Consider the following 57,671-nt stretch of genomic DNA (forward strand, 5'->3'; position numbering starts at 1 on the left):
TGCTGGATAACCATATTGGTGCAATTTGGTATTTTGTCCATCACTACAATGCCAATCTACGAAGCTAAATCATTACTATGCACTACTACCAAAAATTATTCATAGAAGCAGAACTAGGTTGAGGTATATTCATGAGAGTTCCACAACTGAGGCACTTACTTTTACCCTTAAGTAGATAAGCACCACATTCTTGATTTAGGCACTTTACTTGCTGCTCACAACTAACACAGAAGTTATACGCCTCATTAATTGGAACATTACAATATGAGCAGTTCTGCACGACTTTCTCTTCTTAATTTTTCTTTATGTATTTAATAGTGAACACGTAGCTTCTATGTAATTAGTCATGGTTGAGCGTAATTATTACACTGACAATCCCAATCAACACGAATATCCCAAGATAACCTTAAAAGTACTACTAGAACAAGTGCGTAACCACTTTTTGATAAAAAAGGCATCTATCAGCCTCAGAACCCAGAAAAATACGGCGTAATTAAACTTTATAGCTATCAAGAAAGACACTAAATACTAAAAGCTGTCAACTCAACTCCACAAATTGGCTATGAATTCAGAACAAGCGAACAAAACAATCCGCATTGGAGTATGGTTTCGACGGATTAGCACAAGCTGCTGCCAAGGTACTTACTGGCAAAGGGAAAATGATTTTAGCCGTAGCAGTAGATCAAAAAGGCTACGCTTACCCTGCTGATGGCTTAAATACTGAGTTTCCTTTTACTCTGATTCAAATTTCTGCCAGAAGTCTATTGACTTCTGGTAAATCTATTGAGAAGCTAATAGTTAGATTTACTAATTAATAGAAGTGCATCAAACTTGTGACAATACTGACGGGCAAAATAAATCGATCGCAACCTGCTAGCGAACCAAAACCTTTGATTTTGGAAACTCAGGGACTCACACGCCGTTTTGGGAAGTTCACGGCTGTTAATAACCTGAGCATATCTGTGGAACAAGGCGAAGTATTTGGACTGCTTGGCCCTAATGGCGCAGGAAAAAGTACAGTTCTTAAGATGTTGACAACCTTACTGCCTATCAGTGCAGGGAAAGCAACCTTAGCTGGCTATGATGTGACTCGTCAATCTAATCCTGTGAGGCGGGCTATCGGCTATGTACCCCAGGCGCTGTCTGCTGATGGTAGTCTTACGGGTTACGAAAATCTCTTAATCTTCGCCAAGCTGTATGGAATACCTGCCAAAGGACGCGATCGCCGCATCTATGAAATTCTAGAATACATGGGTTTGCAAGATGCGGCGAAACGCTTGGTACGAAACTACTCTGGTGGGATGATCCGCAAGCTGGAAATTGGCATATCAGTTCTACATCAACCCCAAATTCTGTTTCTTGATGAGCCGACTGTCGGACTAGATCCCATCGCTCGAACTCAAGTATGGCAGCTTGTACTACAACTCTGTGCTGATTACGGCACAACTATATTTTTAACAACCCACTTTTTAGAAGAAGCAGACAGCTTATGTAACCGAGTGGCGATTATGCAGCAAGGTGAAGTCGTTACCACAGGTTCACCAAGGGACTTAAAAGCTTCTTTAAATAACCCAAATGCAACTTTGGATGATGTCTTTATTCACTATACAGGCGACCAGTTAACATCAGGAGTCAACTACCGTGACACAGCAAGAACCAGACGTACTGCTCAACGGTTGGGTTAAATCACCACCCACTGTCCGAGTCGATTTGATCTCTGCAATTAAAGAGCTAGTTATAAAAACCCTGGCGATCGCAGAATTAGAAATACGTAAACTCCGCCACGATCCCACTGATTTAGTAGTTCGGGCTGTGCAACCAGCATTATGGCTCCTAATATTTGGGCAAGTTTTCTCCCGGACTCGCGCGATTCCAACAGGCGACTTACCCTATTTGGACTTCATTTCAGCTGGCATTTTGGCTCAGAGTATTCTGTTTGTGGCAATTTTCAGTGGTGGAATGACGCTAATCTGGGAGCGAGATTTAGGGATTGTCCATAAATTTTTAGCTAGTCCTACACCTCGTGTAGCGATGGTGTTGGGCAAAGGTTTAGCATGTGGGGTAAGGTGCTTATCTCAGGTAATATTCATTTACGGATTGTCATTTTTATTAGGTGTCAAACTAAATCTCAATCCCCTAGCTATTCTCCAAGTACTGCTGCTAGTCATAATGGGGGCAGGAACATTTTGTATTTTTTCATTAATTATTGGCTGTTTGGTGAAAAGCCGAGAAAGGATGACGGGTATTGGACAATTGTTAACTATGCCGTTATTTTTTGCTAGCAATGCCATCTATCCGATCTCGTTGATGCCCAGTTGGTTAAAGTTCATTTCCCATTTAAATCCGTTGACTTATCTGGTTGACGGGTTACGTAGCACCATGCTGCTGAATGGCACTAGCATCTATGGCTTTGGTCTGGATTGTACAATTCTCTTATTCACATTAATAATTTTGGCCATTCTTGGTGGAAAACTTTATCCACGGGTGGCCATGTAACTAGGAGAACAACAAGCCCATGACCTTGGATAAACCTAATCAAGGTGCAACTTCCGAAGAATGTGCCGCTAGAGTAATGGAAACAGTTCCATTAGTGATGCGGTTTATCCGAGCGGATATGCGTGCCCATAGTGCCGCTTTTTTATCTATACCTCAGTTGCGATCGCTAGCATTTATCAACCGTAATCCAGGTGCTTCATTATCTGATCTAGCAGAGCATTTAGGTGTTACCTCTGCCACGGCATCAGCAACCATAGAACGCTTGGTACAACGCGACTTCGTGAAACGGATTGCTCATCCTCAAGAGCGGCGGCGGGTGCTGCTCAATTTAACTGAAGATGGAAAACACCATCTCAAGCAATCCCAAGATCAAACTCGCGCTCATATTACCGACTTGCTGAAAGGTCTTTCAGAAGACCAAATTTCCAACATTGAAGAAGGCTTAACTCTACTAAAAAATGTCTTCGAGAAAACAGAACTCAAAGCCCCATAACTTTGAGGTTGCACAACACGATCCCTTTGCAGCCTTTAAGTTTCGAGACTATCGGCTATTTACCATCGGACGGCTGGTGCTGTTCGTGGGGTCGCAAATGCAAACTGTAGCGATTGGCTGGGAACTCTATGAGCGGACTAACTCAGCGATCGCTTTAGGTGGTGTAGGACTGGCGCAAGTCCTACCGATGATTATTCTTACCTTAATTGCCGGAGATGTTGCCGATCGCCGCGATCGCAAAGTAACCATGTTACTCTCGGTAATGCTGCTAGCTCTCTGCTCCCTAGCTTTAGCAGTACTTTCCTATACTCAAGGCGCAATTTTCTTAATTTACGCCTGCTTAGTATTAACAGGTGTAGCGAGGGCATTCCTCAAACCTGCCAGTGATGCTCTGATGTGGCAGTTGATACCTGTCAGCGCCTTTACCAATGCAGCCACATGGAATAGTAGTAGCTTTCAGTTAGCTGCTGTTATTGGCCCAGCCTTCGGAGGATTTGGGATTGCGCTGTTAGGAAGTGCTACAGGAGTGTATGTGTTCGCAGCGATCGCTGCGTTACTGTGTTTTATTTTAACGCTGGCAATCAAACAGCAAAAAGTTATTCGCTCAACTGAGCCAATCTCACTCAAAGCACTTGCAGCCGGTGCTAAATTTGTTTGGCAGAATCAATTGATTTTAGCTGCGATTACATTAGATATGTTTGCTGTATTGTTGGGTGGTGCGATCGCGCTTCTGCCGATTTTTGCCAAAGATATTTTACATGTGGGGCCAGTAGAATTGGGATATCTACAAGCAGCCCACTCCATCGGTGCTTTGAGTATGGCTATCACGCTGGCGTATTTACCACCGTTACGCAAAGCAGGCCCAGCCTTATTATGGTCAGTGGTTGGCTTTGGGGTTGTAACAATTATCTTTGGACTTTCTCGTTCCTTTTGGCTGTCGATGTTGATGCTGATCCTTGGTGGCGCATTAGATAGTATTAGCGTTGTAATTCGCCATACATTAGTTCAAATCAGAACACCAGATCATTTGCGTGGTCGGGTTGCTGCTATTAATAGCGTGTTTATCAGTGCCTCGAATGAATTAGGCGGCTTTGAGTCCGGCTTGACTGCTGCTTTATTTGGCCCGGTGATTTCTGTTGTAGGTGGTGGAATTGGCACAATTGTAGTAGTGATTGCTACAGCAATGATTTGGCCAGGAATTCGTAAGTTAGGAGCTTTGCAAGAGTATAAATAAATTTAAAATGGCAGTATTAGATGATGGAGTTATATCCACTACTAAGTCTTCCATAGGTAATAAAAACCCCACCCTATGTAAGAGCTACAAAATTATAATTGTTATCTCTTGCTAGGATGGGATTTTGTTTAGTAGAAGTTGCACATCACGTAATTAAAAGATAGATAAACTCAGACTTTTGGAATTATATATAACTTGAATTTGCCCTTCAAGTTATACAATTGTCACACTAAGCAGTTGGGCTACCACCAATATTTGGTATATTGCCTCCGGTTGGAATACCATACTGAGAAGGATTGAAGCTATCAGCAGTTGGAATACCATACTTAGAAGGGTCGAAGCTATCAGCCGTTGGGATGCCAGAGCTACCTAAACTAAAGCTGCCTTCTTTAGGAATTCCATACTTAGCAGGATCAAAGCTTTCAGCCGTTGGGATGCCATACTTAGCAGGATCGAAACTGCCTTCTTTGGGAATTCCATACTTATCAAAATCGAAGCTGTCAGCCGTTGGGATGCCATACTTAGTAGGATCGAAACTGCCTTCTTTGGGAATTCCATACTTATCAAAATCGAAGCTGTCAGCTGTTGGGATGCCAAAAGCGCCTCCAGGTGCGAAAGGATCGCTGGGGTTGCTAGCCTGACTACCACTATTAACGCTATTACCAAAAACAGAATTTGAATCAGATGCCATTAGAGTTAATTCTCCTATTAGGATATAAATTTTGCTTCATTAATAAATATCAAAAAGCACAACTAAGCTTCATTTGTAGCTTTTTTATTGTTTTTTTGAATTGCTAATCTTGAGTTTTTCGGACTAAATTACAGAGTGTTTTTATGAATTTTTTTAACTCTAAAAAATACTTGGTATTAATGCTATTTACCTAAAAAATATATAAAAACTCACCGATCTATACAATGAAAAATCTTTAGATGCCTATGTCAAATTTTTAGATACTTTTTCTATTGAAATTTGCAGGGTAAACTCATTTAAATTTGTATAGATCGGACTTGACAATTTGAAAATTTCAAAGAACAGATTGCTCGTATACTTGAAAAATTACCTAGAGTGGGAGGGCAACAAAGCTGTTCCTTGCCTACTAAGTACAGCGTCTCGCTCAGAAGAATACAAAGAGACAAGCTACGTAGTACCTTTCATCGGGAATAAAAGGAAGAGATAAGTTAAGAATTATTCGACGCAAGTTTAGAGACAGTTAGTATTCTTAGTTACTATAATTGCCTTGCGGGTGTTTGAGATTAGCTCAAAGCATTTGAGTATAATAGTACATATAAACCCTGTTTCTAAGCCTCAATTTTGAATAAATACTATAGATTGTTTTTATAGGTAAGCATTATGAACAATAACCTTCCATTAGATCCAAGAAAATGTTTTAACTTAGCCGAAACTTCAATGAATAAGGAGTCGCCTTTTGTCGAAAATGATGGATTGCTATTGTATAAAGATGGGTGCAAAACTCCAGAATTTCTAAACTCATCTTTTTGCATACATCTATTTGGTGAACGAGTTATCGTAGATCACTATGTACTGTTGTTTCCTGATTCAGAAGCTCTTACAGACTATGCTAAAGCTCTGATTAACTATGATGCCAAAATTACTGAAGGCCCAGGAAAATGGCCTGATGATTTTTGTCCTGAGCAAAACCTATTGCCTGAAGATGCTAGCATGTACTTTCTCTCAGCCTTAATGCCGTCAGGCATGATTTTGGTACTACTTGCGCCTAACGCCCCAGATGAACAGATTGCTAGCTTATTCCAGGAGCAAGGTTTTAATAGTGTCCATCACGTTGCCATTCTTGTTGATGATATCTATACAGCAGCAGAAGTATGGCAGAAGAAAGGTTTTATTCCTCTGTCTCTAACTCCTCAAGAAGATGATTCCTTGTGCCAATGGTTTTTCCGCAACTGGGCAGGGCAAATCATAGAGCTAATCTGTAGACGATGTATGGGTAAAGAGACTTTTTCCTGTGAGAATATTGCTGGTTTACGCCTTTCAGAATTGGCTACCTAAATTTATAATTTGTAATTCGTAATGGGCTTCTCTGCGAGACGCTAAAAGCGAACGCCCCGCTACGCTAATAACGTAATTCGTAATTATTTGGTCAAGTATGCTTCGCGCGACGGTGGTTAGCAGCTTGTAATAATAGAGACTCTGCAAAAGCGATCGCATCAGTTGCAGATTTACCACCAGCCAACTGCGCTAGTTCTTCCCGACGGGTGTTTAAATTATCCAAGGTAGTAACTCTAACAACGGTACGCTGTTCGTCATTATCATTGTTGGCTTTTTTACCTTTACCTTGATTGATAGTTTGCTTATCTACCCGAAAATGCCGATCGGCCATTGCCGCAACTAAAGGTTGATGGGTAACACATAACACCTGGTTGCGTTGACTTAGCTGGTATAATTTTTCCGCGATTGCTTGGGCAACTCTTCCCGAAACTCCAACATCAATTTCATCAAATACCATTGTCCCAACTACATCAACCTGAGAAAAACAAGCTTTCAGCGCCAGTAAAAAACGGCTCATTTCACCACCAGAGGCAACTTCTGTTAAAGGTTGCAGTGGTTCTCCAGGGTTGGAACTAAACATAAATGTAATTTTATCTGCTCCCATTGCAGTTGGGAAAGCTGGTAATATTTCAACCAGAAATTTCACCTTTTCCATCGCTAGGGGCTTGAGTTCAGCTATCAAACGTGATTCTAAATTAGCCGCCGCCTTACTCCGCAATTGAGTTAACTGATTACTTGCTTGGGTAAGTTTCTCAAAACACACCTTTTCTTGCTGTTCTAACTTTTCGATAGATTGTTCGCTGTCGTTAAGTTGGGCTAATTCTGCTTGGATACGTTGGTAATAAGCGATCGCTTCTGTAAGTGTCGGGCCATACTTGCGGCAAATTTGCTTCAACTCCCGAATTCGTTCTTCCACCTCTTCCAAGCGCTGCGGATCGGCTTCCAAGCCATCTCCATAAGCATTAATCTGCCTTCCCACTTCCATTACCGCAGCTTGCGCGTCCCGCACCAATTCTAATAGGGGTTGTAGTTGGGTATCATATTCCACCATGTCATTTAATATCGCCTCACTGTCTCCCAATAAATCACCTGCGGCGGGAGTTTCATGATCGTTTTGATACAAAGCCTGATAAACTTTATAACTCATTTGTTGCAAATCGACGACATGATTCAGGCGTTCCCGTTCTTGTCCCAACTGTTCCAATTCATTATGTTCGCTGAGATTGGCTACTCCCAATTCTTGCACTTGATAAGTGAGCAAGTCGAGTTGTTGCAACCGTTCCCGTTCTGATGTTCGGCGTTTTTCTAGTGCTAAATGCGCTTGTTGGTAATTACTAAAGCTCGTGGCGACTTTATGACGCTGCTGCATCAAGGAGTCGCCGCCATACAAATCTAACCAGTCCCGGACTTGGGCAGATTGTCCCACTTGCACCGTTTGACCTTGGGCGGTAATTTCCACCAAGCGATCGCGCATTCCGCCCATGATTTGCCGATTTACCAACACACCATTCACCCGCGATCGACTACGGACATTACTCGCAGTGGCTGTGATTTCTCGGCTAATGACTACAGAATTTTCATCAAGTAAATCTATTTCTTGTTCAGTCAACCAAGCCGCTAGGGGAGCATTTGAGGTGAAAGTAGCTTCTACCATCGCCCGACTTGTCCCCGTGCGAATGACTCTACTAGAGACTTTACCGCCCAAAGCGGCATCAATGGCATCCAAGATAATCGATTTTCCAGCGCCGGTTTCACCTGTTAACACATTTAGTCCCGCGCCAAATTCTAATTCCAGTTGGTCAATGAGGGCAAAGTTTTCAATTCGCAGGCAAAGCAACATCAAGCCAAATTCTCCATGAGGGCAGATGCCAGATACTTCTAACTTACAAGACAATAAGTATGATCTTTCAGCAACTAGCAATACCTACTACTATTGAACTAGTATGCCCGTTTAAGTGTAGCAGACCTATTAGTACTGGGGAGCAGGAGAAGATGAGGAAGAAATAACCAATGCCCGATGCCTCATTCCCAATACCCAATCTCTAAACATATTGTTACAATACTTAATGTGATCGTTCTGACTGGTGGCCTTCTTCATGATTGTTAAGACACTTCCCCCTAGTTCCCAACCGATTCAGGAGGACAGTCGCAACGGCACAAATCGCCGAGGCGACGAACTGGATGTTATTGATGTAGTGCCAGAAGATGGTACATCAACGTTAGTTGTACGCTCGCCAAAACTCTTAGCAGCCCAAAAGGTGAGAACAGCAGCCCAGCCTGAGACCCTTTACGATCCCGTGGGCATAGCGGCGCATTACCAAAATCGAAAAGTACAAGTTTTACGGCGGATTTTTGCCGTGTTGGGGCCAACTCTATCCTTTGTATTTGGATTGTGGTCGGATAGTAAACGGGGAATTGTCGTCAAAAATGACCGCCGCCGAGCCACTCAGCTACGAGTATTGCTGACCCAATTAGGCCCAGCTTACATCAAAATTGGACAAGCTTTGTCCACCAGACCGGATCTAGTTCCTCCCGTATACCTAGAAGAATTAACTAAACTACAAGACCAATTACCGCCTTTTCCCAACGAAATTGCATACCAGTTTATCAAAGAAGAATTAGGCGCACCTCCAGAAGAGGTTTATGCCGAACTCTCGGCCCAGCCAATTGCTGCGGCTTCATTGGGGCAAGTGTATAAAGGTAAGCTAAAAACTGGTGAAGAAGTCGCTGTTAAAGTTCAACGCCCCGACTTAAGAGAGGGAATCACCATTGACTTGTATATCTTGCGTAACCTTGCCGCTTGGGTGCAGAAAAAGGTTAAACGGGTAAGAAGTGACTTAGTTGGGATTCTCGATGAATTAGGCGATCGCATCTTTGAAGAGATGGACTACATCCACGAAGGTGAAAATGCCGAACGATTTTTCGAGTTATATGGTCATATAAAAGACGTATACGTACCGAAAATTTACTGGGAATACACCAATCGTCGCGTCTTAACGATGGAGTGGATTAACGGCACTAAATTAACCCAGACAGAAGAAATTAGCGCTCAAGGGATAGATGCTCGTTATCTCATTGAAGTGGGTGTGCAGTGTTCCCTGCGCCAACTGCTAGAACATGGATTTTTCCATGCAGATCCGCACCCTGGAAATTTGTTAGCGACAACCGATGGCAAATTAGCTTATCTCGACTTTGGAATGATGAGCGAGATTAAACCACCACAGCGTTATGGTTTGATCGAAGCGATCGTCCACGTTGTCAACCGCGACTTTGAAGGATTAGCAAAAGACTACGTGAAGTTAGATTTCTTATCACCAGAAACTGATTTAACACCAATTATCCCAGCTTTTGCGAGAGTTTTTGCTGATGCCCAAGGAGCCAGCGTTGCCGAACTCAACATTAAAAGCATCACCGATGAACTATCAGCTTTGATGTATGAGTATCCTTTCCGCGTACCGCCTTACTACGCCTTAATTATTCGCTCCCTTGTGACGCTTGAAGGTATTGCAATATATATAGATCCAAACTTTAAAGTTCTCAGCGAAGCTTATCCCTACGTTTCTAAACGCCTGTTAACAGATCCAGCACCGCAATTAAGAGCATCATTGCAAGATTTGCTATTTAAAGATGGCAGATTTCGTTGGAACCGCTTAGAAAACTTGTTAAAAAATGCGCGTAATAGTCAAGACTACGACTTTAATTTAGTGCTAAATCAGGGGATAGAATTTCTGTCATCTGAACGCGGTGCTTTTATTCGTGACAAACTAGTAGATGAATCTGTTAACGGACTTGATGCTTTAGGTAAAAATGTTTTGCATAACTTTACCTCCTTGTTGCGAGAACGCGTAGGATTGACAGCAGTGAATAAAACTCCAGCGGCCACGGTTGAACAACAACAAACCTTAGAGCATATCAAACGTATATTAGGTATTCTCCAAGAAACAAGAGGCTTTGACCCAGTGCAAATTACATCCCAAATTGCTCAGTTATTGGTAAATTCAGATGTGCAACGTTTAGGTCAACAAATTGCCAACCGCTTCACGCAGAAAGCTGTGGCCAGATTAATTCGGCAATTATTGGCATCTTAGTAAAAGTTATGAGTTAAAAACTTTATTTAACTCATAAATCATTCATTCTAGCAACTATATAACCCAACTCTTCTAGCTTTTCTAAGACCTTAGTTGCACTTTGAGCAACGCTTTCCTGGTTAGTTTTGCATTCGACTTCAGGGCAGAGTGGTATTTCATAAGGATCATCAATACCAGTGAAGTGCTTAATTTTCCCTGCTCTTGCTTTTTTATATAACCCTTTTACGTCTCGTTGTTCACAAACTTCTAATGATGCGTTGACGTAAACTTCAATGAAAAATGGAGTAATTTGGCGCACTTCTTCCCGAATTTCGCGGTACGGTGAAATTGCCGAAACCAATACAATTACACTATTTCTAGCAAGAAGGTGAGCTACAAAGCCAATGCGCCGAATATTCTCCTCTCGATCCTCTTTACTGAAACCCAATCCTTTGCATAGGTTTTGACGTACCACATCACCGTCCAGAACTTCAACTCTGTATCCCTGTATCCGCAGTTCCTTCTCCACAAATTGACAGATAGTAGTTTTACCTGCACCACTCAGACCAGTGAACCATACTGTCACACCATACTCTTGTTGTTTTATCCTACTTTCGTCGTACATTTTAAATGGCACACCAAAAAAGCTTTTTTAGGTAATTGTGGGTCAAATAGTAATTTTATTTTTATAATCGGTTTTTAGCAGGAATTTCAGCCATTGCAATTCACCCCGTGTCAGGCTTGCTACTTTTACCTCTACTGATTTCGAGTGAAGGATCGCATAATTATACGTGTTTAGGCTAAATATTTAATACAACGATGGCGATGTATATAACAAGCTACACCTACGCATTTTCTCAAGCTGAACAACGCAATTTGCCGCTATATTAACAAAACTTGACGATCGAGGTTTCAAATTATTAAAGTTTTAACTAATTTTTACATTCAGTATATATACAGTTTATTTTTAAATAAAATAGTCTTTATTATAACAGTAGATTACCAAACAAGATTTACCGCTAGGACATTATAAAAAACTAAGTTCAAAATATCTGCAAAGTTATATCCAGTATAGCTTTATGGTGGCACGACCTATTATCTGGGGGCGATTCCTTTAAGTGCTGTTTCTGGTCAGGCTTGTTTATTTACACTGATGGCACGCCTAGTAGTCCGTGTCATTAATTCTGAGAGGTTCGTAGCGAGCGATTTATCAGTCAATGTCAAGGGTTTTAGCCCTGACTACAAACTTTCACAACTCATCAAAACTAATGATATGACAGACATCAATCACTAGTAGTTCGCCAAGGAAACTTGGCGGGGTAAAGGGCAAAGGGGAAAGGGAAAAGATGTTTACTCCTTTAACCTTTCCCCTTTTCCCAGCCCTCACCTAACAATTTTGGGTTGGCAGACTACTAGTACACTTTGGCATAAATTTGTTCACCTTTAACCAGTTGCTCTGAGCAACTTGTCTGCTTAATTGAGGTGATAGCTGGATTTACGCCATGCTGTACTAGTGGTTTGTGCCAGTAATTTTCGGGGTTCGTAGTTCGTGATTTACCGCTCAATTTTAAGGGCTAGAGCCGCTGAATATATTTTGTATTTAACTAAGTCTAAAGTTCCTCAACAAAATTTGAAATTTAATTCAACTGATTTATGTTGTCCACTTTTCCCACTAGTGCGCCAGAAGAGAATAACTTAATTCAATGTGATGCCGATCAGGGATTTATTTCCTGGCTAAGTCAAGCTGGAGGTTCAATTGCCATCACCACCTACCAAGCTGGAAAACTGGCACTAGTAGGCTGGAATGGGGAACAGATAACCATGCTGTTACGCCAATTTTCCAAACCAATGGGATTGGCAGTGAATGGTTCACGACTGGCACTGGCTACCCATCACGAAGTCTGTTTATTAGCCAATGCCCCCACACTAGCTTATGAGTTTTTAGAAGACCAGCCCGGACGCTACGATGCCCTCTACTTGCCACGGGCGACATATTATACAGGAGACCTTAATATTCACGACCTGGAATTTGGCAGAGAAGGGCTGTGGATCGTCAACACCCGCTTTTCGTGTCTTTCTGCTTTGAGTCCAGACTTTAGCTTTGTACCGCGCTGGCATCCCAAATTTATTTCTAAAGTAGTGCCAGAAGACCGATGTCACCTGAATGGATTAGCGATGGTGGATGGTAAACCCAAGTATGTGACTGCCCTCGGTGCGACAGATAGTGTTGGAGGATGGAGGCTGGGCAAAGCCAACGGTGGAGTCGTAGTGGAAGTAGAGAGCAATGAAATTATTGTAAATGGATTATCAATGCCCCATTCCCCAATTTGGCATGACGGGTTTTTGTGGTTACTCAACTCTGGTGCAGGGGAAATATGGCGCATTCATCCAGAATCAGGAGACCAACAAGTAGTTTGTGTACTACCTGGATTTCTGCGGGGGTTGTGCTGCGTAGGATATTACGCCCTAGTCGGACTATGCCAGATTCGGGAACTGCATATTTTCGGAGGGTTGCCCATAACCCAACGATTTGAGAAGTTGCTCTGTGGGGTGGCAGTCGTGGATTTGCGAAATGGGCAACAGGTGGGAATGCTGAAGTTCACCACAGGCTGTCAAGAACTTTATGATGTACAGTTTCTTGCTGGTGTACAGCGTCCGATGGTTTTGAATCAGGAACGAAAAGAAATCCGCCAAGCATTTACTGCACCAGAGTTTAACTATTGGCTGCGACCGAGTGCAGTGATTCCTAATGACTAAGGAATCTATCTAATAAGACCGTAATTGTTGAAATCAAATCTTTAGTTTTTTCAGAGGTTTTTTCATGACTGAATTCCAAGTTAATACCACCGCCATTGGCAATCAATCTAACTCCACAGTAGCTATAGATGCAGATGGTGACTTTGTTATTTCCTGGCAAAGTGATGGTCAAGACGGAACTAAGATATATGCTCAACGCTATAACACTGACGGGATACCTCAAGGGTATGAATTTCAAGTTAATACTGGCACTACTGGCAATCAATATAATCCCGTAATAGCAATAGATACAGATGGTGACTTTGTTATTTCCTGGCAAAGTGATGGTCAAGACGGGACTGATATATATGCCCGACGCTACAACAATCTTGGGGTGGCTCAAGGGGGCGAATTTAAGGTTAATACCTACACCACCAGCGACCAAGCTAATCCCATAGCAGTAGCAATGGATTCAAGTGGGGACTTTGTTATCTCTTGGATTAGTTTAGAGGAAGGGTTTAGCTATGAGATATATGCTCAACGCTACAACAATCTTGGGGTAGCTCAAGGGAATGAATTTAAGGTTAATACCTATACCACTAGCGATCAATATAACTCTACAGTCGCAATGGGTGCAGATGGGGACTTTGTCATTTCCTGGCAAAGCTTTGGTCAGGACGGGTCTAGTAATGGGATATATGCCCAACGCTACAACAATCTTGGGGTGGCTCAAGGGGGCGAATTTAAGGTTAATACCTACACCACCAACAACCAAGCTAACCCCACAGTCGCGATGGATGCAGATGGGAACTTTGTCATTTCTTGGCAAAGCGATGGTCAGGATGGTTCTATTAATGGGATATATGCCCAACGCTACAACAATCTTGGGGTGGCTCAAGGGGGCGAATTTAAGGTTAATACCTACACCACCAGCGACCAAGCTAATCCCACAGTCGCGATGGATGCAGATGGGAGCTTTGTCATTTCCTGGCAAAGCTTTGGTCAGGATGGTTCTAGTAATGGGATATATGCCCAACGCTACAACAATCTTGGGGTGGCTCAAGGGGGCGAATTTAAGGTTAATACCTACACCACCAGCGACCAAACTAACCCCATAGTTGCGATGAATGCAGGGGGTGACTTTGTCGTTTCTTGGCAAAGCGATGGTCAGGACGGGTCTGGTAATGGGATATATGCCCAACTAAACACTAACAATGGCATTCCCCCGATAATTTCTGCTTCTGCCTCTGCACTGGCATACACCGAAAAAACCACTATAGCCATCGATTCAAGCATCACCGTCAGCGATGAAGACTCCCCCAACCTAGCTAGTGCCATCGTCAGCATTACTAGTGGTTTCGCCTCTGCTCAAGATACCCTCACCTTCACCAATCAAAATGGGATTACGGGCAGCTACGATAGCAGCACAGGTGTTTTAACCTTAACTGGCAGTTCTACTGTTGCTAACTATCAAACCGCACTACGTTCCATTACTTATACCAACAACAGTGATAACCCCAGTCTTACACCTCGTACTATCAGCTTTATAGTTAATGATGGGGCTGCTAATAGTACTGCCATTACTCGCGATATTAATATTACGGCGGTGAATGATGCACCTGTTGCTACTACCACCAACTCTGCTTTGGCATACACCGAGAACGCCACTACGGTAATTGACTCAGGTATCACCGTTAGCGACTTAGACTCCCCCAACCTCGTTAGTGCCACCGTCAGCATTACTAGTGGTTTCGCCTCTGCTCAAGATACTCTCGCCTTCACCAACCAAAATGGGATTATCGGCAGCTACAACAGTAGCACAGGCGTTCTAACCTTAACTGGCAGTGCCACTGTTGCTAACTATCAAACCGCACTATGTTCCATTACTTATACCAACAACAGTGATAACCCCAATCTTACACCTCGTACTGTCAGCTTTATAGTTAATGATGGGACTGCTAATAGTACTGCCGTTACCCGCAATATTAATATTACGGCAGTAAATGATAAACCTGTTGCTACTACCACCAACTCTACCTTGGCATACACCGAGAACGCCACTACGGTAATTGACTCAGGTATCACCGTTAGCGACTTAGACTCCCCCAACCTCGTTAGTGCCACCGTCAGCATTACCAGTGGTTTTGTCTCTGCTCAAGACACCCTCGCCTTTACTAACCAAAATGGGATTACGGGCAGCTACAACAGCACCACAGGTGTCTTAACCTTAACTGGCAGTTCTACTGTTGCTAACTATCAAACCGCACTACGTTCCATTACTTATACTAACAACAGTGATAACCCCAGTCTTACACCTCGTACTATCAGCTTTATAGTTAATGATGGGGCTGCTAATAGTACTGCCGTTAGCCGCGATATTAATATTACGGCGATGAATGATGCGCCTGTTGCTGTTAACGATAGCATCACCACAAAAAGAAACATACCCGTTATTATTAGTGCTACTACTCTGTTAAGCAATGATAAAGATGTCGATGTTAGTGATGTTTTGAGTATTACTGGCTTCACCCAACCTAGCCAAGGAAGCTTAGTTAACAACAACGACGGTACCTACACTTATACCCCTGCCCAAAACTATTATGGCTTCGATAGCTTCACTTACGGTATAAGTGATGGGCACGGAGGCAATAGTACTGCTACCGTCAACTTGACTATTAATCAATACAATGTGATTAATGGTACTTTAGGTGCAGACAACCTGAATGGTACAGTCAATATTGATGTCATCTCAGGATTACAGGGCAATGACACGCTCCAAGGACTAGGTGATAATGACACCCTTGATGGCGCCGATGGAAATGATTCCTTAGATGGTGGTGCAGGAGTTGACAGTCTCATCGGTGGTAAAGGCAATGATATTTATATCGTAGACAACCTGAACGATATTATTATTGAAGCCTTAAATGCAGGCACAGATTTAGTTAAGTCTTCGGTAAGTTGGGTGTTGGGAAATAACCTGGAGAACTTGACCCTGACTGGAAGTGGTGCAATCAATGGTACTGGTAATAGCTTTAATAACATCTTGATTGGTAATACTGGCGTTAACATTTTGAGTGGAGAAAATGGCAACGATAACCTCTTTGGTGATTCCGACAATGACACCTTGTTGGGTGGTGCAGGCAATGATACCTTAGATGGCGGTTTAGGATCTGATAGTCTCAATGGTGGAGTCGGCAATGATATTTATATCGTAGACAACCTGAACGATATTATTATTGAAGGCTTAAATGCAGGCACAGATTTAGTTAAATCTTCGGTGAGTTGGGTGTTGGGAAATAACCTGGAGAACTTGACCCTGACTGGAAGTGGGGTAGTCAATGGTACTGGTAACAGCCTTAATAACATCTTAATTGGCAATACTGGTGCTAACATCTTGAATGGAGAAGATGGCAACGATAGCCTAATTGGTGGTTCCGGCAATGACACCTTGTTAGGCGGTGCAGGTGATGACACCTTGGATGGAGGTTTAGGATCTGATAGTCTTAATGGTGGAGCTGGCAATGACATTTACACTGTAGACAACGTAAACGACTCGATTATTGAAGGCTTAAATTCAGGCACTGATTTAATTAAGTCTTCGGTGAATTGGGTGTTGGCAGATAACCTGGAGAACTTGACCCTGACTGGAAGTGGGGCAATCAATGGTACTGGTAATAGCTTTAATAACATCCTGACGGGAAATAGTGGTGCTAACATCTTGAGTGGAGAAGATGGCAACGATAGCCTCTTTGGTAGCTCAGGTAATGACACCTTGTTAGGCGGTGTAGGTGATGACTCCTTAAATGGAGGTGCAGGGACTGACAGTCTTGATGGTGGAGTCGGTAATGATATTTACACTGTAGACAACGTAAACGACTTGATTATTGAAGGCTTAGATGCAGGCACAGATTTAGTCAATTCTACGGTGAATTGGGTGTTGGGAAATAACCTGGAGAATTTGACTCTGACTGGAACCGGGGCAATCAATGGTACTGGTAATAGCCTTAATAACATCCTGATGGGAAATAATGCTGCTAACACATTAACAGGAGGAGATGGCAATGATAGCCTCTTTGCTAACTCAGGTAATGACACCTTGTTCGGTAGTGCAGGTAACGATTTAATCGCTGGTGGAGTTGGTCGAGATGTATTGACTGGTGGAACTGGGCAAGATAGCTTCAATCTAAGTGGTACCCGTACTGGAGGGTATGATACGATCGCTGATTTTACTCTTGGAGAGGATACTATCTTGATTTCCAAGGCTGAATTCGGACTGGTTCAACCTCAAAATACTACGCTCGATCCGGGCCTGTTTCGACTTGGTACCATTGCGATCGCAGCAAGCGATCGTTTTATGTACGATCAAACTACGGGTAATCTTTTCTTTGACGCGGATGGAACTGGTAAGACTGCACAAGTTCTTCAAATTGCCCAGTTCTCCAATCAAGTGGCGCTTAGTAGTGCAAATATTACTATCATTGCCTAACGCAAGCTAACTATAGCAAGCATTGAGAAATTACCCAGTAAGAGACAGAGCAACTCTTGCTGGGTAATCTTTTATAAATACACATTTAAGTGCAACATAACTGCAAACTTTTAACTTTCCTCTTGGGAATAACCATTTTTCTCGCGTTTGAGGCTTTCTTCTAAGGCTTGAATTTGTTCGCGTCTGGCTTCTAACTCTAAGGAACGCCTTGCTAAGTCTTGATTTTGCAACGTCAAAGATTGTCGCCAATGTTCTGCTCGTTCGGCCTCGTGCTGCAAAAATTCTGGGGTAATGCCGATGGTAAGGTAGTTTTGTACCAGATTGAGTACCCAGTTGGTGGCATCTTCTAGTCTTTCAATGTCGCCTGTAGGGGAAAGTTCTATTAAAACAAGCAAGTTCTCACTCATGATCTTTCCCTTTCCCAGCAGAATGAAAGCTTCTTCGGGAATTATCGCCCACAAGTTATCAGCTTCTTGACGCGCCAATAAGCGTAACTGGTGCTGGTCTAAAAAATCGTTTTTACGCACCTGGGCTAGATATAGCATGAGGGTCGCTTCGCTCCAATTAAAAATTAAAAATTAAAAATTAAAAAATTTTAATAAAATAATAAGTCCCAGAATTGAGATTTGGATCTTGTTAATTGGTAATGGGTAATTGAGAATTAATAATCTCATTACCCATTACAGTTATCCTAAGCCACGCAGGCGATCGCTACGACAACCCTTTGAGGCGATCGCGCAAAATTTCAGCTTGCTTCTGTGCTTCTGCTAAGGCATCCCGCGCCCCCTGTACCACATCAGCCCTAGCTCTATCTACGAAACTAGGATTGTTTAATCTGGTACTCAGGGATTGAACTTCGGCTTCAGCTTTACTCAAGCTCTTTTCTAGCTTGGCACGTACAGCTTCAATATCTACCACACCGCTTAGAAGAATGAGCACCTGTATTGTACCAATTACACCTGCGATCGCATTTTCTGGTTCTTGTGATTGTTCTAATTCTTTCTGCGGAAAAAACTGTCTCCATAACTTTTGTCTAGCTTGAGCAGTTAATAAATTTTGGCTAACAAACCACGCTGTGTAACCAAAACCAACTAGTTCAAAGAAAGTTCCGACGATGGGAATGTCATCAATGGCATTTCCCGCAGCTAAACCCAATCTACCAAAGATAATGGCCACGATAATTAAGCCAATTGTCTTCAAACCCCTTTGAGGTTTTTTCGCAGCAACAGTTTGGTTTTCTTGCTTGTCGGTAATGGTTAAAGTCTCAACCTTCGCCAAATCTTTAATGTAATCTTGTCCAGCAGTGAGAATTTCCCGTTCCTTCTCGCTTTCAGTTTGCAAATTCGCTGTTACTTTGACCCCTGGTTTAATATCCGCTTCAGCCCGCAAATTCCGAATTGTGCGGATAGTAGCAATCAGTAATTCAAACTGTTCTTCTAAATCTGAATCAATCAAGTTTGCATCTATCTGGGGATAGATTTGCAATGGTAAAGTTTGCGGGGAATCTGCTGATTGTTGGGTGAGAGTTTGCCAAATTTCCTCGGTAATATGAGGCATGAAGGGATGAAGCAGTTTCATAATCCCTTCTAGTATGTAGCCGAGGGTTTGCTGTGCTACCCGCCGCGATACTGGATCGGCATCCGCTTGCAATCTGGATTTTACCAGTTCAATATACTGATCGCAGAAATCACCCCAAAAAAACTCGTAGAGTCCTTTTGCTGCTTCCCCTAAACCGTAATTATCGATGTAATTGGTGGTTTGTTTAACAACTTGATGATACCGCGAGATAATCCAGCGATCGCTCAATTCTGTGGCTACTGGGTTCCCCAATTGTTGCGGCGTTTGTCCATCCAAATTCATCATTACAAACCGGGCAGCGTTCCACAATTTGTTTGCAAAGTTGCGCGATGCCTCTACCGATGCCGATTCATCCTTTTTGCGATCGTATTCTAAGCGGATATCTTGACCAGCACCAGCTACTTCTCTAATTAAGGTATACCGCAGGGCATCAGTACCATATTTGTCAATTAATAACAACGGGTCAATCCCATTACCTTTGGTCTTTGACATCTTCTGACCTTTTTCATCCAGCACTAAGCCGTGGATGTAAACTGTTTGGAAAGGCATTTGCTGCGTAAAATGCCCAGCCATCATAGTCATTCTGGCTACCCAGAAAAAGATGATGTCAAAGCCTGTCACCAAAGTAGTAGTTGGGTAGTAAGTTGCTAAATCCTGAGTTTGTTCCGGCCAGCCCAAAGTCGAAAATGGCCAAAGTCCAGAAGAAAACCAAGTATCCAGCACATCTGGGTCTTGTTTTAGCTTGACATTTTCGCCAAATTGTGATTTAGCTTTTTCCCAAGCTTCAGTTTCCGATTTCGCTACTACAAAGGGCGTGTTATCGGTAATTTGTCCATCGGTTTCACTAACAGCGTACCATGCCGGAATTTGGTGTCCCCACCATAATTGGCGAGAGATACACCAATCTTTGAGTTTTACTAGCCAATCACGATAGACCTTAGTCCAGCGTTGGGGGACAAACTCTGGGGAAGTTTGCTGGTCGAGGAATTCGAGAGTTTTGTCAGCTAAGGGGCGAATTTTGACGAACCACTGAGTCGAGAGTAGGGGTTCAATGGGTACTTTACCGCGATCGCTGTAGGGAACGGTATGCTTATAATCTTCTATCTTCACCAAAAAGCCATCTGCTTCTAGGCGAGAAACCACATTTTTTCTAGCAACAAAGCGGTCTTGTCCTTGAAACTCCCCAGCATTGGCATTAAGAGTGCCGTCTTTATTCATAATGTTGATCAACGGCAGATTATGACGCTTACCCATGTCAAAATCGTTCGGGTCATGGGCGGGAGTTATTTTCACGCAACCCGTGCCAAAGGTAGGATCAACAAATTCATCGCCAATGATGGGAATTTCTCGTTGTAGAATTGGCAGAGTTATAGTTTTGCCAATGAGATGTTTGTAGCGATCATCATTGGGATTAACCGCTACTGCTGTATCACCTAGCATAGTTTCTGGTCGCGTTGTCGCCACCTCTACAAAACCGGAACCATCGGTGAGAGGATAGCGGAAGTGCCAGAGATTTCCATTCACCTCTTGATTTTCCACTTCCACATCAGACACAGCTGACTGAGAAGCTGGACACCAGTTAACTAAATATTCACCACGATAAATTAAGCCTTCCTCGTAAAGGCGAGTAAATGCCTCGACAACAGCCTTAGATAAACCCTCATCCAGGGTAAACCTTTCCCGCGACCAGTCCACCGAGACACCCAAGCGGCGTAGCTGATTAAGAATTGTTCCCTCAGACTCCGCCTTCCATTGCCAAGCGCGTTCTAAGAATTTTTCGCGCCCCAACTCGTAGCGATTCTTACCCTCTTTTTTGAGTTGCTTTTCCAGCATACTATGCACAGCAATGCTGGCGTGGTCAGTTCCCGGTAGCCACAGGGTATTGCGTCCCTGCATCCGGTGGTAGCGCACGAGGGTATCAATCAACGCACTTTCAAAAGCGTGACCCATGTGCAAACTGCCAGTGACATTCGGCGGTGGAATGACGATGCAGTAGGGTTCGCCACCTTTGTTGGGGTCAGCTTTGTAAACTTGGTTGTCTTCCCAGAATTTTTGCCACTTGGCTTCGGTAGAAAAGGGGTCGTAGAGACTGGGGAGATTGGGAATGGTTACGGTCATGCTGGGCAAACTAACTATGGAAGGACTCTAATAAATTTTGCCACAGGGTTGGAGAGGGTTTGTTTAGCAATTCTCGAAATCGTGGATGTACCCTTAAAAAATCTATCTGGAAATGCGAAATCTATTTTTGACCCTTGTAGTTATCTTGCATAAATTCCGTAGCTGACATCTGTATATTCATCCAGAAAGACTCATGAAATTGAAACCAGGTTTATTTCAACTCATAGTGTTAGTTATGACTGTATCGCTACTTGCTTCTTGTGCGACAACCCCAGAAGCAAGACAGTCAGATTGCATCTCCACAACGTCGGCGAACCCTAAACAACAACCCAATAACTGTTCACCCTCATCTAATAGTAGCGGCAGATCGAGTGGTTACTCTGGTGGGAGTAGCATTAGAAGATCCGGTTCTGGTGATTCATCGGAGGTCGGGACTTCCAGAGGTTCTGCCAAGGGCCGTAGTGGTTTTGGTAGTTTCGGTCGCGGTGGTCATGCGGGTGGATAAGAGAGTTATGAATATTTTCAACAGTCCTCAACGAAAGCGTCTATTTCAGTCGATGAAAATGGGTTGGTACAACTTTGCTCCTATTGAAGAAGGAACAGGTATACCTCTAACTGACCAAGAAACACCTTATGCTCTTTATTACTGCCATCAAGTTTTACCGCAGACGATACAAGAAATCCAGCAAGCGTCGGAATTAGTCGGTAGTGTTTTAACCCAAGCGTGGGAAATTATCCGCACTCTTGATGAGGATACACTACTTTACTATGGATTTCCGGAAGCTACCATCAAGTTAGTTAAATATGACTTTCTCGCACCATTTTGTATGCGTCTTGACTGGTGCTGGAATCAAGAAAAAGGGATAAAAAAGGTAGTAGAAACTAATCCCCAAACTCCTAGTTTCTGGTTTGAGTGTACGGATGGCAATAATAAAGTTGCCAGACATTTTGGATTGCAAGAACCAGATTTAGATGCTCAAAAAATATTAAAAATAACACTTAATCAGCATGTAAATAGAGCCGCATTAAATTTGGGTAAACCAGTTACAGACTGTCGCGTAGCATTTACAGCTTTGAATAATGCGGAAGATTTAGGTACTATGCGATGGCTAAGAAATTACTTGGAGTCCAAAAGTACCATTTTACCCTTAGAATATCTTGGCATCAAAGATGGTGAGTATCTATTTGACCAGAGAACAAAGAAACCAATAGATATACTCTTTATGTGGTATCCAGTGGAATGGCTAATCCATGATACTGATGAAAAAGGTGAAAGATTATGGCCGGCTCTAGAGCAACTAATTTTTGAGAATAAAATTGTAATTGTGAACTTTGGTTCTGCCTTTGCACTGCAACCAAAGAGTGTATTTGCCCTAATTACAGATTTGGGATATGACTTTTTTTCTGACGAAGATGCTGCGACAGTCTGGGAATATTTCCCTAAAACATCACTGAGTGCAACAGCAATAGGTAATTCATACTTTGCCAAACCTATTTTAGGAAGAGAAGGTGAAGGAGGGTTTGCAGTTAATTCAGGAAATATTTCTGTGCGTAGTAGTAATAATGACCCTTGGTATACACAACAAAAATATGTGTATCAAGAGTTTTTAGATTTTCCTAAATTAGAAATTGATGGCAAGTCAATGACTCAGGTTTGGGGAGCATGGCTATATAACAATGGTAGCGATAAGTTTATACCTGGAGGTGTAGGAATCCGCCTTTCGGAAGAGGAAATTACAGATAACTTATCCTATTGGTGTCCTATTGGATGCTAATTTTAATAGCATCGATAATTAGAGGCAAATATGAAACCTCAAACCACCACTCCTTCACCCTGGACATACATACCCACCCTCTACTTTGCCTCTGGCATACCTTACATCATCATCAATACAGTTTCCGTAATCTTTTACAAAAAGCTCGGAATAGATAATACTCAAATTGCCTTATGGACAAGTTTTCTCTATCTACCTTGGGTCATCAAAATGTTTTGGGGCCCAATCGTTGATATTTACTCTACCAAACGCAAATGGATACTTTATACCCAATTTGCCATGTTCGCTTGTTTAGGTTTGATAGCTTTATCCTTACAACTACCCAACTTCTTTTTTATCTCCCTTGTAACATTAACAATAGGAGCATTTATTTCTGCAACTTATGACATTGCCACAGATGGTTTCTATCTACTGGCTTTATCTCCAGAACAACAAGCGTTTTTTGTTGGCATTCGCTCCTTGTTTTATAGAATGGCTGTCATTTTTGGCTCTGGAATCTTAGTAGTCTTAGCAGGTAAACTTGAAGTATCTCTCAATAACATTCCTTTAAGCTGGACTATAGCTATTGGCTTCTCAGCTTTAATTTTGGCAATTTTGTTTATTTCGCATCGCCTAATTTTACCTTTACCTGAATCAGACAACCAACGACAAATACAAGCTAGGGAAAATATACCTTTTTGGTCAATAATTAGCTCATATTTTGCTCAAGATAAAATTATAAATATTTTAGCATTTATCTTACTCTACAGACTTGGTGAAGCAATGCTGGTGAAGATAGCCTCTTTATTTTTATTGGACAAACCAGAAGTAGGAGGCTTAGGGCTATCAACATCAGATGTCGGGTTAGTCTACGGGACATTTGGAGTAATATCCCTGATTTGTGGAGGAATTTTAGGAGGCTTACTAATTTCTAGATATGGATTAAAAAAATGTTTATTTCCTATGGCCTTAGCTTTGAACTTACCTGATATATTTTATGTGTACATGGCTTACACGAAACCTTCGCTAACATTAGTGTATCCCTTGGTTTCCTTAGAGCAGTTTGGCTATGGGTTTGGATTTACAGCTTTTAGCGTTTATTTAATGTATATTTGCAAAGGTGAATATAAAACTTCTCATTTTGCTATTTCCACTGGCATCATGGCTTTAGGAATGATGTTACCAGGTTTAATTAGTGGTTATCTGCAAAAAGCTTTTGGCTATCCATTATTTTTTATTTTGGTTTGTTTGCTGACCATTCCTGGGATGATTACTCTATTTTTTATACCTTTAAAAGAAGAACCAAAGCGTCAGAATAATTAACATTATTACCGAATCATGAGTTATGTTTTGGGAATAGATGGCGGCGGTAGCAAGACTGTTTGTGTTTTGATGGATGATTTGCATCAAGTGCTAGGTCGTGGTGAAGCAGGCCCGTCTAATTATCAGAGTATAGGTATAGAAGTCACTCTACAATCTATTCAATCTGCAATTCATAATGCGGTTGAGGCAGCAATAATTACAAATACCGTGAATATTAACGCGATATGTCTGGGTTTAGCAGGTGTAGGTCGTGCAGCAGATATCGAAGTAGTAAAAGGTTTAGTTAAAGAGTTACAGAATAACAAATCTCTGCCTATTACTTGGGCATTACAGCCAGTGAATATTGTAATTTATAACGATGCTTTAATTGCTTTAGTTGGTGGAATTGGTCAGGCTGTAGGAATTGTGGTTGCAGCAGGTACTGGTTCGATAGTTTTCGGGCGAAATCATCAGGGAGATACCAAGCGAGTCGGCGGCTGGGGGTATATTTTAGGAGATGAAGGTAGCGCCTATAAAATTGCGATCGCAGGCATGAATGCAGCATTAAAATCTTATGATGGACGGGAAATGTCAACGAGTTTAGTAGAGGCTTTCAAACAGCATCTTGATTTAGAAAGTATAGAAAATTTAATAGAAGTAATATATCGGCGAGGATGGGAAGTTAAACAGATAGCGGCTTTAGCACCAGTTGTAGATTTTGCAGCAGCATCAGGTGATATAGTAGCGAATATCATAATTGATGATGCTGTCAAAGAGTTCGTAAAAGCTACATCTACAGTAATTGATGCAATTTTTACTACTGACTCAGTTTTAGAAGTAGTTACAACAGGAAGCGTGTGGCGCGGTAGATGCAAGATCCATGAAAGATTTGCAGCGTCTCTTATTAAGAAGTTTCCTAATGTAAACGTAATTTTTCCGAGGCATGAACCTGCTTATGGTGCTGGTTTGTTAGCGTTGCAGACAACTCAAAGTTGACGCGAAGAAAGCAATAATAAGAGTTTTCAGTCTGCAAATATGCGCCCCAAGAAAGTTATTATTTCAGACCAAGCTGCGGTGCTAGCACTAGAATCATAACGATAACCGTCGTCACGCATGAATGTATGTTCTGCTTCGTACAAGAAAACTTGGTGAGGTATGTTAGCATTCTCAATTGCTTTTATTATGGTTTGGCGATCGCTCTCTGGTATATGAGGGTCAAGAGTACCGAACACCATTAGCATCTCGCCTTTAATTTCATTTACCCTCTGGATTGTATCGGCTACCTCTTTACCCAGTTTACCACTGGGAATCCCAGTCGGGTAACAGCAAACACAAGCCCGAATTTCGCTTTGAAATGCTGCACGGAAAGCTAAATGTCCACCAATACAAAAGCCGAGAGTGCCTATTTGATTTGGAGAAACCACACTCTCTGTTTTCAGAAATTCAATCACAGCCAGGCAATCAGCATCATATTCAGCTACGGAGGTTCGACGAGCATTGTCATTACCCCGCATCCGTCCCAGATCGTCTGGCTCAATTACTAAACCAACTGGTTCAATTCGGTGAAAAATTTCTGGGGCTGCTACTACATAGCCGTATCCTGCTAAGTAGTTAGCTAGACGAATCATTGCATCCCCTAACTGATAAATATCACTGTAGAAGACAATACCAGGGTATTTTCCTGCTGCTTTGGGAGCCGCTACATAAACACGCATTAAGCTGCCATCTACTCTTAATTCAACATTGCGCTTAGTGATTTGCACTTTTTATCCCCGTGTTACGCTTGCTGTCATTAGCTTCTACACTGTAGCGCCGCAGTATCCGGTTACTTTCAAGCTACAATTTGGCGTTCTTTTACCATCACTGGACTTCTTGCATAAGTCGGGTAAAGGGTAAGGGTTAAAGGGAAAAGGGATAGAATTTTCCTTTACCCTTTAACCTTTCCCTCTTTCCCGACCTCTTGCAAAAGACACTTTTGCAAGAGGTCTACTGTATCCAAATAACACAATGGGGTATTAAAGGTGGCGTTCGTAAAGAGACTTGCAAATAGTAAATCTTGGTTGGTATTTTCTCTCTAGATTCTCAGGATTACCGTTTGCAAGTGAACTTTATTTTATATGAACAACGGTAACACCACTACCGCCATCTGCTTGTTCTGCTGGTTCGTAGTTGTTCACTCTGGAATGCTGTTGCAAAAAGGCGTGAACTCCTTGTCGTAGCTTACCAGTGCCATAGCCGTGAATAATCCAGATTGGGCCTGTAGCTTCCGAAATGGCTTTGTCTAAAATGTATTCAGCATCAGCCACGCGTTTACCACGCAAATCGATGGTATTTTGGGAAGTCCGAATTTCTGGGACATTTTGTGGTGGCGGGGTTACTGCTGCTGGGGCTGGTTTGGGTTTGACAACTGGTTCGGCTTTTTGACCATCTAGAGATTCTACGTCTTCCAACTTCACAGTCATCTTCATTAGCCCAAAGCGAACGCTTAACTCACCATCTTCATCAGGGGCAACGATCACTTCTGCTATCTGTCCCAGTTTGGGAACGCGGATGCGATCGCCTACTTTGGGCATAAACCCGACTTTTGGTTTGGCTGGCGTTACTGGCTGATATTGCTGGCCAATTTGATTTAAAGCATTGGTAGCTTGCTGCGCTTCTTGGGCTGTGGGCGTACCTTTCTGCAAACGGCGGATTACTTGGGCAATTTCACCTTTTGCTTGAGCGATCGCTTGTTGGACTGCTACTTCCTGTGAAGCCCGCAAACTGCTTTCTCTTTCTTCCAAACTTGCGGCTTTTGCAGATACTTCTTTATATAAACGTTCCGCTTGCTGCAACAAAACTTGGGCTTCCGCAGCTTTGGTTTCCTGGCGGCGGCGTTGCGCTTCTAACCCAGCAATCACCTGGTTAACTTCATCTGTGGCTTCTCCCACTTGGGTTTTTGCCTGTTGTACTACTTCTGCTTTTAATCCCAAGCGCAGGGCAATTGTCAGGGCGTTAGAACGTCCGGGGATGCCCCATAGCAGACGATAAGTAGGCGACAAAGTACTTTCGTCAAATTCTACAGAGGCATTTTCAAACCGATCGTCTTCGTATTTCAGGGCTTTTAGTTCGCCGAAGTGAGTGGTAGCGATCGTTAGCTGGGAATGATTAGCGAGATATTGCAACAAGGCGATCGCTAGGGCACTACCTTCAACTGGATCGGTTCCTGCACCGACTTCATCAAGCAAAACGAGTGCTGTTAGCGGATAGCTAAGGTTTAGCCCGTGCTGAGTGCTGAGTGATGGAGAAATAACTCCAGTTTCCTGCCTCCTGTCTCCTGCCTCTTGCTCCCCTGCTCGCCCGGTTACTGAGCGTAGTCGAAGTATGCTCCCCTGCTCCTCTACTTCCCCATTCCCCAATGCTTCCAAAATCCGACTAATGCGGCGGATGTGTCCAGAGAATGTGGATAAGCTCTGCTGTAAGGATTGTTCATCGCCAATATCTGCCAGCACTTTATCAAACCAAGGTATTTCTACTGGTTCGCGGGCAGGGACAAATAAACCCACTTTGGCCATTAATGCTGCTAACCCCAAGGTTTTTAAGGTTACAGTTTTACCGCCAGTATTGGGCCCGGTAATTGTCACTACCCGAATTTGTGGGCCGATCAATAAATCTACAGGAACTACTGGTTGCCCTTGTTCGTGCTGTTGCTGCCACACTAACAGAGGATGTCGTAAGTTCCGCAAGGTAATCATTTCCCTCTCTTCGCGCTGGATAAATCGCGGGGGGTTCGCTCCTAGCCAGAAACTATATCGCGATCTCGCAGTTGCCAAATCCAAAGTAGTAGCGATCGCTAATAACCTTTCTAAATCTGGTTTGACTGCGGCTACTTGTTCGGTCAAAACGCGGCGAATCGTTTCTTCTTCAGCTTGCTCTCTTCTGATAATCTGCCGCAGTTGGTTGCCTAAAGGCACTACTGAATTCGGTTCCACATATAAGGTGGCACCGCTGGTAGAGGTATCGTGGACAATGCCAGGAATAGCATCTTTTTGAGGTGCTTTTACGGGGATAACAAAGCGATCGCTCCGTTGGGTAATCAGCTGTTCTTGAACTGCCCCAGATTTTGCCTGTAAAATATTTTGCAGCTTTTGGGTAATTTGGCTGCGTACTCGCCGCAAATCTGTACGAATTTCTCCCAGTTTTTGACTCGCGCGGTCAGTTACCTGGGCCCGTTCATCAATACAGCGGTGAATTTCCTGCTCTAGTTCGGGATAAGTCCGCAAATCGGCAACCAACTCAGTCAATATCGGCAAATCTTCCTGATTGTCGATGACACGGCGTAAATTTCTCGCACCAGCGAGAGTGGTGGCGATCGCTAACAGTTCTTCCCCTGCCAAAACTCCACTACGTTCTGCTCGTTCTAAGGAATCGCCAATATCTTGAATTCCTTCAAATGATAGTCCCGTGGTCAGGCGACTTTCCAGTTGGTAGATTTCTTTGGTTTGCTCTAACAACAGTTCGCTTTGGGTCTGAGAATCAGGTATTTTCAGATGACGCGCAGCTGTCGCCCCCAGCTTAGTTGCGGCAAAGGTGGCAAGGTGCTGGCACAGGCGAGGCCATTCTAATAATTCTAAGGTTTCAGATTGGATCAAGGTTTCAACATCTAATCTGAAATTATGGTAACAATTCTAGCTCCTAGATGGATAAATTTTAAAGGAGAAAATTTTGCTTTAATCAAATCAGCCAGCTAGTCCGTGGCAATAGCCAAGTAATAACTGGCACATTAAACTATCTTTTCTGATAAAATACGCCAACACCAACTGCCATCGAAAAAAACACAGAAACGAATTAGGCAGCAAGTATTTCTTGGGCTAGAACGTAAGGTTGAACGATGAGAGTATTAAATCGTTTACTGCGATCGCCATTCCATTCTCCCACCTGTACTGTTGTGGGTTTGGTAATTAATTGTTTATCAATCCATTGTTCCACTGATGGAATGTTATCGCTGGCGATCGCTACTCCAACATCCACCAAGTCTAGCTCAAGCGCTACCAAAATTACTGCATCTCGTTGTACATGAGGAATTAACCATTCCCACTCTGCCTCATCCAAAATTTCTGTTAATTCCGCTCTTAAATCCGACATTACTTCCCAATGTTTATTTGTAAATGGCTATTTTTACATTATTCACTAGTTCCGAGTTCCTGACAAATGACAAATGACAAATAACCAATAACTAAACTTCAGATTTCATTTCATCAATTTCAAATAAAGACACAATTACTCCAGCGATGGGAATAGATATAAAAACACCTAATAATCCTGCTACTCTAGCTCCTACTAGTAAAGCAAAAAACACCACTACAGGATTGAGATTCAGCGCGCCTTGCATAATTCTGGGCGCAATCAAGTTGTCTTGTATCTGCTGGAGGACAATACAAGCTATTAATACTTTGACTGCTAACCAAACACCTTGAGATAACACGAATAGAGTAACTGTGCTTACTCCTAATGTTGCTCCTATGCCAGGAATGATATCAACAATTCCGACTATGATTGACAATATCAAAGCAAAAGGTACTTTTAATAGTAAAAACACTAAAAATGTTGAAACTGTTAAAAATGCGCTTAATAGCAATTGACCTCTAAAAAATCCTAAAAAAGACCTTCTGATGATATTTGTAAATCTATTACGGCGCCGTTTAGGTACTATTTTTAAAATAAAATTCCACAGTTTATCTCCATCTAATAGCATGAAAAAAGCCACAACTGCAATCAAGATAAAAGTTACAAAGTTTGTCATAAAGCCTTGTAAAATGGCTAAACTAGTAACAAGAGTGGATACAGCTTGATTCCGCAATTGTTCTTCAATAAAACTTAAATCTATCTGTAAATTACGGTTACGCAAAAATCCTTCTATTCCCTCTAATAAAGGTACTAAAGAATTTAAAAATGCAGTAATACTATTAATTAATTGTTGTCCTTGAGATAAAACCGTTAAGCTCACAGTAATTATCAGACCGCCTATAATCACAATACTGAGCAAGAAAACTACACCAACAGCTACACCGTGGGGCAAAAAACGCCGCAACCCCTGTACAGGATAACTGAGCAAAAAAGCTAAAATTGCCGCAAATGTAAAAATAACAATGACCGATTCAAAATAAGCTAAAAGTTGTACAATTGCCCAGCCAGAAGCAACCAAAAGCAAAAAGCGAACTAATGCCAGATTATTTAATCGCTCCCAAAAATTCTTGGCTTCAAAGCCGCTCATAATAATTCATAATTCGTAATTCGTCGTAATTAAGCCATAAAAACGCTAGTTGTTTAGCTCGATTAAGTTAGCCGCCCTGTAAGATTGAGAGTTATTTGTTGGCAGTCCTTTACTTTATTGCTAGAGGAATAGAGTTTAAGATTAGAGTAATCTAATAGCGATCGCTACCTCCCTAAAGCATATATCTGTAGTATCTCTAGATTCATCGTCCTAAATCATGCATTTCGTTAATTACTGTGGCACACTTTTGTGTCAACGCTTCCAATTCCTCTTTATTACTGGAACTAGGAGCAGCAATCAAGTTACCAATTCTGACTGTGATGGGAACTGCACGAGGTAGGGGCGCTCCTTTTTGTAAAATCCCTTCAGTACCCCAGACACTTACTGGTAATATTGGGGCTTTTGCTTTCGCCGCTAGCAGCAGTGCGCCTCTTTTGGGGTCTGTAATTCGACCATCTGGGGTGCGAGTACCTTGCAAGAAAACACCGACAGCCCAACCTTTATTGAGATATTCTAGGGCGGAACGGATGGCATTGCGATCGGCATTTCCGCGGCTGACTGGGTAAGCGCCATACAATTTAATCGCTTGCGCCAAAACGGGGATATTAAATAACTCTTCCTTAGCCATATACGCCACTGGACGACGTACACAATTAGAGACAATGGGTGGATCGAAATAACTAGCGTGATTACTTACTACTAATAGAGGCCCTGATTTGGGGACATTTTCCGCACCATAAATATGGCCCCGAAAATAAGCGTGAAGCATGGGGCTGACGACTGACCATTTAAAGGCGTGGTAAAGTGCCAGACTAATAAACGGTTCGCGGTTTTTGTCCACAGAAGATAATGCAAATCAAACTAAATTTAGCATAAGCGATCGCAACACCCAGATCAAACGCAAAAAAGCTATAGATATGAATTACTTCACCCATCAGGGAACACTAAATCTTGAAATCTTTAGAATTTAGCAGTATGTTTCTCACTACAGTCAGTATTCCTGGATACAAGGTTAGTGAACAACTCTACAACGGTTCTCGAACCCTGGTTTATCGCGGTTATCGAGAAACTGACTCATTACCTGTAGTGATTAAATTGCTCAAAAATCCTTATCCGAGTTTTGGCGAACTCTTATCGTTTCGTAATCAGTACACCATAACTAAAAATCTCAACTCACCTCTAATCATCCAAACCTACAGCTTGGAACCGTATCAAAATGGCTATGCGTTGGTGATGGAAGATTTTGGCGGGATTTCTCTTAAAGATTATTTCATCTCTAACCAGACGCGACATATCACTGTTCTACAAGAGTTTTTACGAATTGCGATTATCATGAGAAAAAATTACAAAGAGTTTTGATTGAGTTACAATGACCCTTCCCGTGTTGAGCGGATTGAAAGGCGATTGGAATGATGGCTATCCTCATGGCAATTGGGTTACAATGACCCTTCCCGTGTTGAGCGGGTTGAAAGTTAGTTGGGAGGAGCCACGGTGGAAATATAAAGATTACAAGATATTAGGTATGGGTTGAAAGGGTTCAACTCCGTCCTGCTTAACTTTTACTGCCAAGCATGGTGGTTGGACTAATTTTTTGCGAAATCAAAGAACAAAAATTCTCTGTTTAAGTAAGGTACAGTAAAAGTTTTTAAAGCTTGAGTTAAACTTAAGCTTATGGTGTTCTATTTGGTAAGTCTGATGTTGACTAGTCACCGTACACAGTCGAGAAGTCTCTAATATTGCGACATTAGTTTGTGAACGGTTATCTCAAATTACCCACGACACCAATTAGTGAAAGAGCGACATTAATGTGTGAAAGACGACATTAATTTGTGAACGGCGACATTTAATTTGTGAATGTACAGAAACTCTTATATTATCCTACTTTTAAAGTGGCTCAGGTCGGAGTTGAACCAACGACCCCAGGCTTATGAGTCCCGTGCTCTAACCAACTGAGCTACTGAGCCATGTCTTTCCAAATCACTAACTAATATAGCATACAAAATTGCATAAGACTAGCCCTTTTGCAATTTTGTTATAACTTCCATCCCTATTGATTCAATAGAAAGTAGAAGAGGGAGCTTCTCTCCCTCTTCTAACAAGGTAATAATTTAGTTACAGACAGCCAATTATATGCGTTCCGGTAACATAGCTATTGGGTTAACAGCACCCTTGCCTGATGGATGGATTTCAAAGTGGGTGTGTGGACCAGTACTGTGACCAGTGCTACCCATTAAAGCAATTGTTTCTCCCTGGTGTACTGCCTGACCAGGTTGCACCAGAATCTTGCTGTTATGAGCATAGCGAGTCGTGCTGCCATCAGGATGGCGGATTTCGACGAGGTTGCCGTAGCCACCATTGTTCCAGCCAGCTTTTTGTATCGTCCCCTCAGCAGAAGCCACAACTGGCGTGCCAGTGGAGTTAGCAACGTCAATTCCTTTGTGCATTCTACCCCAGCGCCAGCCATAGCCAGAAGTAAGGGTGCCCTTTGCTGGCCAGGTGTAAGCTAAGGTTGAGGAAGATGGAGGAGGTGTAAGTTCGTCAATGGGTCTGGGAAGATATTGATCCACTGCTGCCAAAGGCGGTAATACCTGTGGAGAAACTGTAGTTCCTCGCATCTTTCCTAAGGAATCAGAGGCATTTACTCTTCCAGAAGGTGTTGCAACTCTTGTGGCAGATTGAGTACGAGAGGGAGCCCACTGGCTAGCAGAACCTAGATTAGGCAAGAATTCTGGGTTTACTGCTTCGGTAGGACGTACAGTAGTACGGAATTGGGGCTTAATTGGCTGAACGCTATAGTTAGCCCGAATCGGTGCCGGAACTGGAATTGGTATTGCTACACTATTCGGTCTAGATGCAGGTTTAGGTACACTGAAATTATTGGGCGTAGAAATAGGAGTGAGCATAGCAGCATTATTTGCTTCGATCGCTGCTGCTGGCACAACTAAATTACCAGACTGTTGAGCGCGATATTTCTGCTGTAACCTCTGGATTTCCGCTTGTAAGCCCCGCAAACGGTCATTATTGTTATTGTTTACCCTTGCTACCCTATTTGCTGGTGTCTTAGGCTGTTGCATTTCGGCAAAAGCTTGTGGCACTGGAATGTCACCACCGACGCCATAAGATTTAGCTGTAGGCAGGGGGGCAGTTTCTAATTCGGTCGCACTATTTGCCTGAATCTGTACAGTTACCGGTGTAGGGACGGTAACGCTACTGTTATCGGCAATAGTTGGCGATGGTGAACTAGGTAGATATGAGTTAGCACTGCCAATATTCAAAGGGGAGGTAGCTACTTTTGGAGTTTTGCTAGGCTCTACAAAAGTGGGCTGACTCGCTACAGTTGCCTCAACTTGAACGGCAGGAATTTGAACAGCAGGAATAACTAGTTTTTGACTAATTCGCAGTTCATTGGGATTATTGAGGTTATTTGCTTTAACTAGTTCTGATACTGAAGTGTTGTATCTGCTGGCGATCGCTGCTAGTGTATCTCCAGGTTTAACTTCATAAGCTGCATGTGTCGAGGAGGCAATCACTATTGGCGCCGCTGGTACAGATGCACTTGTCTGTGTCTTCTGTTTTAACTTCGATATCAGGTTCGCTTGGCTTACATCGCTAGAAGTGTCTAACTGGGCTGCTAATGCAGTTTTCTCAACTACAGTTGTCGGCTGCGCCAATTCTATATCAGCTTGTGATAAATTTTTGGTTTCTCCAGACTGCAACTGCGCCAGACTCTTTCTCAAACGGTTCGATTTTTCTTGTAAGCGATTTAGTGCGAACTCTTGTTGCGCCTTAAGTTGTGCATTTATTTCACTGTTTGCTGCGCCAGATGTTGCCACTGTTTGTGGCTGGGCAGTTAGTGATGTATTTGTACTATCAACACCATCAGCACTATAGTCAGACAGCTTATTGACTGTTGGAAAACTAGTTTCGGCTAAAGTATTGTTCAATCCCTGCGCCACTTGGGGCTTCAGGTAAGTGGAATTTTTATAGCCTGCGTTTGTTTGAGAAAACGTGTTTGATGCAGGAACTTGCAAAGATATTCCACTTGCCGCGACTTGCCATTTAGCTTCAAGCCCAGGCACTTGTGAGACTGCCGTTGGTTCCACGATTACAGGATTTTCCGGCACGCTCGCTGATGAGACTGCTTGGGACTCTAGCTTAGTGGAGGCGAATTTCACCTGGGTGTCAGGAACAGCAGGAATCGCTGAAGTTGCCTTTTGGCTACCTACTGGCACCGCTGCTTGGGCTTGATCGCTTTGTCGAGTCACCAAAAGGCTGGTTGCTCCCATAGAGATTGCCAAGCCAATCATCGCCGCTTTTGTCCGCACCCGGCTGTTAACTTTTGGATTCATCACATTTAGCAGTTCTACCGGGGCATCATCGCTGCTAGGGGTATTGTTCAACACAGCTTTTACTCTCTTTTTCAATGCTCGTTTCAAAGACGACCTCCTTACGATCACTAGCGCTTAACTAACCTCGATTTTTCAGTTGGATACTAGTCAATGATTTAGATCGCAACAAATGATAGATCGAGATCACATTCACCAGAGATGCTTACGCAAGATTAACCTGCTTCTCTGATTTAGACAAGTTCACATCTGTTTGCAAAACTTAAATTTTGCTGTGTTTACTTGTCCGAACCACTCCTAACACCACTTAGGACGATTTTACTCTTTACCATTATCCGCGCTTGTCTTGCGTCAATCGCGGGGACTGGACAAATTTGCCAAGTCCAAGTCGCTGCTGAAAATTAAATTGCGGCGACTTCTGGAAAAGTTATGCCCCCTGCTGTAGATATCTTCAAGATATTTCTACCCCATCCGTCTTCTCAACACGAGACTTTACGTTGATTATTCCCTAAAAAACAACCGTATTAACTATCGGCTACTTTTGGGCTGATTTCTGTCCTTGATTGAGCAAAAATAGCTCAAATGTAATACATGACTGGATTTTAGCAATTTCGTTCCTAGTTTAGGATGTTTTAAATTCATCAAAATCTATCATTCAAATTTGGCAATATCCCAAGTTTCATATACAAATTTCTTATAATAACCTTACTATAATTGTAAGTATCTTCCACTACATTTCGCGAATAAACTTAATTTTTGGTATATTGTTTTACATATTCTTGCTGTCACCAAGAAAATTTTTGCAGTCACAAATAAATCGTCTAATAGGTTTCTGGAAAGCTCATAAGTAGATACACTTATAACCAGGAATGTAAGCAACTATTGTAAATAGCCTAACTGACGACGGGTTTCAAATAAACCAATTGCTACACTCACTGACAGATTCAAGCTGCGAACCCCCGGTTGGCTCATGGGAATATAGAGGGTAGCATCGCAATCTGACAAAATTGCTGGTGGTAAACCCGTGGTTTCACTACCAAAAAGTAGCCAATCATCAGGTTGAAACTGAAAGCTTACATAATTACAATTTCCATTAACCGTATAACCCAACCATCTGCCGCCACGCCTCTGATGTACGGTTTTAAAGGCTTCTAGTGATTCGTGATAGTGTAGTTTGACATAAGGCCAGTAATCTAAGCCGGCTCTTTTGAGGTAGCGATCGCTAATTTCAAATCCCAAAGGCCCCACCAAATGCAACTCTGTACCCGTAGCTGCACAAGTACGGGCAATATTACCTGTATTAGGAGGTATCTGCGGGTTAACTAAAACTACCTGAGGCATTATCCGTACAATTTACGTATTGTATAAAACAATTTATTGTCAATGTTAAATCTACCAAAAGGTAGAGGCTATTCATAGGTTTTGTTAATAATAATCAAGCATCATCTATCGATTAGATTTTTAAAACGAAGTACAAACCATCCCAGAGCAATGCCTGAGAGGATATTTGGCTACAATCGGTAAATATTAAGTTTTGTGTAAAAAGGGTAAGTACTTGTGTCTTTTAGGGCTGGTAGTGCCTGCAATAAAATCTACCATTTGTATGAAGACGGGAGTTGGGAGTAGCGAGTAGGGGGATAAGGGGATAAACAAAGTATTTTCTCAATACCCAATCCCCAATGCCTTTTGAGTTAACCCAGCAGAGACGAACATAATTTGTCTTCGAGTTCGATTTCGCGTTCTTGGGTGGCGATAATAGCCTGAGTGATGACGCGGTGGGTGTCAAAACCGACTGCGTGTAATTGCAACCACTGTTGAGCTTCATTGCCTTCGCGGAGGATTTTGTGTAAAGGGGAAAGGAAACAGCTAAAACCTTGTTGCTTGGCGATCGCCCAAACATCTTGGTAAATTTCGGCAATCCAATCTCTGGCTAAGATATTTCTACCATCTTGCCAATGCCTTAAATGAGCATCGAGACTACCAGCAGCAGCAGCAGCTTCGTTGTCAGCAGTCAGAGTAACAAGTTCTTCAGCAGAGAAAGTACTTTGGGTTAACGGATCGATGCTGGGATTTTCGATTATTTGTAACAAACGCGCTTCTAATAAGGCAGTAATCGCCAGTAAGGCAATAGGATCTGTAACTAAATCGCAAATTCGCAATTCTAGGCGATTCAAGTCATAAGGACGGCGATCGCCATTTGGTCGCACCGATGCCCATAAATGCCGCACATTCTGCATGGTTCCGGCAACGAGTTGATCTTCTACCCACTGGATATGATCGGCGTGGCTGGCAAATAAGGGGACATGGCTAGGCGTTTGTGGGAAGACGCCCCAACGGGTGGAGTGATAGCCAGTAGCTTTGCCATCCAAGAAGGGAGATGAGGCGCTGAGGGCGAGAAATAGGGGCGCTTCCATACGGATGACTCGACATGCCCGCATTAATACTTCTGGGTCACTGATGCCTATATTGATGTGTACGCTAGCGGTAACTACTTTCGTGCCGTAGGTATTCTCAATGTAATCATGATACGGGTTTGCTGGATCGGAACGGAGAAAGCGATCGCCCCCACCCAAAGATAAAGTACTCCCTGGTATCAGGGTGTAATCGCCCAAACGATTGAGGTAGTTTCGCAACTCCCGCCGGGGACGCAGCAAGGCACACAATAAATTTTCGTAATTATGGGATGGTTGAGTTATGTACTCGACGTTGCGGCTATCTGGTTCGCGCATAAATCCATCCAAAGCCGCAACAATTTTGTCGGAGAGACCGACGATTTCACCTTGAGGCGTGCCTGTGTACATCTCAATCTCAAAGCCTTTTAATAAGACCACCTTGTTCTCCTCGGCTCTCTCTACCTATAAATTGTATCGAACAAGACGAATCTCTGGATCTATCTTTAAGTCAATCAAAGGTTAAGAATCATTTAATTGACAATCTCCGCGAAATGCAAGCTAGGTATATTTCTGGGCTGTCTTTGATAAATTCTTACTATTGGAGTATGAAAAATATCCTAGTGTAGGTTAGGTACGGGACAAAATAAAATCATTGGGTGAATCACTCTCTTGAACAATCTTGAGACGTATAAACTGTGCCCAGACTTCATCACTAAGTAAGTTTAAAGCAGTTTCGGGATTGTTAATTGCGATCGCGCCGATAACTTTCCGCCATCCCTGTTGCAATTGCTCAATAAAAGCTTCTTCAATAGAAACTTGACTCAGCAACGAAAGTGCAGTTTTGAAACTTGCTGAATCACCTGATAGGTTTTTCGACTTTAATCCCTGTAGCGCTACATTCAACCATACAGGCAGAAGTTCGAACCAATTATTTGTCTGTATCTCTTGGAGTGCAATATCTTCCATACCTAGCGCACCCGATACACATAAAGACTCTATTGCAAGTTTAGAATCGCGGTTTTCTAGAGCATTTTGCCATAATTTTTGAGCGTGATTTTGGAAGCGATTAGCAAGAAATTCATAAGCTTCCTGGACTTGAAGGGGAATTGTAACTTTATAAACTGACTCACCTCGTGGTAAATAATCACCGCGATAAGATAGCAAATTATGAGATACACAAAGATAGATTTCTTTATCAACTATTACTTCTTTTACATGAGAATCTCCCAACCAAAAAACCTGTACGGATGGGAAACCATCAGGTGTTTTTATCGCTCGAAGTTTTTTCTCTACTTCTGGTGGGATTGGTTTATCTTCATCTTCTTCTCGCCGCGCAATGCCATGTCCAATTAAAATCCAAACTCCGCGATTAGCTAATTTTTGTAGCAGAGTAATAAATTTATCATTGACAACTGCCTGATTTACCCAAGGAGAATAAATTAGTATCTGATGTTTAGCGGAATTTAAAACTTCTGAAAAAACTTTGCTAATTTCTCCATCGCGTAACTGTACAGCTTCACCTAACACAGTAGAATTATCTATTTTTACATTGTTTACTCTGGCAGCTTCTAGCGCTTTTTGGCGAATATTTTCGAGTCTAGCTTCTATTTCAGTATTTTTCTGCCTGAGAATGTCTTCACGTTCAAAATTGATGGTTTCAGTTGACAATTTGCATAACGTTTGCAAGGATATTTTACCCTCAGCGTGTAGAAATTCTAACCAATTTGATGCTGACTCTAAAATTTGCTTTCCATTTCTTATTTGGATACTCAATTTATTCTCAAGAGCATCAAAGATAACGAAAAGCGATATCTTTCTCCAAATTGTTTGAGTTGAAGCTAGTACCTTAGAGGAAGTGACAATTTTTCCTTCTTCTGGAACATGAAGCGCTAAACCTGAAGCTTGAATGCTTTTTTGGATTTCCTCAAGCGGTAAGGAAGTAATATCAGCAATTGTATTATCAATAGTTATAAAGTCTGCCAAATCAGGCAAATTTATTACTGTCTCATTTAAGGATTCAGATTGAAAGGTTATCTTGTCGCTTAAAGGGTCTGCAATAGCATAAATTTGTATAGGATATGGCGGCTGTGGTACAGACCCTTTTTCATAAAATGATCGACCTTCAGGAGTAACTGTTAGTGGCGATGTTGGTGATAGAGTTTGTAAGGAACGAAGAGTTGTAGTAGTAGTTTTAATAAATACAGAATCAAGCCCAAGTACAGAAGCTAATTCATCCTCTGTCGGCGGAGGTTGAAATTCAATAGCAGCACGGATGATAAATTCTTCGAGTACGTTAAACTGGCGGGGTTCTTTGATGCTCACTTCTACCGGAGTTTGACGCAAGCTATAACGGAATTCACGCGCTGCTAAAACTGATAAACTACGACTTTGCGCTTCTATTTCGTCTACTAATTTTTTGAGATTTTCATCAATTGGTTTAGCAGAAGAGGCTAGAAATATCAATGAAACCTCCATAACGTCTTCGCCTTTGTCTATATGAGATAAAAGTATGCTAAATAAAGCTTTCAGCCTAGTGAACGCTTCGCGCTTATCTATCCCAACTTATAAAATATTGCCAAAAACAGAAGCTGAAGGCTCTTATCAAGGAAGGCTAAAACCCTTTTCTTCGGGTTAAAGTAGCGATCGCAAAACCTAAAGCCATTGCAACCACATTCAAAATTAGAAGTAGCGCCACCGGGACAGGCTGCTAAAATCATCATACCTACTGCTAATTGTGGGTCAAGGGGAAATACTGACGCAATGCCAAAGCCCACAATCGGCAACACGATCAACTGCACCATCAACCCAATCACCACCGCTTTGGGATAGATTACAACTCGCTTGAAGTCCTCTAAGGTCAAGGTTAACCCTGGGCAGAAAAACAGCCGTCAGAAAATTTGCTTCCATCCTTAACCCGCGTTGATAACAATAAAAGTTCTTCTGGATTTTACCGTATTCCCGTTAAAATTCTAGTTATTGCTTGTGACAATCGATATAAACATAGATTCTCACAGAGGCGCACAGATGTACGCCCCTAATCAAGCCTATATTTAATTCAAATGAGAATCGCTACAGCAGGCAGGCTTCATGGAAGATGAGTGGTTTGTACCTCTTCTAAGGATGGTGGAGATTTAGAAGAACTAGCGCTACTTTCTGGTGTTGAAAGTTCATCATTTACAACTCCATCCCATGAATAATTGCAGATTTTAGTGCGAAGTAATGTACCAAATGTCAGGTTAATTACTACAGCGAAGGAATCGATAAAAATTAGATTCAAAAAGCGATCGATCATTAGACCCCCTTGAGCTAAATTGAGCATCAAGTGATACTTGCTTTCTTACTACACATGCCACAATGTCTTTTCCAGAAATGCATGGTGTCTCATATCGTGTCCGGTTAAAGACTTATCATTTCGACCGCAGGGGGAGCGGTTTGCGGAAAATTCCCATTTTGGTCAGTAAGCTTTGTACAATTTCCATATGGCTATCGATCCGGTGTTTGTTTTTTCTAATCAGCACCTTGATGCTTCGATAGCTTTCTTATCGATTCTCTCAACTCAAAATTGTTCGGAGTATTGTTAATAACACACTAGAATTTAACTTTTTACAGATGGTTTAAAATTGTATATCCATTTGTGAAAATCATCATTCATACTCATTTGCCGCTCTTGCCTCTGCTCGTTAGATGCCATAAAATTAGCGTCGTAGTACCGCATTTCACCCAAGGCACTACGAGCTTGAATGAGTTTTGTCCGCTCGATGCGACACTGTTCGTAGCTAGTCAGAGCTTCTTGCAGATTAGCTGAATCAGAAAAACACTCTCGTAGTTGGTATGCATCTTCAAAAGTGGTATTGGCTCCTTGTCCCATTGCAGGTGCCATTGGATGAGCGGCATCGCCTAAGAGAGTGACTCTGCCTTGACTCCATTGAGTTAACGGTGGGCGATCGCAAATTGGTCCTTCCCAAATTTCCTCGGCTGGTGTCGCTTCTACCACCACCCGAAAGGATTCATCCCAGTCGGCTAATTCATGGAGAATACGAGACTTCACTTCATCAGCACTGTGCGAAAGGGAGTACTCAGGCGAGAACTTCCGACTAATCCAACTGGTATAGCCGCCGCCTACATTCAGAAGGTACATAAACTGTTGATTGCCTTTGACAAAAACTAGTTCATAGTCATTAAATAGCTCGTGGCGATACTTAATGACGGCACGCCAACACATACTACCGATATAATTAGGCTTACCCTCGCCAAATAAAGTTTCTCTGATGACAGAGTTAACGCCATCAGCCCCAATCAGCAAATCTGCATATACCGATTTTTCGCCATCAAAATGAATTTCCACACCGTTTGCATCTTGCTCAAAGCCGATGCAGCGATGATTGAGGTGAATGATGTCAGACGGCAATCTCAATGCTAAGACTTGCTGTAGACGATACCACCAAATAGTTAACAACGGTTGCCCGTATTGCTCTAAATATTTAGTTGCGTTAGTTCGGATTGTCTCTCCCTGAATACTCTGTAAAACCGTGTGGTGAACTTCGCATCCTGAACTTTTGAGGGTTTCGACAATTCCCGGTGCGATCGCATCTAGAGAATGCAAGCCATTGGGAGCCAGCCCTAGTCCAGTTCCTGCCGGACGAAATTCTTGGGCTTTTTCGTATACTTGAACCTCTATCCCTTGGCTTCTCAGTGCGATCGCCGCAGCTAAACCGCCTGGGCCAGCACCGACAATAGCAACTTTCTCTACTATGGGTTGGGAGAATTTCTGAGTTAGATTTGTGCTCATATTATTAAGTCAGAATTCAGAATATTCCCACGAAATACACTTCTTCCATGTCTGAAGTCAACTTTATCTTTCAGCTAGATCCACAGTCATTACTTTGACTCCTAAGTAGTTTTTTAGTCAATCTTCCTTAAGAATCAACCTTGAATTCGTGTTCTAATGGATTGTCATCAGTTTTGCGGTTGCTGGTAGTAATAAAAACTAACTTTAAATAAAAATATCGATGACGAACTCTGTACCTTTGCCTGGCGCAGAAGAGCAGGTTAAATTACCTCCATGCTGTTCCACCACAATCGAGTAACTAATCGATAATCCCAAACCTGTACCACTGCCCACAGGCTTAGTGGTAAAAAAAGGATTAAATATTCTCTTAAGTATTGCTTCACTCATGCCTAGACCATTGTCAGTGATGCGAATCAGGACTCTATCAGCATCCTGAATTTCAGTCCGAATGTGAATTGTCGGCAGGGAAAATGTTTCACTTGTTATTCCCCAGTCGCCAGTCCCCATTTCCAAAGCATCAATTGCATTACTCAAGATATTCATAAATACCTGATTGAGGGCACCAACATAGCAGTTAACTAAAGGCAGTTGACCATATTCCTTAACGATCGCAATCTCTGGATGCTTATCATTAGCTTGGAGTCGGTGTTGTAAAATTAACAGAGTGCTTTCAATGCCGGAGTGAATATCTACTGGTTTAATTCCCGCTTCATCTAAGCGGGAGAAGTTACGCAGTGATTCAACAATATGTTTAATACGCTCAGTTCCAGCTTGCATTGAGTCGAATAGTTTGGGTAAATCCTCCATTAAAAACGGTAAATCAATAGACTCTGCTATAGTTTGGATCGCCTCCACTGGAGTGGGATAATGTTCTTGATAGGTTTTGACGAGTTTTAACAGAGACTGCACATAAGTTTCTGTGTGAAACAGGTTGCCATAAATGAAGTTTGTCGGATTATTAATTTCATGGGCAACGCCTGCAACCATTTGTCCCAAAGACGACATTTTTTCTGCTTGAATTAGTTGAGCTTGAGTTTGTTGAAGATGGTCTAGGGCGAGGGTTAGTTCAGAATTTTGCTTCTCTATTTTGAGGATATTACCGTAGGAACGAAGGGAAGAAATCACCACTGTAATCAGCTTTTGCCGTGTCAGTTCTGTTTTGAGCCGATAGTCGTTAATATCGTAATTCAAAATAACCGACGCTTCTGGCGCTTCTCCAGGCTGACCTGTACGTAATATAATTCGTACTTTGTGATTGTGCAATTCTGCCCGAATATACTGAACCACTTGTAATCCAGCATCATCTGTTTCCATAACGACATCCAGCAAAATTAACGCCGTATCAGGATGTGTCTGGATTAAGTACTTTGCTTCTGTAGCAGAGTGGGCATGGAGAAACGTCAGAGGTTTACTCTCAAAAGTGCAATCTTCGAGTGCCAGAATTGTGGCTCGATGGACTAATACATCGTCATCCACAATCAAGACTTTCCAAACTGCTACAGGTGCTGGTGGAGAGTTTGAAACCGCTTGGGAACCGCTATCATTGCTTGCTTGTCCGCCATTGTCATCTGCAAAGATAAATGTATCATCGTTGTCTGCAAAGACAAAAAAAGCATCAGTTTCTGAGTTGGAAACCCCTTGATTTTCACTGGGCATATTCGATCGTCCCTAATTCTGGCGTTCATGGAGTAACCTGTGGCTCAAGTGGAAGGGTTACTATAAATAGAGTTCCCTTCCCGACTTCGCTTTGCACATTGATTCTTCCCCGCAATTTTTGGGTGACTAGATTGTAGACAATATGCAATCCTAGTCCTGTTCCACCGCGATGCCTTGCTGTGGTGAAAAAAGGTTCAAAAATGCGGCTGTGATACTCTTCAGGAACACCACAGCCATCATCACGATACTGAATAATGACTCGATCGGCTTGCTGTAAGACATGAAAGTGCATTTCCCCAGCTTCTTCGGGCTGGTATGCGTGCATGAGAGAGTTCATCACCAAATTGGTGACAACTTGTGCCAATGCTCCTGGATAAGTGTTAATGGTTACAGTATCATCGCCAGTTATAGTTACCGTATGTAGTGTTTTTCTTAAATTTGGTGCCAAACTAAAAAGCGTTTCTTCTAGATAAACTTTAACCCTAATAGTGCGTCGCTCCAGGTTGGTTTGATCGACAGCAACCTGTTTGAAACTTTGCACCAATTCTGCGGCACTATTAAGGTTTGTCAAAATAATGTCTCCACATTCTTTAGCAATGTTCAGGTAGTTGGTTAAATCTGCCCGTTTCAGCTGTCCCTGCTCAACTGTGGTGATGAGAGCGGTAGTTTTATCAATCAGGGTTGATACCAGTGTGATGCTAGTCCCAACAGGAGTATTAACTTCATGAGCAACCCCTGCGACAAGGCTACCTAAAGCAGCCATTTTCTTGGATTCTACAAGCTGATCTTGAGTCGTTTTGAGTTCTTCTAAGGCTTGGGAAAGTTGTTGAGTGCGATCGCTAACTTTCTGTTCGAGAGTATTGTAAAGATTAGCGTTTTCGATCGAAATGGCAGCTTGGGATGATAAGAGCTTGACAATTTCCAATCGGCTTGGTGTAAATGCTTCCGTAGCCAGGTTATTTTCTAGATATAAAATTCCCAGCAGTTTACCCTGATGCACGATGGGATTACACAGTAGGCTTTTGGGCTGGTGCTTCGTGATGTAGAAATCAGCCACCAGAACAGCCTCTATTCTGGCATCAGCGATGACAAGGGATTGTAGACTGCGTTTGACAATGTAAATCAGGCTGACAGGAATATCAAAACTCCGATCTATTGGCAGTGCTAGTCCAATGCTGGGTTCTTGTCCTAGTTGAGCGATCGCTTCTACTTGCAAATCATTCTCCTGCATCAACATCAGTACACATTTACTGGCCCCAGCATTGGTGATAATCGCATTGAGCAAGTTAATGAGCAATTTATCTAATTGAATCTCCCTAGAAAGACTCTGGGAGGCTTTGAGGATGGTGGCAAAATCCAAGGCTTCAGAGATAGAAGTGCTGCTGGAGCTAGATGTTTGCGTTGGTTGATGAATCGTGCGGGCAGGGATAGCGAGGGTTTCTAAAGGCTGGATAGTGAATTGCTTTTGTTGCAGAATAGGTTGGAGTAATTGCGGATAACGTGTTTCCAAGTCATCGATTTTAGCTTTGGCATCCCAACGAGCGTAGCAGTAGTAGGCTTCTTGGACGTAGGCTTGAGCCACCTTTTCTTTACCCCAGTTGAGGTAGAATTTAGCTGCCAACTCATTGCTAAGTGCTTCTTCGTTGAGGTAGCCGTTTTCTTTAGCTGCTGCAATGGCGCGATCGTAATACTCCATTGCTTTGAGTGTATCTCCCATCACTCGCGCTGTTTCTGCTTCAACTAAATCATACTTGTGCTGGAAATTAGCAGGAGCATTATCGGCCCAGTAGCGCATGAGTTTCTGGTTGGTAGCTACTTGATGTAAGCAATGTTCCTGTTGATTGCGAACTGCTGAAGGCAGCAGCGCTTCGCTATCGCAACTCGAATACCTTGCAAGTAAGGACAAAGAATAGTAAAAGTTATGTCCAGCAACAAGTAATAGACCAAAGGCTCCATCTACAAACTCAGTAGCTTGCTCTGCATTAGTTACAGCCTGTTTATACTTTTCAAAAGTAAAAAGGATAACTGTTTTAGCTACATAGATGGCAAATAGTGATTGATGATTATGAGTGTTATGAAAATGCAGCAGCATTTCTGTCTCATCAAAATCCATCCCAGTCAAGTGAAACCGATCGGAGGTTTGCCCAAGTAAATTTAAAGTGAGTTGCCGCCAAATCTTGGCATAATCAACACAATGCTTTTGTTTGAAGTTTAAAAGTAAATCAATATATTTTGCTTGTTTTTTCTCAACATAATTTAGAGGTTCCCCAACCAGGAATAAATGTGCAGACTCAGCCATCATTGCATAGCTAGCGTATTCGATGTCTCCGACTTCTAGCCCACACTGCATACCTTCTCGTAAGAACTTAAGTGTATTTCGACCATGCTCCTTACAAGCACAGATAAAAACACCAAAGAGCATATAAATTTTGGAACTGAGTTCTTTAGTATGGTATTGTTCTAGTAGCTTTAGAGATATCTGACCTGAGTGATAGGCAGTGTCTACATCTTTGATTACAGCACACAGAAACAAGCCATAAATTCCATAGACATAAGCAGCTAAGGATGAATGTCCCTGCTCAAGACAAAGATGGAGCATTGTCAGCGCTACTGACGGAAACATATCCGGTTTGACATGATGCACAGCAGGGGTAATGCTAATCAGCAACCGAAGTGCAGCCAGAGATTCTAGATTGCTCATCTCTGGAATATTGGCTAAACTTGTCAACTCTGGTAGTTGCTTTAAATGATTCTCCTGCTCTACATCAGGTAATATCAACGAAATTTTTAACTGCTCTAATGCTTTTAACCCTGTTTCAATAGCTTGAACTTGCCGATCTTGAGCAATATAAATTTGAACTTTTAGCTCATAGGTCTTAATTCTGTCTAACAGATGTGTAGTTTCTTGCAAGATCGGGTCTGCTAGACTGATAGCTTTTTCAAAGTGGGTGTTTAAGTATTCTGCTTCTGCGGCTTCCTCATACAGCGCTAGCGTCAAAGCATACTGATTTTGCCAACTGTCTGCTGCTAACAATTCTATTCCTAGTGTTAAATACTGAACCGCAGCAGTGTAAGCAGTAGAAGCCTTGGCTTTCCGTCCAGCTACCAGATTTAATTCAGCTAGTTGATTGCGTTCGGTCTGTTGAGTAAGTAATCCCAACCCCATGTTTAATTGACTAACAATTTGAAAAATTTTCTCTTGTTGCTCATTCAGAGAAATACTATTTAATAGTAGCTGCCCCAGCCTGAAGTGAGTAATTTGTTTCTCATCGTCAGGTATCAGGGAATAAGCAGCTTGTTGGACGCGATCGTGGGAAAATTTATAAGTAACTAATTGTGAATTTTGCTCTGCAATTGTTTGAGTTTCTTGACCTATATAAAACTTATAAACTTCAGTTTGAGGTAGAATTAACCCCTCTTGTAAGGCTTTCCATAGGGCTGTTGCAGTTTCGGCTTCTGATGTTGTGGGCAGATTATTTGAGCTTGCGCCTCGTGCCATCGCCAAGGTTGCTAAATCAAATTCGTTACCAATGCACGCCGCTAATTTCAAAACATCCTGGGTCGCTGTTGGCAACTTTTGCAACTGCAATGCCATGAATTCAACAACATCATCCGTTAGAGCTAACGCTTTCACTTGAGGAATATCACACTGCCAAATTCCCCGATCGAAATCAAACTGGATTAGTCCATCTTCATGTAGCGCTTTGAGAAATTGCGTACTAAAAAATGGATTCCCTTTGGTCTTTTGATACACGAGTTGAGTTAGTGGTTGTGCGACTTCTTGCGAACAACTGAGGGTATCGGCAACTAGTTGATTTAAACTGGCTGTACTCAAAGGTGCTAGTGTAATAATATTAATTGTGACTTTGGCTTTAGCAATCTCTTCTAGTGCCAACATCAAAGGATGAGCAGCAGAAACCTCATGATTTCGGTAAGCTCCAATCAATAATAAATATCCCCTTACTGAATCATCCACGAGCAACTGCATTAACTTCAAAGATGCTGAATCTGCCCACTGTAAATCATCTAAGAAAATTACCAGAGGATGTTCTTTGGTAGTGAATACTTGGATAAAATTTTGAAAGAGTAAATTAAAGCGATTCTGTGCCGCAGTTCCAGATAAATTAGGTGATGGTAGTTGTTGACCGATAATTTGTTCTAGTTCTGGAATTACTTCAATAATAACTTGCCCATGATCACCCAGCGCTGCTAATATTTTAGTTTTCCAAGCTGATAACTGAGTATCATTTTCACGGCTCAATTGCCCCATTAAATCTCGAAACATCTGTACAAAGGCAGAAAAAGGAATATTCCGATTAAATTGGTCAAACTTGCCTTTGATGAAATAGCCACGTTGTTGGGCAATCGGCTTATGAACTTCGTTAATAATCGCTGTTTTCCCAATACCAGAAAACCCGGCGACTAACATCAGTTCTGTACTTCGGCTACGCTCAGTAACCATCTGATGATTAGTAACACGGTCAAATGCTTCTAGCAAAGTTTTCACCTCTTCTTCCCGACCATAGAGTTTTTCAGGGATAATGAAGCGATCGCTAACATCCCGTTGCCCAATGGGAAAACTTTCAATTTTGCCCGTTTGCTGGAGTTGATACAAACAAATTTCTAAATCAGATTTCAGTCCGAATGCACTCTGATAGCGGTCTTCGGCATTTTTCGCCATCAATTTGCTGACAATATCTGACAACACTTGCGGAATCTCTTCACTTTTGACTTTTGACTTTTGACTTTTGACTTCCCGAAGGGATGGTGGAAGTTTGGCAATATGGCAATGCACTAACTCCATTGGGTCGTTTAATTGAAAAGGTAATTGCCCCGTCAGTAACTCGTAAAAAGTTACGCCTAGAGAATAGAAATCAGTGCGGTAGTCTATGCCACGATTCATACGTCCGGTTTGTTCCGGTGACAAATAGCCGAGTGTCCCTTCCAACACATTGGGACTTTTCAGGCTTTGGGTTTCTCGTGGTAGCAGAGATGCAATACTAAAGTCAATGAGTCTGATATCACGAGTTTCTGGATTAATCAAAATATTGGCAGGTTTAATATCTTTGTGAATAATCCGATGACGGATGAGAATATCTAATATATTGCACAGGGCGATCGCTAAGTGCAAAAATTCCATCAGGGTTGGCACAGTTCCCCATTGCTTTAGGGAAATTCCCCCAAAGTCTTCCATTACCAATGCATAGCCATTCTGGTACGTTTCCAAGCTGTAGGTTTGAATGATTCCAGGTAAGTTGAGATTTTTAGCTATGGTGTATTGATTGCGAAATGACAAAAGTTCAATGAAGCTGGGATAAGGATTTTTCAGCAGCTTAATGACCACAGGCTGTTGGTCAGTCTCTCGAACTGCTCGATACACTAGGGTTCTAGAACCATTGTAGAGTTCTTCGCTGACTTGATAGCCGGGAATGGTGACTACACTGCTAATCATATTCTTTTGAATTTTTAAGACCTTAGCATTTAGTGTTCCCAGATCCGCCCCAATACCTTCCGGTTAAGGGGGAAAGGGGAAGGGTAAAAGGGAAAAGAAAAGCTTTTAACCCAAACACAGTAACTTTTTCCTAAAGCCCAATTTCAAGTTAAAAATGCTTAATCGTTACCTTCTCGAATTCTAAATATCAGGAAGTCAAGCTAGAACAAACGCAGACTTTTTATCGGTAGTATAGTAAATGATGTAATTATTATCTACATGAGACATGGAAGAAAATTCCTTAGCTTCAAGAACTTCAGACTCACTTACTCAGGAAGTGAAAATATTCGGTTCAGAGGAAGTAGAATTATCACTGAATGTTAATAATACATCTTACTCCTTGAAGATAGAACCTCGTGTTACATTACTAGATGCACTTCGAGAAAAGCTGGGTTTGATGGGCACTAAAAAAGCTTGCGATCGCGGTGAATGTGGTGCATGTACTGTATTAGTTAATAATCGGCGCATTAACTCTTGTATGACTTTGGCAGTAATGCACATCGGTGCTGAAATTACCACAATTGAGGGATTAGCACAAGATGGTAAACTCCATCCTATGCAAACAGCCTTTATTACCCATGATGCTTTTCAATGTGGCTACTGTACATCAGGTCAAATTATCTCAGCCGTAGGGATGATATTAGAAGAATTACCAAAATCTGAAGCAGAAATTCGCGAAAAAATGAGTGGAAACCTTTGCCGTTGTGGAGCATATCCAAATATTATTGCGGCGATTCGAGATGTGCTAGAGGAAAAGGAAGATGCAGCCATTTAGTTATGCTAAAGTCACCTCAGAAGAAGTGGCGATCGCCACAGTTGAGCAAGACAAAACTGCTGCATTTATTGCTGGTGGCACAGATTTACTGGGATTGATGAAAGATGGAATCCAAACAGCGAATATATTAATTGATATTAATAGTTTGCCCTTAGCAGATATTGAATCTCAACCGAATGGAATCCGCATTGGTGCGATTTCTCGAATGAGTGATGTGGCTTTTCATCCCCAAATTCAAAAATGTTATCCCGTAATTAGCCAAGCTTTATTACAAAGCGCTTCACCGCAACTGCGAAATATGGCAACAGTAGGCGGGAATTTACTGCAACGAGTCCGCTGTGGTTACTTTCGCGATCCGGTTTTTCCTTGTAATAAACGCACTCCCGGTATGGGTTGTTCCGCAATTACAGGTTACAATCGAATGCATTCTATTTTCGGAGCTAGCGAACATTGCATTGCCGTTCATCCTTCCGATTTAGCTGTAGCTTTGACGGCATTAGATGCAGTGATTTGCATCCAAGGAATAGAAACATCACAGCGAATTTCAATTCATGATTTTTATCTCTTACCAGGTGAGACACCAGCCAAAGAAACTCTATTACAGCCTGGAGAATTAATTGTTGCTATTGAAGTTCCAGATTTTGCATATAAGTCCCATTATTTAAAAGTAAGAGATCGTGCTTCTTACGAATTTGCTCTCGTTTCCGTAGCTGTTGCTTTAGATATAGAACAAGACACGATCAAATCAGCACGTATCGCTTTTGGGGGAGTAGCACCCAAACCTTGGCGTGCTTGGGAAGCTGAGGAGATCCTCAAAGGGAAAGTAATTAACGAAGATATCTTTACAGCCGCAGCAGCAGCAGCCGTCAAAGATGCAAAACCGCAAACGCACAATCAATTCAAAATTGAATTAGTCAAACGCGCTTTGGTACGCGCACTCTCAGTTGTGGCAGAAAAATTATGAATAAAATTATTGGGAAACCACTCGATCGCGTTGATGGTAGGCTGAAAGTAACGGGAGAAGCACCTTACACAGCCGATGTGCCAATCGAGAATTTAACTTATGGAGTGATTTTTCAAAGCGCGATCGCCAGCGGTAAAATTATCCAAATAGACACAACGGCAGCCGCAGTCGCCCCTGGTGTAATAGATATCATTACTTACCAACAAACCCCATCTCTGATCAAAATACCCTTCTTTGGCCCTCCACAACCTCAGTCAACTGAAAAAGACCATAATATCTACTACGATGGTCAACATTTGGGGATTGTAATTGCCCAAACTTTAGAACAAGCCGAAACTGCTGCCTCTCGGATAAAAATTATCTACGAAGAAGCGATTCCGACAGTCACAATGGCACATACAGAGATATTTGAACCCGAATCGATATTTCTGGGCATGATGCCAGGTAAAATCACTAGAGGCAACGTTGAATCGGGGAAATTACAGGCAGATGTCTTAGTAGAGCAAGTTTATACTACGCCAATAGAACATCATAATCCCCTAGAACCTTCTGCAACGATCGCAATGTGGGAAGGGGATAACTTGACGCTGTATGAAACCACTCAAGGCGTTTCAGCAACCCAAAACCGAATCGCATCTATTCTGAATATTCCCGAAGAAAATGTCCGCGTCATCTCCAAATACTTAGGCGGCGGATTTGGTTGTAAGGCGCTGCTGCGATCGCATACGATTTTAGCAGCGATCGCAGCTCGTCAAGTAAAACGCCCTGTGAAAGTTGTGCTAACGCGATCGCAAATGTACACAGCTTGCGGCCACCGCTCGGAAACTCAGCAGCAGCTAACGTTAGGTGCAACCAAAGAAGGCAAACTAACTGTCATCGAGCAAATTGGGACATCTTTAACTTCCCTGTTTGATGACTTTGCCGAACCTGTGGGTGCAGCAACAACGATGATGTACGCCTGTCCCAATTTGCAAATTAAATACCGTTTGGGACGCATCAACAGCGGCACACCAACCTTTATGCGTGGCCCAGGAGAAGCGCCGGGAATGTTTGCCTTAGAAACGGCAATGGATGAACTGGCATACACCTTAAATATCGATCCAATTGAACTAAGACTGAGAAATCATGCAGATATCGATCCGCACAAAGGATTACCTTGGTCAAGTAAATCCCTGAAAGAATGTTATCAAAAAGGAGCAGAAATTTTTGGGTGGGCACAACGCAATCCAGTTCCCCGTTCCATGCCAGATCGTCATTTCCTGATTGGTTGGGGAATGGCAAGTGCGACATTTCCCACCAATGCTAGAACTGCATCAGTTAAGGTAGAAATTTTTGCTACTGGAGAAGTAAAAGTACAAAGTGGTACTCAAGACATCGGGACTGGTACTTATACAGTGATGACGCAGGTAGCTGCTGAGATATTAGGCTTACCAGTGCAGTTTGAATTAGGTGATAGCAATCTTCCTAAAGCACCCATTACAGGGAACTCAATGACAGTTGCGAGTGTTTCCCCGGCGGTGCATCAAGTCGCGATCGCCGCACGGGATAAGATAATCAAAATGGCGATCGTAGATGCAAATTCTCTGCTTTATGGCTCGCAAGCAGAAGATATTACTGTTGAGTCAGGGCAAATATTTTTAAAACAAGACCCATCAAAGCGAGACAGCTACACCGATATTCTCCGCCGTCACGGATTAGAAAGTTTAGAAGTTACAGAGGAATCGTCACTCAACCCAGAGAGCCAACAATATGCCAAACACTCATTTGGGGCAATATTTGTCGAAGTTGCAGTTGATGAATTGTTAGGAGAAATCAAAGTTAGACGTTGCGTAGGCGTTTATGATGCTGGGCGAATTCTCAACTTCAAGACAGCGCGGAGTCAAGTTATCGGCGGGATTACCTGGGGAATTGGTATGGCGCTGATGGAGAAGACTGTCATGGATGCTAATCAGGGCAGAATAGTTGGTGCTAACCTTTCCGATTACCTGATTCCCGTTCATGCAGATATCCCCAATATGGAAGTGCAATTTGTTGAAGAACGCGATCCTTATGTGAACGCATTAGGAACCAAAAGCTTGGGGGAACTTCCGATTGTTGGGGTAGCCGCTGCCATATCTAATGCAGTTTATCATGCCACAGGTAAGCGGATTCGGGATCTGCCAATTACACCAGATAAGTTGCTGTGAGTGAATCTGTTTGTAATTAAAAAGGCGGTTAGAAACCGCGTCGACACAAACAAAACCCACAGTTCGACAAGCTCAGTGACCGCCTCCGTGGGTTTCAAACCCTCAATTTTTTCTTAGTCCGCGGAGGCGGACTTTGCCTGTGTAGCCGCGAATTCCATTCGCCCATTCCATTCCTGGCTTCATTACGAATTACTTTACCGTGCATCGCCAATCAGCACAAATGCCGACCAATAAAAAGGATGGCGATGGTCTGCAATTAGCTTCAACTTAGCTTTTTGCAAAGCTTCCCCTTTCGTCATACCCTGCTTGAGATTCTGATAAAAATCAACCATCAATTCTTGAGTTGCTTCATCATCAACTGCCCACAAACTTGCCATAACAGCTTTAGCACCAGCCCGCTCAAATATATAAGCAACACCTGCAATTCCTGCGTCATTTAAATTAGTATCTACAGCAGTTTGACAGGCACTGAGAGTAATCAATTGTGTTCCTTGTAAACCTAAAAGAGCAGCATCGGCAATGTCTAAGGATTTATCAGCAAAGAGTAACGTATTATTTTTTAACTTGACTTTTTTGCAATCTTCAGTTTGAAAACAGCCGTGAGTTGCTAAGTGCAAAAAGGAAAACTGCAAAGCCTGGGATCTAAAGTTTTCCAAAGTAGCTTTTTTATTGATATAAACTTCACTGTCTGGCAGTATTTCTTTAATCTTTATGACTTCTGCTTCTGCACCTGGGAGATTTTGTGGCTCACTGGTTACTGGATTACCAAATGCTAAAACAGCTTGTAGTTTGCGAGGTATGGCATTTTGCATACCTGGAGATTGTAAGGATTTATTGGAAATGCGAGTGAGATAGTTGACAGGATATTTTTGGATCAGAAATTGCTTAGTTTTATTGTCGTAAAGAGTCTCAAAAGGTAAATGGCGCAGTTGATCAGTAGCAATAATACTCAGTTGTTTAGGTGATAAAGCTTTAATCTCGCCTTCTATAGGACGAATGAGAATATCATAAAGTTCGCCGCCGGTTTCAAAGTAGTCAGAATCACTATCGTTTTGTACCTGTTTTAAGTAATCAGCAATAAGCTTATCAAATTTCTTGGGATCAATAGATTTTTTAATAACACTAAAATGACCTTTTGTGAAGATAAAAAATGCGACACTATTAGGTATCTCTTTCACATTAGTCAGCAAAACAGGTTGAACTACAACTGTTCCTGCTGGGATGGAGGATGTAAGATTTTTAATATCTACGGGTGTAGTTTCAAATAATTCTGCCACTTCCGGAAAACGGCGGGATATATTTTCGGCTTCTGAATAAACTTGTGCTTCTAATTGCCGAATTTGTTGGGGTAGGCTTTCGGAGCGATCGCTTTGCAGTTGTTGCCGCAAGGATTCCAATTGTTGATTTTTTTTACTCCAGTCATCAAGAGCTTTCTGTGCTTCCGGGTTGGCAACTTTGGCATTAATGAGGCGAGTATAATCAGCAAGGTCGGCTGTGGTGAATAGGTTAACCCATTCAAAAGCTTGAGCGTATTTTTTTTGATTAATGAGGACATCGACTAAAGCAGTAGCAATTGCACTTCCACCGTTCTCCTGTAAAAACTTTTGGCGATTTTCCCGTTGTAAACCCCGGCGCATTTCTAAGCTGATTTGGAGAGATTGCTCTAAATTAGTAATGGCTTCAGTTGGTCGATTTGTACTTTGGAAGAGTCCACCAATATTACCCAAGGTGATAGCTTCACCAGCGCGATCGCCCACAGCCCGTCTTAGGGACAGAGCTTGGTTGTAAAAATTGAGTGCTTTTTGCTTTTCTCCTAAATCGTTGTAGACTGCACCAATATTATTGAGTGTGACAGCTTCACCAGAGCGATCGCCCACAGCCCGTCTTAGGGGCAGAGCTTGGTTGTAAAAATCGAGTGCTTTTTGCTTTTCTCCTAAAGCGTCGTAGACTTGACCAATATTATTGAGTGTGGCAGCTTCACCAGAGCGATCGCCCACAGCCCGTCTTAGGGGCAGAGCTTGGTTATAAAAATCGAGTGCTTTTTGCTTTTCTCCTAAAGCGTCGTAGACTTGACCGATATTATTGAGTGTGACAGCTTCATCAGAGCGATCGCCCACAGTACGAGATAGTGGCAGAGCTTGATTGAAATAATCGAGGGCTTTTTGCTTTTCTCCCAAAGCGGAGTAGACTGCACCAATATTATTGAGTGTGGCAGCTTCACCAGAGCGATCGCCCACAATCCGATATAAGGGCAGAGCTTGGTTCAAAAAATCGAGTGCTTTTTGCTTTTCTCCTAAATCGTCGTAGACTTGACCGATATTATTGAGTGTGACAGCTTCACCAGAGCGATCGCCCAAAGTACGAAATAGGGGCAGAGCTTGGTTGTAAAATGAGAGTGCTTTTTGCTTTTCTCCTAAATCGTCGTAGACTGCACCGATGTTACTCAGTGTGACAGCTTCACCAGAGCGATCGCCCAAAGTACGAAATAGGGGCAGAGCTTGGTTCAAAAAATTGAGTGCTTTTTGCTTTTCTCCTAAATTGTTGTAGACTTTACCAATGTTACTCAGTGTGGCAGCTTCACCAGAGCGATTGCCTACAGCACGCAAAAGTGGTAGAACTTGGTTGTAAAAATCAAGTGCTTTTTGCTTGTCTCCTAAATAGGAGTAGACTGCACCGATGTTAGCCAAGGTAACAGCTTCAGCAGAACGAGCGCCCACAGCACGCAAAAGGGGTAGAGCTTGGTTGTAAAAATCGAGTGCTTTTTGCTTTTCTCCTAAATCGTTGTAGGCTTGACCGATATTATTGAGTGTAGTCGCTTCACTAGAGCGATCGCCCACAGCACGCCATAGGGGAAGAGCTTGGTTGTAAAAATCAAGTGCTTTTTGATTTTCTCCTAAATAGGAGTAGACTGCACCGATGTTAGCCAAGGTGACAGCTTCACCAGAGCGATCGCCCACAGCACGCCATAGGGGAAGAGCTTGGTTGTAAAAATCGAATGCTTTTTGCTTTTCTCCTAAAGCGTTGTGGTTACGCCCAAGCCAAACTAGTGCAATCGCTTCAAATTTTTGGTCTTTGAGTTCTTGCGCAATGGTTAAAGCTTGCTGTAATATTTGTATTGCCTGTTGGTACTTCTGTCGCTGTGTCAGTTTTTCTCCTTGCTCTAGCAGTCTTTCTGCTTCTTGCGATCGCGAGTTTTGAGTCTGTCCCCTGGTAGGTTGAGCCATCAGCATTACTGTTAAAGGCGTTAGACAGATACCCAAAGCCAAAAAACTGGTGAGAATTTTTTCATAAAATAACAGGTAGCTGTTTTTCATTGGGTTTAACAGAAGCTGTGGTTATCAACATCGTGATGTTTGTCAGGAATGTCGCAATGTTTTGTATCAACATCGTGATGTTTGTCAGGAATGTCGCAATGTTTTGTATCAACATCGTGATGTTTGCCAGAAATGTTGCAATGTTTTGTATCAACATCGTGATGTTTGTCATGAATGTTGCAATGTTTGTGAGGAACATCCCAATGTTTCTTATTAATATTGTGTTTGTCATTAAAAACGTCAAAAAGCTTAGGGGCATAAATATACGCCCCTACAGATGAAATGATTCACGATCAATAAGGTTTTGCCAGAATAGCCATCGTTTTTTGTTGCGAATTGAACTGGATTTCATCTACCACATATTGCCGATTTCTCGCTACTGACTGAATACCCCGCAACTGTGCTGTAGAAACTACAGGTGGTTTGAGCTTCACCACCGCTTGACCTTGAGTAGGATTTTTTACCGTAAAAGTATTTAGGGGTATACCACTCCAAGTTACTAGTTTACCTGTGGGGCGATCGCGCTCACCCCGGATAATTTGCCGCCCATTGCTTCTGTAAACTAACGCCCCATTCTTGAAAACTACTTTTGTAATTTGGCTTAGAGGAATCGTGGTAGTTTTATCACTACGCTGAATTGATAGTGCTTGCTCTTGTGCATCAATTCCGATTACTCGACCACTGCTTGACTCACCCCCTTTGAGCATTACTTCTGCTAACTCTGGTAATGCTACTGAAAGTTCTAATTCATCTGCGTTGATTGGTGTTTGTACTAACAATAAATTTCCCGTCTTGACATTCTGTCCAATTACAGCTTCGATGTTTGCTGCGATCGCTGCTGCCATTACTAAGATTGCCACAACCCATCCCTGGAAAAAAGCTTTCATAGCTTTACAGTATATTTGACTATATTTAACTTTCTCATTAAACTTCAAAGACATATATGTAATTTCTGTAAAATCACAACAAGATCCCCGACTTCTTTAAGAAGTCGGGGATCTAAGCCTGAAGTTACAAGATTGTCTCCCCCATCTCCCCTATGACCCAAGTTCCCAACCAAGAAACCAATATTTTAGGTAAATTCACCAGTGTACTGGGCTTGCTGGGTGCGGCGCTTTTCTTTGCAGGCTGGATTTACCGTTGGTCATATTTCTACTTTTTTCAGCTAGAAGTCAATACCCTCGATTTACCTGCACAGTCTTTTTTGATAGTTC

Annotated in this window: 41 protein-coding genes, 1 tRNA gene and 1 pseudogene (1 of these 43 running past the window's edge); 20 read left to right on the forward strand and 23 right to left on the reverse strand. The window is 42.3% G+C overall.

The features are described 5' to 3' along the window. Positions 1 to 596 precede the first annotated feature (596 nt). The 5 genes from V7K53_RS34075 to V7K53_RS18620 are packed head-to-tail and all read left to right on the forward strand — an operon-like array spanning position 597 to position 4,223. Entirely contained in the window at positions 597 to 815 is a 219-nt protein-coding gene (locus tag V7K53_RS34075) for a hypothetical protein (protein WP_442940498.1), read from the forward strand. Between the two features lie 18 nt (positions 816 to 833). Next, on the forward strand, positions 834 to 1,685 hold the full coding sequence (locus V7K53_RS18605) for an ABC transporter ATP-binding protein (RefSeq protein ID WP_335198946.1): 852 nt from the start codon (positions 834 to 836) through the stop codon (positions 1,683 to 1,685). After that, positions 1,642 to 2,496 carry an ABC transporter permease gene (locus tag V7K53_RS18610; RefSeq protein WP_335198947.1) on the forward strand — a complete coding sequence of 285 codons (855 nt, stop codon included), beginning with the start codon at positions 1,642 to 1,644 and terminating at the stop codon, positions 2,494 to 2,496. The genes V7K53_RS18605 and V7K53_RS18610 overlap by 44 nt, the downstream gene beginning before the upstream one ends. Before the next feature lie 19 nt (positions 2,497 to 2,515). After that, on the forward strand, positions 2,516 to 2,989 hold the full coding sequence (locus V7K53_RS18615) for a MarR family winged helix-turn-helix transcriptional regulator (protein ID WP_012410989.1): 474 nt from the start codon (positions 2,516 to 2,518) through the stop codon (positions 2,987 to 2,989). Then, entirely contained in the window at positions 2,955 to 4,223 is a 1,269-nt protein-coding gene (locus V7K53_RS18620) for an MFS transporter (RefSeq protein WP_335198948.1), read from the forward strand. The genes V7K53_RS18615 and V7K53_RS18620 overlap by 35 nt, the downstream gene beginning before the upstream one ends. Positions 4,224 to 4,452: 229 nt before the next feature. On the opposite strand, the gene V7K53_RS18625 is transcribed toward V7K53_RS18620, so the two are convergent. Next, entirely contained in the window at positions 4,453 to 4,914 is a 462-nt protein-coding gene (locus V7K53_RS18625; RefSeq protein ID WP_335198949.1) for a hypothetical protein, read from the reverse strand. Positions 4,915 to 5,574: 660 nt separating this feature from the next. On the opposite strand from V7K53_RS18625, the gene V7K53_RS18630 reads away from it, so the two are divergent. Next, complete coding sequence (locus tag V7K53_RS18630) at positions 5,575 to 6,249, forward strand: VOC family protein (RefSeq protein WP_335198950.1); 675 nt, start codon at positions 5,575 to 5,577, stop codon at positions 6,247 to 6,249. Between the two features lie 91 nt (positions 6,250 to 6,340). Here V7K53_RS18630 and recN read toward each other — a convergent pair whose 3' ends face one another. After that, positions 6,341 to 8,089 carry a DNA repair protein RecN gene (recN, locus tag V7K53_RS18635; protein ID WP_335198951.1) on the reverse strand — a complete coding sequence of 583 codons (1,749 nt, stop codon included), beginning with the start codon at positions 8,087 to 8,089 and terminating at the stop codon, positions 6,341 to 6,343. A 256-nt stretch (positions 8,090 to 8,345) separates the two neighbouring features. Here recN and V7K53_RS18640 point away from each other — a divergent pair, with 256 nt between their 5' ends. Next, a complete protein-coding gene (locus V7K53_RS18640) occupies positions 8,346 to 10,337 on the forward strand; it encodes an ABC1 kinase family protein (RefSeq protein ID WP_335198952.1) in 1,992 nt (663 codons plus the stop codon). 31 nt (positions 10,338 to 10,368) lie between these two features. Here the strand turns inward: V7K53_RS18640 and cysC are convergent, their stop codons facing one another. Next, positions 10,369 to 10,941 (reverse strand): adenylyl-sulfate kinase, encoded by a 573-nt coding sequence (cysC, locus tag V7K53_RS18645; protein WP_335199164.1) that lies wholly within the window; start codon positions 10,939 to 10,941, stop codon positions 10,369 to 10,371. Positions 10,942 to 11,469: 528 nt separating this feature from the next. Between cysC and V7K53_RS18650 the strand changes: the two genes are divergently transcribed. From V7K53_RS18650 to V7K53_RS18660, 3 genes are all read left to right on the forward strand, one after another. After that, positions 11,470 to 11,610, forward strand: coding sequence for a hypothetical protein (locus tag V7K53_RS18650; RefSeq protein ID WP_335198953.1), 141 nt, complete (start codon positions 11,470 to 11,472; stop codon positions 11,608 to 11,610). Between the two features lie 359 nt (positions 11,611 to 11,969). Further along, on the forward strand, positions 11,970 to 13,073 hold the full coding sequence (locus V7K53_RS18655) for a TIGR03032 family protein (protein ID WP_335198954.1): 1,104 nt from the start codon (positions 11,970 to 11,972) through the stop codon (positions 13,071 to 13,073). Between the two features lie 64 nt (positions 13,074 to 13,137). After that, a complete protein-coding gene (locus tag V7K53_RS18660; RefSeq protein ID WP_335198955.1) occupies positions 13,138 to 17,538 on the forward strand; it encodes a beta strand repeat-containing protein in 4,401 nt (1,466 codons plus the stop codon). Positions 17,539 to 17,648: 110 nt separating this feature from the next. Here V7K53_RS18660 and V7K53_RS18665 read toward each other — a convergent pair whose 3' ends face one another. Then, positions 17,649 to 18,083, reverse strand: a complete 435-nt coding sequence (locus V7K53_RS18665; protein WP_335198957.1) for a hypothetical protein — start codon at positions 18,081 to 18,083, stop codon at positions 17,649 to 17,651. A 166-nt stretch (positions 18,084 to 18,249) separates the two neighbouring features. Continuing rightward, complete coding sequence (locus V7K53_RS18670) at positions 18,250 to 21,234, reverse strand: valine--tRNA ligase (RefSeq protein ID WP_335198958.1); 2,985 nt, start codon at positions 21,232 to 21,234, stop codon at positions 18,250 to 18,252. A 193-nt stretch (positions 21,235 to 21,427) separates the two neighbouring features. On the opposite strand from V7K53_RS18670, the gene V7K53_RS18675 reads away from it, so the two are divergent. Genes V7K53_RS18675 through V7K53_RS18690 form a run of 4 tightly spaced genes read left to right on the forward strand, consistent with a single transcriptional unit; the run spans position 21,428 to position 25,286 of the window. Beyond that, entirely contained in the window at positions 21,428 to 21,739 is a 312-nt protein-coding gene (locus V7K53_RS18675; RefSeq protein WP_335198959.1) for a hypothetical protein, read from the forward strand. Positions 21,740 to 21,746: 7 nt separating this feature from the next. Further along, a complete protein-coding gene (locus tag V7K53_RS18680) occupies positions 21,747 to 23,009 on the forward strand; it encodes a glutathionylspermidine synthase family protein (protein WP_335198960.1) in 1,263 nt (420 codons plus the stop codon). 30 nt (positions 23,010 to 23,039) lie between these two features. Then, positions 23,040 to 24,311 carry an AmpG family muropeptide MFS transporter gene (locus tag V7K53_RS18685; protein ID WP_335198961.1) on the forward strand — a complete coding sequence of 424 codons (1,272 nt, stop codon included), beginning with the start codon at positions 23,040 to 23,042 and terminating at the stop codon, positions 24,309 to 24,311. A gap of 15 nt (positions 24,312 to 24,326) precedes the next feature. Next, positions 24,327 to 25,286 (forward strand): N-acetylglucosamine kinase, encoded by a 960-nt coding sequence (locus tag V7K53_RS18690; protein WP_335198962.1) that lies wholly within the window; start codon positions 24,327 to 24,329, stop codon positions 25,284 to 25,286. 26 nt (positions 25,287 to 25,312) lie between these two features. On the opposite strand, the gene V7K53_RS18695 is transcribed toward V7K53_RS18690, so the two are convergent. The 5 genes from V7K53_RS18695 to V7K53_RS18715 form a co-directional block, all read right to left on the reverse strand. After that, positions 25,313 to 26,053, reverse strand: a complete 741-nt coding sequence (locus tag V7K53_RS18695) for a dienelactone hydrolase family protein (protein WP_335198963.1) — start codon at positions 26,051 to 26,053, stop codon at positions 25,313 to 25,315. Positions 26,054 to 26,398: 345 nt separating this feature from the next. After that, entirely contained in the window at positions 26,399 to 28,921 is a 2,523-nt protein-coding gene (locus tag V7K53_RS18700) for an endonuclease MutS2 (protein ID WP_335198964.1), read from the reverse strand. Between the two features lie 196 nt (positions 28,922 to 29,117). Next, positions 29,118 to 29,414, reverse strand: coding sequence for a DUF2288 domain-containing protein (locus tag V7K53_RS18705; protein WP_322673329.1), 297 nt, complete (start codon positions 29,412 to 29,414; stop codon positions 29,118 to 29,120). A gap of 91 nt (positions 29,415 to 29,505) precedes the next feature. Then, positions 29,506 to 30,543, reverse strand: coding sequence for an AI-2E family transporter (locus tag V7K53_RS18710; protein ID WP_335198965.1), 1,038 nt, complete (start codon positions 30,541 to 30,543; stop codon positions 29,506 to 29,508). A gap of 202 nt (positions 30,544 to 30,745) precedes the next feature. Continuing rightward, complete coding sequence (locus V7K53_RS18715; protein ID WP_335198966.1) at positions 30,746 to 31,384, reverse strand: lysophospholipid acyltransferase family protein; 639 nt, start codon at positions 31,382 to 31,384, stop codon at positions 30,746 to 30,748. Positions 31,385 to 31,518: 134 nt separating this feature from the next. Between V7K53_RS18715 and V7K53_RS18720 the strand changes: the two are divergent. After that, a pseudogene (locus V7K53_RS18720) lies at positions 31,519 to 31,878 on the forward strand (hypothetical protein); the annotation flags it as partial. Positions 31,879 to 31,912: 34 nt separating this feature from the next. Beyond that, the gene (locus tag V7K53_RS18725) at positions 31,913 to 32,074 is read left to right on the forward strand and encodes a hypothetical protein (protein WP_335198967.1); all 162 of its coding nucleotides are present in this window, start codon (positions 31,913 to 31,915) and stop codon (positions 32,072 to 32,074) included. A gap of 359 nt (positions 32,075 to 32,433) precedes the next feature. Here the strand turns inward: V7K53_RS18725 and V7K53_RS18730 are convergent. The 10 genes from V7K53_RS18730 to V7K53_RS18775 all read right to left on the reverse strand — a co-directional run bounded on the left by V7K53_RS18730 (position 32,434) and on the right by V7K53_RS18775 (position 49,179). Continuing rightward, positions 32,434 to 32,507 (reverse strand) — tRNA-Met (locus V7K53_RS18730). 162 nt (positions 32,508 to 32,669) lie between these two features. Continuing rightward, complete coding sequence (locus tag V7K53_RS18735) at positions 32,670 to 34,979, reverse strand: peptidoglycan DD-metalloendopeptidase family protein (protein WP_335198968.1); 2,310 nt, start codon at positions 34,977 to 34,979, stop codon at positions 32,670 to 32,672. 789 nt (positions 34,980 to 35,768) lie between these two features. Continuing rightward, entirely contained in the window at positions 35,769 to 36,230 is a 462-nt protein-coding gene (locus tag V7K53_RS18740; protein ID WP_335198969.1) for a tRNA (cytidine(34)-2'-O)-methyltransferase, read from the reverse strand. A 350-nt stretch (positions 36,231 to 36,580) separates the two neighbouring features. Beyond that, positions 36,581 to 37,720, reverse strand: coding sequence for a glutamate--cysteine ligase (gene gshA / locus V7K53_RS18745; protein WP_335198970.1), 1,140 nt, complete (start codon positions 37,718 to 37,720; stop codon positions 36,581 to 36,583). Positions 37,721 to 37,909: 189 nt separating this feature from the next. Further along, on the reverse strand, positions 37,910 to 39,757 hold the full coding sequence (locus V7K53_RS18750; protein WP_335198971.1) for a hypothetical protein: 1,848 nt from the start codon (positions 39,755 to 39,757) through the stop codon (positions 37,910 to 37,912). A gap of 77 nt (positions 39,758 to 39,834) precedes the next feature. After that, positions 39,835 to 40,143, reverse strand: a complete 309-nt coding sequence (locus tag V7K53_RS18755) for a bile acid:sodium symporter family protein (protein ID WP_335198972.1) — start codon at positions 40,141 to 40,143, stop codon at positions 39,835 to 39,837. A gap of 224 nt (positions 40,144 to 40,367) precedes the next feature. Further along, positions 40,368 to 40,601, reverse strand: a complete 234-nt coding sequence (locus V7K53_RS18760; protein ID WP_194043113.1) for a hypothetical protein — start codon at positions 40,599 to 40,601, stop codon at positions 40,368 to 40,370. Positions 40,602 to 40,877: 276 nt separating this feature from the next. After that, positions 40,878 to 42,071: an FAD-dependent oxidoreductase gene (locus V7K53_RS18765; protein ID WP_335198974.1), complete on the reverse strand. Its 1,194-nt coding sequence runs from the start codon at positions 42,069 to 42,071 to the stop codon at positions 40,878 to 40,880. 204 nt (positions 42,072 to 42,275) lie between these two features. After that, the gene (locus V7K53_RS18770; RefSeq protein ID WP_335198975.1) at positions 42,276 to 43,727 is read right to left on the reverse strand and encodes an ATP-binding protein; all 1,452 of its coding nucleotides are present in this window, start codon (positions 43,725 to 43,727) and stop codon (positions 42,276 to 42,278) included. Positions 43,728 to 43,752: 25 nt separating this feature from the next. Beyond that, on the reverse strand, positions 43,753 to 49,179 hold the full coding sequence (locus tag V7K53_RS18775; RefSeq protein ID WP_335198976.1) for a trifunctional serine/threonine-protein kinase/ATP-binding protein/sensor histidine kinase: 5,427 nt from the start codon (positions 49,177 to 49,179) through the stop codon (positions 43,753 to 43,755). A gap of 265 nt (positions 49,180 to 49,444) precedes the next feature. Here V7K53_RS18775 and V7K53_RS18780 point away from each other — a divergent pair, with 265 nt between their 5' ends. The 3 genes from V7K53_RS18780 to V7K53_RS18790 are packed head-to-tail and all read left to right on the forward strand — an operon-like array spanning position 49,445 to position 53,143. Next, positions 49,445 to 49,993 (forward strand): (2Fe-2S)-binding protein, encoded by a 549-nt coding sequence (locus V7K53_RS18780; RefSeq protein WP_335198977.1) that lies wholly within the window; start codon positions 49,445 to 49,447, stop codon positions 49,991 to 49,993. Further along, the gene (locus V7K53_RS18785; RefSeq protein ID WP_335198978.1) at positions 49,980 to 50,957 is read left to right on the forward strand and encodes an FAD binding domain-containing protein; all 978 of its coding nucleotides are present in this window, start codon (positions 49,980 to 49,982) and stop codon (positions 50,955 to 50,957) included. The genes V7K53_RS18780 and V7K53_RS18785 overlap by 14 nt, the downstream gene beginning before the upstream one ends. Next, positions 50,954 to 53,143, forward strand: a complete 2,190-nt coding sequence (locus tag V7K53_RS18790) for a xanthine dehydrogenase family protein molybdopterin-binding subunit (protein WP_335198979.1) — start codon at positions 50,954 to 50,956, stop codon at positions 53,141 to 53,143. The genes V7K53_RS18785 and V7K53_RS18790 overlap by 4 nt, the downstream gene beginning before the upstream one ends. A 194-nt stretch (positions 53,144 to 53,337) precedes the next feature. Here V7K53_RS18790 and V7K53_RS18795 read toward each other — a convergent pair whose 3' ends face one another. The 3 genes from V7K53_RS18795 to V7K53_RS18805 form a co-directional block, all read right to left on the reverse strand. Further along, a complete protein-coding gene (locus tag V7K53_RS18795) occupies positions 53,338 to 56,457 on the reverse strand; it encodes a CHAT domain-containing protein (protein ID WP_335198980.1) in 3,120 nt (1,039 codons plus the stop codon). After that, entirely contained in the window at positions 56,429 to 56,629 is a 201-nt protein-coding gene (locus V7K53_RS18800; protein WP_335198981.1) for a hypothetical protein, read from the reverse strand. Before V7K53_RS18800 ends, V7K53_RS18795 begins: the two co-directional genes overlap by 29 nt. 121 nt (positions 56,630 to 56,750) lie before the next feature. Then, the gene (locus V7K53_RS18805) at positions 56,751 to 57,344 is read right to left on the reverse strand and encodes a hypothetical protein (RefSeq protein ID WP_335198982.1); all 594 of its coding nucleotides are present in this window, start codon (positions 57,342 to 57,344) and stop codon (positions 56,751 to 56,753) included. Positions 57,345 to 57,496: 152 nt separating this feature from the next. Here V7K53_RS18805 and V7K53_RS18810 point away from each other — a divergent pair, with 152 nt between their 5' ends. Further along, positions 57,497 to 57,671, forward strand: the start of a protein-coding gene (locus V7K53_RS18810; RefSeq protein ID WP_335198983.1) for a hypothetical protein. The gene runs 701 nt beyond the window's last position; only the first 175 of its 876 coding nucleotides appear in the window; its start codon is at positions 57,497 to 57,499; its stop codon lies beyond the right edge, outside the window.

This window comes from Nostoc sp. (assembly GCF_036917355.1).
GTDB lineage: Bacteria > Cyanobacteriota > Cyanobacteriia > Cyanobacteriales > Nostocaceae > Nostoc.

Excerpts from the sequence above, each read along its gene's own strand:
- V7K53_RS18615 (WP_012410989.1), top strand. The coding sequence starts at position 2,516 with ATGACCTTGGATAAACCTAATCAAGGTGCAACTTCCGAAGAATGTGCC.
- V7K53_RS18620 (WP_335198948.1), top strand. The coding sequence starts at position 2,955 with ATGTCTTCGAGAAAACAGAACTCAAAGCCCCATAACTTTGAGGTTGCA.
- V7K53_RS18625 (WP_335198949.1), bottom strand. The coding sequence starts at position 4,914 with ATGGCATCTGATTCAAATTCTGTTTTTGGTAATAGCGTTAATAGTGGT.
- V7K53_RS18630 (WP_335198950.1), top strand. The coding sequence starts at position 5,575 with ATGAACAATAACCTTCCATTAGATCCAAGAAAATGTTTTAACTTAGCC.
- recN (WP_335198951.1), bottom strand. The coding sequence starts at position 8,089 with ATGTTGCTTTGCCTGCGAATTGAAAACTTTGCCCTCATTGACCAACTG.
- V7K53_RS18640 (WP_335198952.1), top strand. The coding sequence starts at position 8,346 with ATGATTGTTAAGACACTTCCCCCTAGTTCCCAACCGATTCAGGAGGAC.
- cysC (WP_335199164.1), bottom strand. The coding sequence starts at position 10,941 with ATGTACGACGAAAGTAGGATAAAACAACAAGAGTATGGTGTGACAGTA.
- V7K53_RS18650 (WP_335198953.1), top strand. The coding sequence starts at position 11,470 with ATGGCACGCCTAGTAGTCCGTGTCATTAATTCTGAGAGGTTCGTAGCG.
- V7K53_RS18655 (WP_335198954.1), top strand. The coding sequence starts at position 11,970 with ATGTTGTCCACTTTTCCCACTAGTGCGCCAGAAGAGAATAACTTAATT.
- V7K53_RS18660 (WP_335198955.1), top strand. The coding sequence starts at position 13,138 with ATGACTGAATTCCAAGTTAATACCACCGCCATTGGCAATCAATCTAAC.
- V7K53_RS18665 (WP_335198957.1), bottom strand. The coding sequence starts at position 18,083 with ATGCTATATCTAGCCCAGGTGCGTAAAAACGATTTTTTAGACCAGCAC.
- V7K53_RS18670 (WP_335198958.1), bottom strand. The coding sequence starts at position 21,234 with ATGACCGTAACCATTCCCAATCTCCCCAGTCTCTACGACCCCTTTTCT.
- V7K53_RS18675 (WP_335198959.1), top strand. The coding sequence starts at position 21,428 with ATGAAATTGAAACCAGGTTTATTTCAACTCATAGTGTTAGTTATGACT.
- V7K53_RS18680 (WP_335198960.1), top strand. The coding sequence starts at position 21,747 with ATGAATATTTTCAACAGTCCTCAACGAAAGCGTCTATTTCAGTCGATG.
- V7K53_RS18685 (WP_335198961.1), top strand. The coding sequence starts at position 23,040 with ATGAAACCTCAAACCACCACTCCTTCACCCTGGACATACATACCCACC.
- V7K53_RS18690 (WP_335198962.1), top strand. The coding sequence starts at position 24,327 with ATGAGTTATGTTTTGGGAATAGATGGCGGCGGTAGCAAGACTGTTTGT.
- V7K53_RS18705 (WP_322673329.1), bottom strand. The coding sequence starts at position 29,414 with ATGTCGGATTTAAGAGCGGAATTAACAGAAATTTTGGATGAGGCAGAG.
- V7K53_RS18710 (WP_335198965.1), bottom strand. The coding sequence starts at position 30,543 with ATGAGCGGCTTTGAAGCCAAGAATTTTTGGGAGCGATTAAATAATCTG.
- V7K53_RS18725 (WP_335198967.1), top strand. The coding sequence starts at position 31,913 with ATGACCCTTCCCGTGTTGAGCGGATTGAAAGGCGATTGGAATGATGGC.
- V7K53_RS18740 (WP_335198969.1), bottom strand. The coding sequence starts at position 36,230 with ATGCCTCAGGTAGTTTTAGTTAACCCGCAGATACCTCCTAATACAGGT.
- V7K53_RS18750 (WP_335198971.1), bottom strand. The coding sequence starts at position 39,757 with ATGGAGGTTTCATTGATATTTCTAGCCTCTTCTGCTAAACCAATTGAT.
- V7K53_RS18760 (WP_194043113.1), bottom strand. The coding sequence starts at position 40,601 with ATGCTCAATTTAGCTCAAGGGGGTCTAATGATCGATCGCTTTTTGAAT.
- V7K53_RS18765 (WP_335198974.1), bottom strand. The coding sequence starts at position 42,071 with ATGAGCACAAATCTAACTCAGAAATTCTCCCAACCCATAGTAGAGAAA.
- V7K53_RS18770 (WP_335198975.1), bottom strand. The coding sequence starts at position 43,727 with ATGCCCAGTGAAAATCAAGGGGTTTCCAACTCAGAAACTGATGCTTTT.
- V7K53_RS18775 (WP_335198976.1), bottom strand. The coding sequence starts at position 49,179 with ATGATTAGCAGTGTAGTCACCATTCCCGGCTATCAAGTCAGCGAAGAA.
- V7K53_RS18780 (WP_335198977.1), top strand. The coding sequence starts at position 49,445 with ATGGAAGAAAATTCCTTAGCTTCAAGAACTTCAGACTCACTTACTCAG.
- V7K53_RS18785 (WP_335198978.1), top strand. The coding sequence starts at position 49,980 with ATGCAGCCATTTAGTTATGCTAAAGTCACCTCAGAAGAAGTGGCGATC.
- V7K53_RS18790 (WP_335198979.1), top strand. The coding sequence starts at position 50,954 with ATGAATAAAATTATTGGGAAACCACTCGATCGCGTTGATGGTAGGCTG.
- V7K53_RS18795 (WP_335198980.1), bottom strand. The coding sequence starts at position 56,457 with ATGAAAAACAGCTACCTGTTATTTTATGAAAAAATTCTCACCAGTTTT.
- V7K53_RS18800 (WP_335198981.1), bottom strand. The coding sequence starts at position 56,629 with ATGACAAACATCACGATGTTGATACAAAACATTGCAACATTTCTGGCA.
- V7K53_RS18805 (WP_335198982.1), bottom strand. The coding sequence starts at position 57,344 with ATGAAAGCTTTTTTCCAGGGATGGGTTGTGGCAATCTTAGTAATGGCA.